The sequence below is a fragment of the Collinsella sp. OM06-18AC genome, from assembly GCF_003438785.1.
Lineage (GTDB): Bacteria > Actinomycetota > Coriobacteriia > Coriobacteriales > Coriobacteriaceae > Collinsella.
The window spans coordinates 1-57,671 of sequence record NZ_QSTX01000004.1; the positions used below are offsets into that span (position 1 = coordinate 1).

At 60.2% G+C, this 57,671-nt stretch carries 48 protein-coding genes, 1 tRNA gene and 1 other RNA gene (1 of these 50 running past the window's edge); 16 read left to right on the top strand and 34 right to left on the bottom strand.

Annotation, left to right across the window (positions count from 1 at the left end; translation table 11 throughout):
* Positions 1-40 precede the first annotated feature (40 nt).
* Positions 41-739 (bottom strand): site-specific integrase, encoded by a 699-nt coding sequence (locus DXB86_RS03390; RefSeq protein WP_117736150.1) that lies wholly within the window; start codon positions 737-739, stop codon positions 41-43.
* Between the two features lies 1 nt (position 740).
* Complete coding sequence (locus DXB86_RS03395; protein ID WP_042433219.1) at positions 741-944, bottom strand: hypothetical protein; 204 nt, start codon at positions 942-944, stop codon at positions 741-743.
* Positions 945-1,051: 107 nt separating this feature from the next.
* Here DXB86_RS03395 and DXB86_RS03400 point away from each other — a divergent pair, with 107 nt between their 5' ends.
* Positions 1,052-1,498 (top strand): helix-turn-helix domain-containing protein, encoded by a 447-nt coding sequence (locus DXB86_RS03400; protein ID WP_233502603.1) that lies wholly within the window; start codon positions 1,052-1,054, stop codon positions 1,496-1,498.
* A gap of 617 nt (positions 1,499-2,115) precedes the next feature.
* Here the strand turns inward: DXB86_RS03400 and guaA are convergent.
* Complete coding sequence (gene guaA / locus DXB86_RS03405; RefSeq protein ID WP_117736151.1) at positions 2,116-3,714, bottom strand: glutamine-hydrolyzing GMP synthase; 1,599 nt, start codon at positions 3,712-3,714, stop codon at positions 2,116-2,118.
* A 267-nt stretch (positions 3,715-3,981) separates the two neighbouring features.
* Here guaA and DXB86_RS03410 point away from each other — a divergent pair, with 267 nt between their 5' ends.
* Positions 3,982-4,995 (top strand): asparaginase, encoded by a 1,014-nt coding sequence (locus tag DXB86_RS03410; protein WP_055309953.1) that lies wholly within the window; start codon positions 3,982-3,984, stop codon positions 4,993-4,995.
* Positions 4,996-5,017: 22 nt separating this feature from the next.
* Here the strand turns inward: DXB86_RS03410 and DXB86_RS10185 are convergent, their stop codons facing one another.
* Positions 5,018-5,236, bottom strand: a complete 219-nt coding sequence (locus DXB86_RS10185; RefSeq protein ID WP_035136926.1) for a helix-turn-helix domain-containing protein — start codon at positions 5,234-5,236, stop codon at positions 5,018-5,020.
* A 76-nt stretch (positions 5,237-5,312) separates the two neighbouring features.
* Between DXB86_RS10185 and DXB86_RS03420 the strand changes: the two genes are divergently transcribed.
* Complete coding sequence (locus tag DXB86_RS03420) at positions 5,313-5,702, top strand: hypothetical protein (RefSeq protein ID WP_117736152.1); 390 nt, start codon at positions 5,313-5,315, stop codon at positions 5,700-5,702.
* 9 nt (positions 5,703-5,711) lie between these two features.
* On the opposite strand, the gene DXB86_RS03425 is transcribed toward DXB86_RS03420, so the two are convergent.
* From DXB86_RS03425 to DXB86_RS03450, 6 genes are all read right to left on the bottom strand, one after another.
* Complete coding sequence (locus tag DXB86_RS03425; protein ID WP_089572786.1) at positions 5,712-6,095, bottom strand: DUF1648 domain-containing protein; 384 nt, start codon at positions 6,093-6,095, stop codon at positions 5,712-5,714.
* Positions 6,096-6,106: 11 nt separating this feature from the next.
* Entirely contained in the window at positions 6,107-7,183 is a 1,077-nt protein-coding gene (gene ychF / locus DXB86_RS03430; RefSeq protein WP_089572784.1) for a redox-regulated ATPase YchF, read from the bottom strand.
* Between the two features lie 114 nt (positions 7,184-7,297).
* Positions 7,298-8,551 (bottom strand): 4Fe-4S binding protein, encoded by a 1,254-nt coding sequence (locus DXB86_RS03435; protein WP_117736153.1) that lies wholly within the window; start codon positions 8,549-8,551, stop codon positions 7,298-7,300.
* A 151-nt stretch (positions 8,552-8,702) separates the two neighbouring features.
* Positions 8,703-9,770 (bottom strand): glycerol dehydrogenase, encoded by a 1,068-nt coding sequence (locus tag DXB86_RS03440; RefSeq protein ID WP_117736154.1) that lies wholly within the window; start codon positions 9,768-9,770, stop codon positions 8,703-8,705.
* 113 nt (positions 9,771-9,883) lie between these two features.
* Positions 9,884-10,984, bottom strand: a complete 1,101-nt coding sequence (locus tag DXB86_RS03445; RefSeq protein ID WP_117563611.1) for a glycerol dehydrogenase — start codon at positions 10,982-10,984, stop codon at positions 9,884-9,886.
* An 83-nt stretch (positions 10,985-11,067) separates the two neighbouring features.
* The gene (locus DXB86_RS03450) at positions 11,068-12,291 is read right to left on the bottom strand and encodes an iron-containing alcohol dehydrogenase (RefSeq protein WP_117583326.1); all 1,224 of its coding nucleotides are present in this window, start codon (positions 12,289-12,291) and stop codon (positions 11,068-11,070) included.
* Between the two features lie 500 nt (positions 12,292-12,791).
* Here DXB86_RS03450 and DXB86_RS03455 point away from each other — a divergent pair, with 500 nt between their 5' ends.
* From DXB86_RS03455 to DXB86_RS03475, 4 genes are all read left to right on the top strand, one after another.
* Positions 12,792-13,868 carry a hypothetical protein gene (locus DXB86_RS03455; RefSeq protein WP_117736155.1) on the top strand — a complete coding sequence of 359 codons (1,077 nt, stop codon included), beginning with the start codon at positions 12,792-12,794 and terminating at the stop codon, positions 13,866-13,868.
* Positions 13,868-14,911, top strand: coding sequence for a hypothetical protein (locus tag DXB86_RS03460; protein WP_117640112.1), 1,044 nt, complete (start codon positions 13,868-13,870; stop codon positions 14,909-14,911). Before DXB86_RS03455 ends, DXB86_RS03460 begins: the two co-directional genes overlap by 1 nt.
* A gap of 45 nt (positions 14,912-14,956) precedes the next feature.
* On the top strand, positions 14,957-17,134 hold the full coding sequence (locus tag DXB86_RS10040) for a MurT ligase domain-containing protein (RefSeq protein ID WP_199410977.1): 2,178 nt from the start codon (positions 14,957-14,959) through the stop codon (positions 17,132-17,134).
* A 298-nt stretch (positions 17,135-17,432) separates the two neighbouring features.
* Positions 17,433-17,509: transfer RNA gene (locus tag DXB86_RS03475), tRNA-Glu, on the top strand.
* A gap of 246 nt (positions 17,510-17,755) precedes the next feature.
* Here the strand turns inward: DXB86_RS03475 and DXB86_RS03480 are convergent.
* The 3 genes from DXB86_RS03480 to DXB86_RS03490 form a co-directional block, all read right to left on the bottom strand.
* Entirely contained in the window at positions 17,756-19,126 is a 1,371-nt protein-coding gene (locus DXB86_RS03480; protein ID WP_158555271.1) for a serine hydrolase, read from the bottom strand.
* A gap of 192 nt (positions 19,127-19,318) precedes the next feature.
* Positions 19,319-20,788, bottom strand: coding sequence for a PTS transporter subunit EIIC (locus DXB86_RS03485; RefSeq protein ID WP_117736157.1), 1,470 nt, complete (start codon positions 20,786-20,788; stop codon positions 19,319-19,321).
* 68 nt (positions 20,789-20,856) lie between these two features.
* Positions 20,857-22,188: a 6-phospho-alpha-glucosidase gene (locus DXB86_RS03490; RefSeq protein ID WP_117736158.1), complete on the bottom strand. Its 1,332-nt coding sequence runs from the start codon at positions 22,186-22,188 to the stop codon at positions 20,857-20,859.
* A 208-nt stretch (positions 22,189-22,396) separates the two neighbouring features.
* Here DXB86_RS03490 and DXB86_RS03495 point away from each other — a divergent pair, with 208 nt between their 5' ends.
* Positions 22,397-23,137, top strand: a complete 741-nt coding sequence (locus DXB86_RS03495) for a GntR family transcriptional regulator (RefSeq protein WP_117736159.1) — start codon at positions 22,397-22,399, stop codon at positions 23,135-23,137.
* A 107-nt stretch (positions 23,138-23,244) separates the two neighbouring features.
* Here DXB86_RS03495 and DXB86_RS03500 read toward each other — a convergent pair whose 3' ends face one another.
* The gene (locus DXB86_RS03500; protein ID WP_117736160.1) at positions 23,245-25,332 is read right to left on the bottom strand and encodes a glutamine synthetase III; all 2,088 of its coding nucleotides are present in this window, start codon (positions 25,330-25,332) and stop codon (positions 23,245-23,247) included.
* A 428-nt stretch (positions 25,333-25,760) separates the two neighbouring features.
* Here DXB86_RS03500 and DXB86_RS03505 point away from each other — a divergent pair, with 428 nt between their 5' ends.
* From DXB86_RS03505 to DXB86_RS03530, 6 genes are all read left to right on the top strand, one after another.
* Positions 25,761-26,633 (top strand): methylenetetrahydrofolate reductase, encoded by an 873-nt coding sequence (locus tag DXB86_RS03505; RefSeq protein ID WP_117736161.1) that lies wholly within the window; start codon positions 25,761-25,763, stop codon positions 26,631-26,633.
* Positions 26,633-27,421, top strand: a complete 789-nt coding sequence (locus DXB86_RS03510; protein ID WP_117736162.1) for a hypothetical protein — start codon at positions 26,633-26,635, stop codon at positions 27,419-27,421. Before DXB86_RS03505 ends, DXB86_RS03510 begins: the two co-directional genes overlap by 1 nt.
* Before the next feature lie 10 nt (positions 27,422-27,431).
* Positions 27,432-29,990, top strand: coding sequence for a homocysteine S-methyltransferase family protein (locus DXB86_RS03515; RefSeq protein ID WP_199410978.1), 2,559 nt, complete (start codon positions 27,432-27,434; stop codon positions 29,988-29,990).
* 108 nt (positions 29,991-30,098) lie between these two features.
* Positions 30,099-31,463, top strand: a complete 1,365-nt coding sequence (locus DXB86_RS03520; RefSeq protein WP_117736163.1) for a PFL family protein — start codon at positions 30,099-30,101, stop codon at positions 31,461-31,463.
* 318 nt (positions 31,464-31,781) lie between these two features.
* Positions 31,782-32,669 (top strand): methyltransferase domain-containing protein, encoded by an 888-nt coding sequence (locus tag DXB86_RS03525; RefSeq protein WP_233504132.1) that lies wholly within the window; start codon positions 31,782-31,784, stop codon positions 32,667-32,669.
* Positions 32,670-32,827: 158 nt separating this feature from the next.
* Positions 32,828-33,127 carry a YhbY family RNA-binding protein gene (locus DXB86_RS03530; protein ID WP_117563618.1) on the top strand — a complete coding sequence of 100 codons (300 nt, stop codon included), beginning with the start codon at positions 32,828-32,830 and terminating at the stop codon, positions 33,125-33,127.
* Positions 33,128-33,196: 69 nt separating this feature from the next.
* Here the strand turns inward: DXB86_RS03530 and DXB86_RS03535 are convergent, their stop codons facing one another.
* From DXB86_RS03535 to ssrA, 8 genes are all read right to left on the bottom strand, one after another.
* The gene (locus DXB86_RS03535; RefSeq protein WP_117736164.1) at positions 33,197-36,196 is read right to left on the bottom strand and encodes a BTAD domain-containing putative transcriptional regulator; all 3,000 of its coding nucleotides are present in this window, start codon (positions 36,194-36,196) and stop codon (positions 33,197-33,199) included.
* Positions 36,197-36,644: 448 nt separating this feature from the next.
* Positions 36,645-37,373 carry a glucosamine-6-phosphate deaminase gene (gene nagB / locus DXB86_RS03540; protein ID WP_055251013.1) on the bottom strand — a complete coding sequence of 243 codons (729 nt, stop codon included), beginning with the start codon at positions 37,371-37,373 and terminating at the stop codon, positions 36,645-36,647.
* Between the two features lie 272 nt (positions 37,374-37,645).
* Positions 37,646-38,143, bottom strand: coding sequence for a PTS glucose transporter subunit IIA (locus DXB86_RS03545; RefSeq protein ID WP_117736165.1), 498 nt, complete (start codon positions 38,141-38,143; stop codon positions 37,646-37,648).
* A gap of 71 nt (positions 38,144-38,214) precedes the next feature.
* Positions 38,215-39,552, bottom strand: a complete 1,338-nt coding sequence (gene glmM, locus DXB86_RS03550) for a phosphoglucosamine mutase (RefSeq protein ID WP_117736166.1) — start codon at positions 39,550-39,552, stop codon at positions 38,215-38,217.
* 123 nt (positions 39,553-39,675) lie between these two features.
* Positions 39,676-40,071 carry a 30S ribosomal protein S9 gene (gene rpsI, locus DXB86_RS03555; RefSeq protein WP_022094634.1) on the bottom strand — a complete coding sequence of 132 codons (396 nt, stop codon included), beginning with the start codon at positions 40,069-40,071 and terminating at the stop codon, positions 39,676-39,678.
* Between the two features lie 2 nt (positions 40,072-40,073).
* On the bottom strand, positions 40,074-40,517 hold the full coding sequence (gene rplM, locus DXB86_RS03560; RefSeq protein WP_022094635.1) for a 50S ribosomal protein L13: 444 nt from the start codon (positions 40,515-40,517) through the stop codon (positions 40,074-40,076).
* 192 nt (positions 40,518-40,709) lie between these two features.
* Positions 40,710-41,588: a patatin family protein gene (locus DXB86_RS03565; RefSeq protein WP_117635897.1), complete on the bottom strand. Its 879-nt coding sequence runs from the start codon at positions 41,586-41,588 to the stop codon at positions 40,710-40,712.
* A 608-nt stretch (positions 41,589-42,196) separates the two neighbouring features.
* Positions 42,197-42,560, bottom strand: a transfer-messenger RNA (tmRNA) gene (gene ssrA, locus DXB86_RS03570).
* 239 nt (positions 42,561-42,799) lie between these two features.
* Here ssrA and DXB86_RS03575 point away from each other — a divergent pair.
* On the top strand, positions 42,800-43,234 hold the full coding sequence (locus DXB86_RS03575) for a hypothetical protein (protein WP_117736167.1): 435 nt from the start codon (positions 42,800-42,802) through the stop codon (positions 43,232-43,234).
* A gap of 58 nt (positions 43,235-43,292) precedes the next feature.
* Here the strand turns inward: DXB86_RS03575 and DXB86_RS03580 are convergent, their stop codons facing one another.
* The 6 genes from DXB86_RS03580 to DXB86_RS03605 form a co-directional block, all read right to left on the bottom strand.
* Positions 43,293-43,808 (bottom strand): PIN domain-containing protein, encoded by a 516-nt coding sequence (locus DXB86_RS03580; RefSeq protein WP_147330814.1) that lies wholly within the window; start codon positions 43,806-43,808, stop codon positions 43,293-43,295.
* Entirely contained in the window at positions 43,805-44,158 is a 354-nt protein-coding gene (locus tag DXB86_RS03585) for a hypothetical protein (RefSeq protein WP_147330815.1), read from the bottom strand. The genes DXB86_RS03580 and DXB86_RS03585 overlap by 4 nt, the downstream gene beginning before the upstream one ends.
* Before the next feature lie 143 nt (positions 44,159-44,301).
* Positions 44,302-46,317: a heavy metal translocating P-type ATPase gene (locus DXB86_RS03590; protein WP_233504133.1), complete on the bottom strand. Its 2,016-nt coding sequence runs from the start codon at positions 46,315-46,317 to the stop codon at positions 44,302-44,304.
* A 78-nt stretch (positions 46,318-46,395) separates the two neighbouring features.
* Positions 46,396-46,641: a DUF6110 family protein gene (locus DXB86_RS03595; protein WP_117736171.1), complete on the bottom strand. Its 246-nt coding sequence runs from the start codon at positions 46,639-46,641 to the stop codon at positions 46,396-46,398.
* Positions 46,642-46,836: 195 nt separating this feature from the next.
* Positions 46,837-48,594 carry an ABC transporter ATP-binding protein gene (locus DXB86_RS03600; protein ID WP_117736172.1) on the bottom strand — a complete coding sequence of 586 codons (1,758 nt, stop codon included), beginning with the start codon at positions 48,592-48,594 and terminating at the stop codon, positions 46,837-46,839.
* Positions 48,595-50,421, bottom strand: coding sequence for an ABC transporter ATP-binding protein (locus tag DXB86_RS03605; protein WP_199410979.1), 1,827 nt, complete (start codon positions 50,419-50,421; stop codon positions 48,595-48,597).
* Positions 50,422-50,535: 114 nt separating this feature from the next.
* On the opposite strand from DXB86_RS03605, the gene DXB86_RS03610 reads away from it, so the two are divergent.
* Entirely contained in the window at positions 50,536-51,540 is a 1,005-nt protein-coding gene (locus tag DXB86_RS03610) for an AraC family transcriptional regulator (protein WP_117736173.1), read from the top strand.
* Positions 51,541-51,764: 224 nt separating this feature from the next.
* On the opposite strand, the gene gatB is transcribed toward DXB86_RS03610, so the two are convergent.
* The 6 genes from gatB to DXB86_RS03640 all read right to left on the bottom strand — a co-directional run.
* The gene (gene gatB, locus DXB86_RS03615) at positions 51,765-53,441 is read right to left on the bottom strand and encodes an Asp-tRNA(Asn)/Glu-tRNA(Gln) amidotransferase subunit GatB (protein ID WP_117736174.1); all 1,677 of its coding nucleotides are present in this window, start codon (positions 53,439-53,441) and stop codon (positions 51,765-51,767) included.
* Positions 53,441-54,955 (bottom strand): Asp-tRNA(Asn)/Glu-tRNA(Gln) amidotransferase subunit GatA, encoded by a 1,515-nt coding sequence (gene gatA, locus DXB86_RS03620; RefSeq protein WP_117736175.1) that lies wholly within the window; start codon positions 54,953-54,955, stop codon positions 53,441-53,443. The genes gatB and gatA overlap by 1 nt, the downstream gene beginning before the upstream one ends.
* The gene (gene gatC, locus DXB86_RS03625) at positions 54,955-55,266 is read right to left on the bottom strand and encodes an Asp-tRNA(Asn)/Glu-tRNA(Gln) amidotransferase subunit GatC (RefSeq protein WP_055287082.1); all 312 of its coding nucleotides are present in this window, start codon (positions 55,264-55,266) and stop codon (positions 54,955-54,957) included. Before gatC ends, gatA begins: the two co-directional genes overlap by 1 nt.
* 324 nt (positions 55,267-55,590) lie before the next feature.
* Positions 55,591-56,508: a class C sortase gene (locus tag DXB86_RS03630; protein WP_158555272.1), complete on the bottom strand. Its 918-nt coding sequence runs from the start codon at positions 56,506-56,508 to the stop codon at positions 55,591-55,593.
* 132 nt (positions 56,509-56,640) lie between these two features.
* Entirely contained in the window at positions 56,641-57,414 is a 774-nt protein-coding gene (locus DXB86_RS03635) for a hypothetical protein (protein ID WP_117736177.1), read from the bottom strand.
* Positions 57,396-57,671: the final stretch of a hypothetical protein gene (locus tag DXB86_RS03640; RefSeq protein WP_147330816.1), read on the bottom strand. Its footprint extends 687 nt past the window's final position; the window shows 276 of its 963 coding nt (coding positions 688-963); its start codon lies off the right edge, out of view; its stop codon occupies positions 57,396-57,398. The genes DXB86_RS03635 and DXB86_RS03640 overlap by 19 nt, the downstream gene beginning before the upstream one ends.

Sequence of the window (57,671 nt, forward strand, 5' to 3'; positions counted from 1 at the left end):
CGAAAATACGTTGGTGAAAATGGTGAAAAATATATTGACGCTAACAGTTGAGGCTCTGGTACGACTTGTTGATGCGCAGCCGCGAGCTCTCCAGCATGAAGTCGGACGGCGTGAGCGCCAGGAGCTCGCCGCAGCGTATGCCCGTCCAGTAAAGCAGCTCGAAGGCGTGGAACGAGAGAGGCTTGTCCATGACGGCCTCGCTGAACCTCAGGTACTCGTCCTTGGTCCAGAACTGCATCTCGCCGCCCTTCTTCGAGCCTATCTTGTCGACCCTGCGCACCGGGTTGTCGCTGAGGCCGTAGTAGCGCTCGGCGTGGTTGAAGATGGCGTTGAGCTGGTTGTTCACTGTGCGCAGGTACGTCGGCGCCCAGGGCTTCCCGTCGGCGTCCCGGTGCTCGGTGAGCTCGTTTTGCCACCTGATGACGTCGATCGGCCTCACGTCGCACATGCGCATGTCCCCGAAGAACGGCACGAGCTTGTCGTTGATGATGTACTCCTTGGTGATCCACGTGTGCTCGCGTATGCGCGGCTTCACCTCGGAGGCGTACACCTCGACGAACTCGGAGAACGTCATGTCCATGGCCCCGCCGTTAAGGCTCTTGAACTGGCTCTCCCACACTGCGGCCTCCACCTCGGAGGAGAAGCCGCGCTTCGTCTTGTGGCGCTTCGAGCCGCGGGCGTCGCGGTAGTAGCACTGCACGTAGAACGTGCCGTTGCCGTCGTCCTTGTACACGGGCATGTCAGTCCACCTCCGGGAAGTACAGGGCGTCGAAGACGTCGCTTCGAACGCGCCCGCGGATGACCACGCGCCCGCGCGCCTCCTGCTCGGCGTTTATCCTCCTGATCACCTCGTAGGCGCTGCCTTTCTTGATCCTCAGCAGCTCCGCGACCTCGTCGGCGTCCAGCATGTGCGGCCTCGGCGTCTTCGCCACCTTCTCGTCCATGGCTCCTCCAATCAATGGCGTACGGATACGTACGGTTCATAGATTCAGAGTAAACGTACATATCTGTACTGTCAATAGAATTGCGTACATTTGCGTACGCTGATAAGATGTGCTGGTACGTAATTCCAGGAGGAGGGCTCATGTCCGTAGGCGAGAACATAAGGCGGTACCGCAAGTCGCGCGGCATGACGCAGGCGCAGCTCGCCGAGGCGGTCGGCCTGACCGAGGGGGCCGTGCGCCACTACGAGAGCGGCATCCGCGCCGTGAAGCCCGAGCTGCTCGAGTCCATCTCCGCGGCGCTCGGCGTGTCCGTCAACGCCCTCAAGGATTACGGCGTCGAGACCGCGGGCGACCTCATGTCGCTGCTCGTGCGGCTCGAGGACTCCTTCGGCATCGTGCCCGCAGCCGACGGCACGGGCCTCTCCCTGAACCCCAAGGCGCCGCACGCGCCCAAAGCCGCGATGGCGATCGAACTGTGGGCAGAGAAGCGCGCGCAGCTCGAAAACGGCAAGATCGACGCCGACGAATACGAGGACTGGAAAGCCTCGCTGTAGCGGCTCTCCGCATTTCGCAACCAGCGCAACCGAATCAGGACGCCAGGCTAGGCGGCGAGCGCCGCTCGCGCCCGCGCATGTTGAGTTTTTACTCCCCATTGCATGCAAAGGCATTCTCGACGCGTCTGGGGAGTAAATGACGCGGTGGCTTACACGGCGGCACGCGGCGGTACGCCGCGGCATTTCCCCTGATTACTCCCGTTTTCATTGAGGTGGCGAGATTCTTTACTCCCCATTAACCACCTGGGGAAACGCCGTACGGAGAGCGCAAAAATGCCCATTGAGTTCGATTTGAGTTTCGCGGGCCCCGAAACGGTCCCGTTTCGCCTTCGGGGACAAAAACAGCGCGTCTACTCACTCGGGATGAATCCTTACTCCCATTCCTCCGAATGCCGCCCCGTACTTTGCCGTCTTGAAATACGGGGAGTAAATAGCGAAATCGCAGGTGAAAGGTAGTAAAAAGGCAAAGAAAAAGCCTCCGTCCCAACGCGGGAACGGAGGCTTGATTATCGGATTTACTCACCATTGTCGCTGGTGGCTTTGCCGTGACTCTCGTACGAAACGAAACTCAGCAGCACAGTACGGCACTCAAAAATGCAGGTCAGAACCCTGTCAGCCTACTCCCACTCAATCGTCGCGGGCGGCTTGGACGTGATGTCGTAGCACACACGGTTGGCGCCGGGGACCTCGGCAACGATGCGGCCGGAAATGCGGGCCAGCACGTCGTAGGGCAGCTTGGCCCAGTCGGCGGTCATGGCATCGCTGGACTCGACGGCGCGCAGGATGATCGGGCGCTGATAGGTGCGCTCGTCGCCCATAACGCCAACGGACTTAATGTCGGGCAGGACCGCGAAATACTGCCAGCAGCTGTGCTCGGAGTTGCGCTCGCCGGTCTGCTCAAACAGACGCTGGTTGTAGACATCGAGCTCCTCGCGCACGATAGCGTCGGCGTTCTTGAGGATCTCGAGCTTCTCCTTGTCGACCGCACCGATGATGCGGATGGCCAGACCCGGGCCCGGGAAAGGCTGGCGGAACACGATGCGACCCGGCAGGCCCAGTGCCAGACCAAGCGCGCGGACCTCGTCCTTAAAGAAGTGATCAAGCGGCTCAATGAGGTCGAAGTGCACGCCCTCGGGGAACGGGATCAGGTTGTGGTGGCTCTTGATGGTGGCCGTCTTGCCGCCCGTCTTGCGAGCGCCAGACTCGATGATGTCGGGGTAGATGGTGCCCTGAGCCAGGTACTTGACCGGCTTGCCATCGGTCTCGAGCTGCTGAGCAACCGCGAAGAACTCTTTCCAGAACTGCGTGCCGATGATGCGGCGCTTCTCCTCGGGCTCGGTCACGCCGGCCAGAAGCTCGGCATAACGGTCCTCGGCGTGGACGTGGATAAAGTCGACATCGAACTGCTTGGTGAAGACCTCCTCCACCTGCTCGGGCTCGCCCTTACGCAGCAGGCCGTGGTTGATGAACACACAGGTCATCTGCTTGCCTACGGCGCGAGCGCCCAGAGCGGCCACGACAGAGGAGTCGACGCCGCCGGACAGGGCCAGGATCACGCGGTCGTCGCCGACCTTCTCGCGGAAGTCTGCCGTCATGGTCTCGACCAGGTTGTCCATGCTCCAGTTGGGCTCCAGGCCGCAGATCTCAAACAGGAAGTTGCTCAGCAGCTGCTGACCGTACTCGGAGTGCTTGACCTCGGGGTGGAACTGCGTGGTGAAAATCTTGCGCTCGACGCACTCCATGGCGGCAACCGGGCACACGTCGGTGCTGGCGGTAACGGTAAAGCCCTCGGGCACCTCGGAAACGGCGTCGCGATGGCTCATCCACACGGTCTGCTCCATAGGCGTGGAGTTAAAGAGCTTGGCGCCGGCCGTGCGCGTGATGGTGGCGCGGCCGTACTCGCCCACCTCGGAATGGCCGACCTTGCCGCCGAGCGTCACGGCCGTGATCTGATGGCCGTAGCAAAAGCCAAGGACGGGAAGGCCAAGGTCGAAGATGGCGGGATCGATGGACGGAGCGTCCTCGGCGTACACGGAGGCCGGGCCGCCAGAAAGGATGAGCGCGGAGGCGTTCATCTCGCGAATCTCATCGGCCGAGATGTCGCAGGGAACGATCTCGGAATACACGTTGAGGTCGCGGACGCGACGGGCAATGAGCTGACCGTACTGCGCACCAAAGTCGAGTACGAGGACCTTTGCGGAAGCCTTTTGATCCATGGTTTCCCCCTCTTGTTGGCGGGGAGCCGGTGCCCACCCGCGTGAATGAACGAAAATAACTTTCATAGTGTACACGTTATATGGGGTTTCTCGTCCCTCGCAGCCATCAGCGCACGGCAAACGCACGACCGGGGCCCTATTTGACGGCGATTGAAGTGTTACCAAACGTTACAGATGATGTAATACGTTTGAACATTGGACACCCTGTGCCACAATACTGCCGAACGACTCCGCCTTTGCGGCGGCAAATACGATAGGAATACCAGCATGAAGCGCATCCTTCTCATCGCCACGGGCGGCACCATCGCATCGACCGAGGACGGCAACGGCCTCTCCCCCGCCCTGACCGGTGAGGAGCTCGCCCAGAGCGTCCCCGAGATCTCGGGCCTCTGCGAGCTCGACGTGGTGCAGCCCATGAACATCGACAGCACCAATATGCGCCCCAGTGACTGGATGCGTATCCGCGACGTCATCGTCGAAGGCTATGCCGACCACGACGGCTTTGTGATCCTGCACGGCACGGACACCATGAGCTACACAGCGGCGGCGCTTTCCTATCTGATTCAGGACAGCCCCAAGCCCATCGTACTCACCGGCTCGCAAAAGCCCATGGGCAATCCCTTTACCGATGCCAAGCTCAACCTGTACCAGAGCCTGCTCTATGCGCTCGACGAGCATTCGCACGACGTCTCGATCGTGTTTGGCGGCGTCGCCATTGCCGGCACGCGCGCCCGCAAACAGCGCACTATGAGCTTTAACGCGTTCATTAGCGTCAACTATCCGCCCATCGCCTATATCCGCAACGACCGCATCGTGCGCAACGGGCTTCACGGCACGCATCAGGGCGAAAACCCGGTGCGCTTCTACGACAGCATCGACCCGCGCGTATTTGTACTCAAGCTTACGCCCGGCGTAAACCCGGGCATCCTCGACGCCCTTGCCGATAGCTACGACGCCGTGATTCTGGAGACCTTTGGCATTGGCGGTATCCCCGAGTTTGGTGAATCGGGCGAATCGTTCCAAGAGGCAATTTTCCGCTGGGTCGATTCGGGCCGCACCGTCGTTATGACCACACAGGTCCCCGAAGAGGGCCTCGATCTGGGTGTTTATGAGGTCGGCCGTGCTTACGCCGACCATCCGGGTATTTTGCGCGGCGATGATATGACCACCGAGACACTCGTGGCCAAAACCATGTGGGCACTCGGCCAGTCACGCGATGCCGCCGAGATCCAGCGCCTGTTCTACAGCCAAGTCAACCACGACCGCATCCCGATGGCGTAATTCAGTTGTCGACGGGTATCCCCTATTCGATCCCCTCGAGAAGCTCTGACACCGTCATGCCGAGTGCGGGCGCGATCTTAAATAGAACCTTGAGCGTGAAATTTGCCGTCCCATCTTCGATTCGGTCGAGGTAGGGTCGGCTGATTCCTGTCGCCACACAAAAATCAACCTTGGAGATACCAAGGTCCCTGCGTGTCTCTTCGACCCGCCTGCCAAGAATCTGTTTCGCACGTTCGTCCATGCAGCCGAGTTTGAAATGGAGCTGAACAAAAACGTAAACTATAGTTTACGTTTTGCCGAATACACAGGAGTTTTCTATGTCGGGTTCTTCGGTCCGCATGTACCGAGCCACGCTTCGCACAAACAGCGCACCGCCCAAGCTCGTCGTCGTTGAAGCCGAATGCCTTTCGCCCGATGAGCGCACAGCATTTGCATTACTATCAAGTCGCGTCGCCGCCGTTCTGGTCCCTTGCCCGGCGCAAGGCGAACTTGCCATCCAATGCCAAGCGCACAGCTGCTCGCTCAATCAGGCTGCCGTAATCGCAACCAGCCAACGCGGCCTGCCGCTCCTTTTAGAAGCCGGTATCGCGCTCGCCCTTCGCGGCGCCGGATACGAAAACGAGGCCGCCGCCGACATGGTCTTTAAACCACGATCGAGCGGCGGCCTCGCAGCAGCCATTGAATATGCGTGCAGGCTCGTTGCCTAAAAGGACAAGCTAGAAACCAAAGCCAAAGCCCGTGCCGGTTATCGCCGAATACATAAAGTAGACGTTGATTACGTTGAGGAACACGCCCGTGATGCAGCCGTTTCGCAGGTAGCGCTCGCACACGATGCGCGCCATGGCGGCGGAGTCATCATTGTTTTTAGCCTGGCGTCCTGCCGTAAAGTACGTCGCCACGCTCAGCAGCAGGTTGAGCACCGGCAGTGCCAGCAGCTCGTAGCTCTTGCCCCAGCGCGTCACCTCACCGGCCGCGTTAAACTTCGTTGCCACCTCGGGACCAATGTTGGGGATAACACACGCTGCGACCACCAGCGGAATCACCGCAAGTACGAGCAACGCAATACCCATGTAGCCAGCTTTTTTGCCATATTTAAACATATGCGTCGTCCTTACACGTTAAAGCGGAAGTGCACGACGTCGCCATCGGCCATGACATACTCTTTGCCCTCGATACGCAGCTTGCCGGCGGCCTTGGCGCCCTGCTCGCCACCGAGCTCGATGTAATCGTCGTAGCCAATGACCTCGGCCTTAATAAAGCCGCGCTCAAAGTCGGTGTGGATGACGCCGGCGGCCTGCGGAGCGGTTGCGCCCTGACGAACCGTCCAGGCCTTGACCTCCATCTCACCAGCCGTAAAGAACGACTGCAGGCCAAGCAGCTTGTAGGCGGCCTGCGCGAGCACGTCCAGGCCGGGCTGCTCCAGGCCCAGGCTCTCCAGGTAGTCGGCAGCGTCCTCGGGATCGAGCTCGGAAAGCTCGGCCTCAATCTTGGCGCAGATCGGCAGCGGCTTGACGCCATCGATGGGCGCCAGGTCCTCGTTGAGCATATCCTCGTCCACGTTGGCCACATACAGGATGGGCTTCATGGTGAGCAGGAACAGGCCCTTGGCGGCGGCGCGCTCCTCGTCAGTCATCTCCATGGATGCGGCGCGCTTGCCCTCGTTGAGCCAGGCAAGCAGACGCTTGGCGACCTCAAACTTGGGCATGAGCTCCTTGTCGCGCTTGGCCTCCTTCTCGAGCTTGGGCAGCTGCTTCTCGAGCGTGCCCATGTCGGCCAGGATAAGCTCGGTCATGATGGTGTCGGCATCGCCGGCGGGATCGACGAACTCGCCGGTGCGGCCCACCTCACGCATGACGTTGGGGTCCTTAAAGTAGCGCACGACCTCGCAGATGGCGTCGGTCTCGCGGATGTTTGCCAAGAACTGGTTGCCCAGACCCTCGCCCTCGTTAGCGCCCTTCACCAGACCTGCGATGTCGACGAACTCGACCGTAGCCGGCACAATGCGACCCGGGTTGACGATGTCGGCGAGCTTTTGCAGGCGGCTATCGGGCACATCGACGATACCCACGTTGGGGTCGATCGTGGCGAACGGGTAGTTGGCGGCAAGGCCGGTCTTTTTGGTAAGCGCGGTGAACAGCGTCGACTTGCCCACGTTGGGCAGGCCCACGATACCGATGGAAAGGGACACGACAGCTCCTTTTGATACAGGTACTTCAAACTGCATAAGTATAGCGCCGCCGCAGCATCCAGGCGAACCCGGACGCCACGGCGGCGCAAATGAAGCAGAGATAGGGGTCGCTGACTAGTCTGCGAGCTTTTCCACCTGATCGAGCATCTTATCGAGCTTGGCCTTTGCCTCGGCCTTGACCTTCTCGGCCTCCTCGTGAGCCTTCGCCTTCTGGGCGGCCTTTTCCTCGGCCTCGGGATCGACGACGACCAGATTGGACGCATCGTGTTCGACCAGCTTGAGCGCATGTTCGGGACAAACCTTGACGCAGGCTCCGCAACCCAAACAATACGTGGACTCCAGTGCAAAGCGACCGCTTCCCACCAAATCGCAGGCGGACGTGGGGCACGCGTTAACGCACTCGCCGCACGACGTGCACTTGTCAAAATCGCACTCCGGCGTGCTCACCTGCATGTTCTGGGCAAGCTCGGGGTGGTTTTGCAGCGTCGAGAGTACCAGCTGGCGCCCATGGGTGAGCGAACGGCGACGCTTGGCCGTCGTGGTGCCGCACATGGTGTTGAGCGTGCGCTCCAGCTGGGTGATCTGATGGCGATGGGCTTTGAGCTTCTGCGTCACCGAAGCCAGTGCCGCCGTCGCCGGGTTGAGCTTGGTCACCGTCAGGCCCGTGGTGCGGGCGATCTTTTCCATGTATTCCTTGCGCTCGTACTCGCGGCGCTTATGGCATTTGAGGCTCTTGGGGTCGACCTCCAGGCCCATACCCGTACCAGCCCATTCCTCGGCCTTCGCAATCGCCTCGCCCAGCATGTCCTCGCCGCCGGTGTTGCGGCATTTATCGCACACGCCCAGCGGCAGATACACACTCACGTTGGGATAGTCGGCCAGCACCGAGAACCAGGTCTCGGCTGTAATATCGCCCACGCAGGCAACGACGACCTCGTTCTCGCGCGGCATGCGCTTAAGGGCGCGCGTGCAGGTAACGTAGGCGGTCTCGTGACTTGTAGCCGCCGAGACAATGTCGTCGTAAAGGTTTTTGGGCGCCAGACGCGGCGAAATAATCGCCTCAGTCGGACAGGCGGCGGCGCACAGGCCGCACTTGCGGCAGGTATCGAGGATCTCGATGGCGTCTTCCTCGACCTCGATGGCGTTGACCGGGCACACGTCCATGCACGCGGTGCAGCCGCTCTTTTCGTTTTTGCAGGTCAGACACGGAATCGTGTTGCCGCGCGGACGCTCCTTGTAGTCGGCAGGATTCCACTGCGGCGCCGACGGATCGAGCGCGTCGGTCACGCCGCCAAGCGGGTTTTTAAGAAAGTCGAAACCCTTGCTGATCTCGATAATGTCATCAAACAGATCGTGTTCCTGCGCCATGCGCGGCCCCTCCCTGAGCAGTGCAAACAAGCAAGAGATAATAATACGCTATCGGCCCGTGCCTCGGGCAAATTACACGCGGAGCACCTTTGCGGCAAATAGCCTATGGCCTATCGCCGCCCCGATTGCACAAGGTCGATCAAGCGCCAAGCTATGCCTCGCGCATGAGCTCGACGAGCTTTTGCTTGGTCACCTTGGCCTGCTCGTTGGCCATATTGCGTTCGTTTCTAAAGGCCGCATCCGCAACGCTCATCAGGTCGGCATCGGAAATCTCGCCAAGGCCCAGCTCCTCGAGCGTCGTCGGCAGACCGACGCGCTGACAAAACTCGAGCACCTGTTCAAGCTCGGGCGCACGCTCCAGACGAAGCTGGACCACCAGACCAAACGCCACGGCCTCGCCGTGCATGGCCTTGCACTCGGGCAGAATCGTCAGACCGTTGGCGATGGCATGAGCCAACGCCAAACCACCGCTCTCAAAGCCGACACCCGAAAGCAGAATATTGCACTCGATCAGGCGCTCAACCGCCGGCGTTATTCGACCCTTCTTGAGGTCACGCTTGGCAGCGACACCGCACTCCATGAGCGTGTCGTAGCAGGCACGTGCCGCGACCAGTGCCAAGTGCCCCGGCGCGCCACCGTGCTCGTTGGCGCCGTGCGCCGCGGCGCACGAACGCGCCTCGAAGTACGTTGCCAGCGCATCGCCCATACCAGCGACCGTCATACGCAGTGGGGCCGCCGCGACCACGTTGGTATCGACCACGACCAGGTCTGGATTCTTCTCGAGCATCAGGTAGCGGTCGAACGACCCATCCTCGTGATACAACACCGAAATCGCGCTGCACGGACCATCCATTGAGGCCGCCGTGGGGCATACACACAACGGCAGCTCAGCATAAAACGCAACGGCCTTGGCGATATCGAGCATCTTGCCGCCGCCAATGCCCACCACCATGTCGCAATACTCGGCCTGGGCTTCCTGAGCCATTCCGACAACGGCCCCTTCCGTACACGGACCGTTATAAATCTTAAAGAACGGCTCGCTTAGATCTTCATCCAGAAATCCATCGACGATCTGCCTGCACAGCCGATCCTCGGTGCCCTGGTCAAACAAGACATAGGCAGCGCAGCCCAACCATGACAAATACCTGCCCTGACGCGAAAGTTCGCCCGGCCCCTGAACATACCGGCCGGGACCGCCATAAACCATAGGAAGCGCCATACGAGAATCCGCCCTTCATCAAACACCGATTGGTGCAAAGTAACCTGACCCCTTTGCACCATAGCAAAAAGGGGCAAAGCCATCTGTTGGCTTTGCCCCTTCCTTAGCTTAGTTTACTCATCCATAAGGTAGTAGTGGCCCAGCGCGTCGGCACCCAGGATGGCGTTTGCGACCATCTCGGGCGTCACCTCAAACGGCATATTGCACATGGTGTCATCGGGCGCGCAGGCGGCCTCGGCAACAATCATGGCCTGTTCGCGCGTAAGCTCGGCAACGCCAAGTTCCTTCATCGTGACCGGCAGGCCCAGCTCAATGCAGAAGCCCAAGACTTCCTCGAGTTTCTCAGTCGGAGCATCCTCGAGTACCAGCTGAACGATGGTGCCAAAGGCGACCTTCTCGCCGTGATACATGCCGTGGCACTCGGGCAGCATCGTCAGGCCATTGTGGATGGCATGAGCAGCAGCAAGGCCCGAGCTCTCAAAGCCAATGCCCGAAAGCAGCGTATTGGCCTCGATGATATGCTCGACTGCAGGCGTGAGCGCACCCTTCTCCAGCGCGACCTTGGCCTTGACGCCATCGGCCATAAGCGTCTCGTAGCAGAGCTTGGCGAGCGCCAGACCGGCCATGCCGCCCTTGCCGCCAGCGCAGGTGCCACCGTCGGCATCATGCGTCGCCTGGGCCTCAAAGTAGGTTGCGAGCGCATCGCCCATACCGGAAACCGTCAGGCGCACCGGGCTCGCCGCGATAACCGTCGTATCCATCAGGACAATGTTGGGGTTTGCCTTAAGGAAGAGATATTTATCGAACTGGCCATCGTCGGTGTAGAGCACCGAAAGCGCCGAACACGGGGCATCGGTCGAAGCAATGGTGGGGCAAATGATAACCGGGGACTCCAGGTAATAGGCGACGGCCTTCGCGGTGTCGAGGATCTTGCCGCCACCGACGCCGACGATGATGTCGCAACCGTTGTCGCGAGCGAGCGCGACCAGGCGATCGACCTCACCCTTGGAGCACTCGCCGTTAAAGTCCTCAAACAGCAGCTCGGCCTTAGCCTCGGCAAAACCGCCCTCGATCTTGGCACCGACGCGCTTCTTGCCCGAAGGCGTCACGATGACGAGGGCCTTAGCGCCGAGCGGCTCGACATAGGAGCCGAGCTTGGCGAGCTCGTCCGGACCCTGGATGTACTTGCTGGGGCTATTGAAAATTGCAGCCATAACTATCCCATTCTCTAAAAGAAAAAAGAAAGGGGCTCCGTACAGATACGTGCGGAGCCCCTCGTTACGATAACAAGAGTCGATTAGAAATCGATGTCGGTGTCGTAGTAGCAGGCCTTGAGGATCTTCTCGAAGTCGGCAGCCTTGGTCTCACGCGGGTTCTCGGGCGTGCAGGCGTCGGTCTCGGCGTTCGCAGCGATCTCGGGCAGCTTGGCGAGGAACTCCTCCTCGGAAACCATCTGCGGGTTCTCGGCGTCGACCTTCACGCCACCATTCGCGTAATCCTTGATGGACTGCGGAATGTTGAGCTGGTCGTTGAGATCGCGAATCTTCTGGACGAGCGCAGCGATGAGCTCCTCGTTGGTCTCGCCGGGAAGGTGCAGGATCTCCTTGGCCACGTAAGCGTAACGCTCAGCAGCACGCGGGTCCTTGGAGTTCCACTGGATTACCTTGCCCAGGTACATGGCGTTAGCGGCACCGTGGATGATGTGGCCGTTCTCGAAGGCAGCACCGGTCTTGTGAGCCATGGAGTGAACGATGCCGAGCAGGCCCGAGGAGAAGGCGATACCGGCGATGCACTGAGCCTCGTGCATGTGCTGACGGGCCTCATGGTCGCCAGCATAGGACTTGGGCAGCCACTCGACGATCTCGCGGATGCCGTGCAGGGCGTTGGCGTCGGTGAACATAGAGGCGCAGGTGGAAACGTAGGCCTCCATGCAGTGGGTCAGAGCATCCATGCCGGTGTGGGCGCACAGCTTGGCGGGCATGGTGTAGGTGAGCTCGGGGTCGACGATGGCGACATCAGGGGTGATGTTGAAGTCGGCCAGCGGGTACTTGATGCCCTTGGCGTAGTCGGTAATGACGGAGAACGCGGTGACCTCGGTAGCGGTGCCGGAGGTAGAGGAGATGGCGCAGAAATGAGCCTTCTGACGCAGCTCGGGGAAGCTGAACGGCTGGATGATGTTATCGAAGGACTCCTCGGGATACTCGTAGAAGACCCACATGGCCTTAGCGGCATCGATGGGCGAGCCGCCGCCGATGGCGATAATCCAGTCGGGCTCGAACTCGCGCATGGCCTCGGCGCCCTTCATGACCGTCTCGATGGACGGATCGGACTCGACGCCCTCGAACAGCTTGACCTCGAAACCGCCTTCCTTAAGGTCGGCCTCAACGTCCTGCAAGAACCCGCCACGGCGCATAGAGCTGCCGCCAGAAACGATGATGGCCTTCTTGCCCTTGAGGTTCTTCACCTCGTGGCGAGCGCCCTCACCAAAGTACAGATCGCGAGGATTGGTAAAACGTCCCATACTGTGCCTCCTAAACAAGCCCCTCTTAGACTTGTGTATATAACGGAGCACCCAATTGGCTCCGTTAGGACCGTTTTGCGCGTTGCCGGCGATGACAATGCGCGATGTCTAAACGTCTCAACGCTCAGACAAACATTATTTTACCGTTCTGGTTGGTCAGTTATTCATCCAAAGTTACCAATGATGAAACGTTTTTTCTATCCCTGAAGACCCTTGTGCAGCATCCATACCCCCAAGCTGGGCAAACGTTTTATCAAGGTTGACCACATATCCCGGGCAGGACGGTGCCCCTCCAAAATATGCACCGTTCGCCGCCGAAAATCGACCGTTTGCGGCACCGTGATACCACTCGGTCGTCCAAGGTGCCGACATTTGTGCGACATCCGTCTTCGTGGTGCAAAGGTGCAAGTCCAAGTGCGACACCCCCGGTGTGCCACATGCGGGTAAACTAGAATCTTATATAGAGACATTTGAACCCTAACCGCAGCAAAGGAGGCCCCATGGCATTCGATCCCATTCAAGAGGATTGCCATCGCCTCGTTCTTGAGGCCTTGCGCCGCGACAATATCCCGCTCACCGATGGCACCGCCGTAGAGCGTCTGATGGAACAATTCACCCGCAACCCCGCGCCGCTCATCGTGCATGATCGCGACCGCGCCGGACATCTGATTGCCAAGGTGGTCGAGGCTGTCGACTACCGCATTCCCTTTATCCCCGACGATGCCCAAGCCGAGCAGGAAGAGGCCGCTGCCGAGAACATGCTTCGCGAGGCCGCCGCGCTCGATCCGACCAACTGGGATGCCCAGCGCATGCTGACGGCGCTCACCGCCGAATCCAACGAGGAATACGTACAGTACCTGGTGTCCAAGTGCGATGAAGTCGAGCATGACCTGGCGCTCAAGATCGCCTCGGCTCAGGACCCCTACGAGCGCGAGGCCGCTGGCGACCTTATGCGCCGCCCCTACCTGCGCTGGCTTGCCGCCTTGGCATCGCGCGCCCTCATTAGCGGCCGCTATCGCATGTCGCTCGAAGCCGCAAATCGCAGCTTGGACTTTGCGCCCAACGACCCCGCTGGTGTCCGCCACACCGCGATGCTCGCCATGGCAAAACTCGAATACCCCGCCGAGGAGCTCAAGCGCTTTCGCTCCGCTCACTCCGTGCCGTACCTCGCGAATACCCCGCTGCGCCGCCGCCCCAAAGATGCGGAGCGTGACTTGGACCCATGGACGCTCATCGCGCTGATGAGCGCTGCTTGGCGCGAGCTGGACTACGAGGGCGCCGAGCACTACTTGCGCATCCTTGCGCGCTCGTGTCCGCACGCAGCCGAGGCGCTCTACTTCCAAACCGAGTTTCCCGATGGCGTCTATGCCCGCGTCAACGTGGGTGCAGGCTCCACCGACGAGCTTGTCCTTGCGCTGTCCGAGGCGACGCCGGTACTGCAGGAGGGCCTGGGCGCCCCCGACAACGCCAGCTTTGCCGCCTGGATCGCCACCAACGACATCGTGCGTTCCCAGATCGACGAGCGCATCCTGCGCGCGGCCGAGCAGGGGCTTCCATTTAAGGGAGGGGACCTCTAATGGATCCGAGCGTCTACATCCCCGCCTACCTGGAGCGCACCTATCTGGCGTCGCACCCCGAGCTCACCGATGCAGCACGCGAGCTTGTCCATAACGACATGAGCGCGAATCCTCAAAAGTATGCGCAGGCCGAGCATGCCCAGGCACTGCTGTCCTATGCCGGCGTTCATCGCCACCTGCTCGACGAGCTCCATCGCATCGAGGACATGGGCAGCGACGAGGAGTTTGAGCAGACGCGCAACCGCCTGTTCGACGACATGCGCGACGAGCTGCTCAAGATCGTCCGCGTCGATGCGCTGGCCGTCGATGCCCAGCTGCTCGCCATCATTTTGGCGGACACGCCCGTCGACGCCTGCCTGGGCGACCTGATGAAGCTCGAGACGAGCACGGCCGACTACCTGCAACAGAGCGTGCCCGGGTTTGATATGGAGGCCCCGCACTACTGGGCCAATAATGTTTTGGCCGACGGTGTCACCGCAGCGGACCTTACCGTGAGCGAGCCGGCCCTTATCGGGTGGCTTCACACACTCGAGGCCATCTCGCAGCTGTGCATGGCGAGCGCTCGTTACCGCGCCGCCGCCAACTATTCTCGCCGTGTCCTTAAGGCGGAGGGCTATCCCACCCGGGCCGCCGGCACCGTATTGCTTGCTCTCGCCCGCTTGGAAGACCAGGACGGCTTTTTTGCCCTGGCGCATCAGCTCGAGGAACAGATGGGGGCAGACGCACTCGAAAACTCTCCTTGGTACCTGCTCGCCCGCACGATCTTGCTGTTCAAAACAAACAAGATGCGCCCGGCGACGCGCGCGCTGCGTGAGTTCGCCAACCGTTGCGAGGGTGGCGCGTTCTTCTTGCTGAACCCCATGTACCAGACGCCGTATCTTCCCTGCCGACCCGAGCCGCGCGACCCCTGGGACCTCTCGCACCAGGCGGTTTGGGAAGCCGACGGCATTATCTCGGACACCCCAGACTTTGCCCCCTGGGCCAACGCCTGCGAAGATGTATCGCAGCTCGCCCAGGAATTTGCGCGCCGCTACGGCTTTTAGCGACGCGATCGCCCCGACCATGTCATCTATGTTAGGAACGGCTTCATGAACCTCCGCTCATCTCTCGCCTGCACCTCGAGCGATATCGCCCGCTGGGGACTGCGCTCTGTCCTCAAACGCCAGGGTGGCGTGCTTCCCGGCCGCATCGCCATGAAGATCGACCCCGAGCTGCTAAGCGACCTCGCGAGCCTGGTCGACCGCAGCGTGGTGATCACCGGTACTAATGGCAAGACCACCACCTCCAACCTCATCGCTGACGCCGTTGCTGCCAGCGGCGCTACCGTGGTGTGCAACCGTGCCGGCAACAATATGGAGCCTGGTGTGGTGGGTGCTCTGCTCGAGGCCCGCGGCGGCCTTAAGCACACCAGCAGCGGCAAGCGCGTGGGCGTTTTTGAGTGCGACGAGCTCTACACGGTGCGCGTCCTGCCCAAGCTCAAACCGACGTACTTTGTGCTGCTCAACCTGTTCCGCGACCAGCTAGACCGCTACGGCGAGATCGACCATACCCAAGACGTCATCGCCCATGCGTTGGAGCTCTCTCCGACGACAACGCTCATCTACAACGCCGACGATCCGCTGTGCGCCTCGATCGCCGCGCGCGTCCCCAACACGAGCATCGCCTTTGGCATCGACGGCGCCACGGGCACCGAGTCCGACCGCATTAGCGACTCGCGTTTTTGCTCGCAGTGCAACGCCCCGCTGGAATACGACTATGTGCAGTACGGACAGCTGGGCGCCTATCATTGCCCTTCGTGCGGCTGGGGTCGCCCCGCGCTGCTCCGCCGCGTGACGGGCGTTGAGCTCGGCTGCGACGGCTACGGCTTTGACCTGGCCTTTGGACCCGAGGTCAACGCGCCCGCCGTGCACATCGCCACGCGCTACAACGGCCTGTACATGGTCTATAACGTCGCCGCCGCCTTCTTTGCGGCGCACGAGCTGGGCGTGGACGCGGCGCACCTGCAGCCCACGCTTAATGCCTACGTGCCCGCCGGCGGACGCATGGGCCGCTGGGATATTGCCGGCCGCACCGTCGAGGCCAACCTGGCCAAGAATCCCGTGGGCTTCGATCGCCAGATCCAGTCCATTAAAACGGCAGGTGGCAGGCTCTGCGCCTTCTTCCTAAACGATAACGATGCCGACGGCCACGATGTCTCGTGGATCTACGATGTCGACTTCGAGCGCATCGCCGACACGCCGGGTCTTGTCGCCTTTGCCGGAGGCACGCGTGCGCACGACATGCAGGTACGCCTCAAGTACGCCGGCATCGATGCCGCGATTATCTCGGACGTCGCGCAGGCGATCGGCGCCGTGGCAGACGAGGCCGCCGATGACACCTTCTACGCCGTCGCCAACTACACGGCCTTCCCGCCGTTAGTCAAGGAGCTCGACGGGCTTAAAGACGACGATGCAAGCTCGATTGTCTCCCACGCCGTAACGCGCGCCGATGGTAGCGCTGTCCCCACCGATATTGCGCCGGTCGAGCTTTCGCGCCCGTTGCGCATCGTCTACCTGTATCCCGATGCGCTCAACCTCTACGCCGACGGCGGCAACGTTATCGCCCTCGAGCGCCGCTGCGCCTGGCGCGGCATTCCCGTGCGTGTGGACGAAGTCCACATGGGCGAGACGCTCGACCTGACCGACGCCGACATCGTTATGATGGGCGGTGGCTCCGACCGCGACCAGTTGGCTGTGGCACACGAGCTGCTCGCTCAAAAAGACAAGGTCGCGGCCTATGTTGAGGATGGCGGCTCGCTGCTCGCTATCTGCGGCAGCTATCAGCTGCTCGGCCGTTCGTACTATATGGGCGAGAATCGCATCGAGGGCCTGGGCGTCGTTGCCGCCGAAACCGTGCGAGGCTCCGATCGCCTGATCGGCAACGTCGCCGTCAAAACCGACCTGGCACCCGAGCCCTTTGTGGGATTCGAGAACCACGGCGGCCGCACCCTGCTCGATGCAGAGGCCACGCCGCTCGGAACGTCCGTCGTCACGGGTACCGGCAACAACGGCGACGATGGCTTTGAGGGCCTCATCTACAAGGGCGTCATCGGCACGTACCTGCATGGACCGGCACTGCCCAAGAACCCCGAGCTCGCCGATTGGCTGATCGCCCACGCCCTCGAGCGCCGCGGCGACGCACGGGCCGCCGCCCTGCTGCCGCTCAGGCCCCTCGACGACACCTACGAGCGCGCCGCCCACGACGCCGCGATGAAGCTCCTCCCCTAGCACCTCACCACCACAAAGGGGACAGGCACCTTTGTGGTGGTTTTGACCAGCCACGGTAGTTTGTCTCGATCAGTAACATTTAGACCGTTAAAAGTCGTCGTACCGTTACAGATCGAGATGTTCGTCCTGACACCCGCCGTCTGTCTCGATCTGTAACAGATAGAGCCGATTTGCCCGCCCAGATGTTACAGATTGAGATATTTGAAAATCGGAATAGAAGCCTGCTCCTGTGTGGTAGTTTTCCAGTTTGCCAACGATATACGCGCTGGCAAAAAAGTCTGCTATACTCTTTCCCGCTGTCCCCATCGTCTAGCGGCCAAGGACGCCACCCTTTCAAGGTGGATATCGCGGGTTCGAATCCCGCTGGGGGCACCACAGAACCTGAGAAGCCCGTTACCAATTCGGTAGCGGGCTTTTTGCTGCCATGCGCTGGGATTCGAACCCAACAGGGTGCGGAGCCGAGGAGACGCATTTACGCTTCGACCCCAACAAGTGATTGAGTTAGTCCCTAGCAATACGATATCTGAAACGTCCGTATCGAAAAACATTGCCCGGAGACAGCTCCGTCTCCATTAGCCGTGATGTTGGCAAGCTTTCTTATCAATCGCACGTCTTGAACAATTATCCCAACTTCAAAATCGCTGTGAGTTCCGAGGGTGCCGGGAAACAGCACATTCCCTCAACTCGCACCCTACACACAGCATAAATACCTCCGATCTGCACATCGATAAAACAGCGCCGTGTGTAGTCCAGTTCCCTGGTCTCGATTTGTAAACTTGTTGGCGAAGTCCAGGCATACGCTGCAAACAACTTGCGAACATCCCATGCGGGGGCATCGTCCCTCTCAGCTTCATGAGTCACGAAGGGAAAGAGGTCTCCGACTCCGGCCCCATCGCCCGATTTGCAAACCCAAGACTCGTAGCCGGCCCTCACGCCGTACTCACGACCATCGCGCAACAGAGACAAATCCAGCTCATTCTCATGGAATCGAATATCGATCTCTTCAAAAACCCCGAAAATGCAACGATGAATGCCCTCGAGGCGTAATGAACTCAAACGTCCGCCAGAAGCCAACCCAACTGGCACGGGAATGCTATCGAAGTCACGTTCGGAAGCCAGCGTTTCCCGAACACTAGACTCTTTGAACAATACCTCATACAGCGGATCAAGCAGCGCCTTACTTCCTGTCGTGGAACTCGAGCAGGCGATGACAAGGCCATCTGTGGGCCGCATGTAGCACAGCTGCCCAAAAAGGCCAGAACATCTGAACCCGCCACGCCGGCACATCCAGAACTGGTATCCATAGCCATTGCTGTCTTCAGTTGCCTCAGACGGATAAAAGGGGCTCGTTTCCATCTGAATCTTCGTCGCCTCGGCAACCCATTCCGCAGGAATGATCTGTTCCCCACGCCACTTGCCACCATCCAGCAAACATTGACCAAACTTAGCCAAATCCGGTGTCGAAAGGTGAAGACCAAAACCTCCGGTCGTATGACCAGCTTGATCCTCTTCCCACCACCAATTTCTAATGCCTAACGGCGTAAACAAACGTTCGGCGAGATAATCGGATTCTTTCGTTCCACTTACGCGTTGCACGAGCATGCTCAATAAATGTGAACACAGCGAATCGTAGTGAAAGACCTCGCCCGGCTTCCAGTCAAACTCACGATGAAGAACCTCATGTGCCCAGTCGTCTCCCGCGCCAATATACGAAAGGTCACTCTCCTGCCCCATCGTCATAGTCAGCAAATTGCGAACCGTCACATTGCGAAAGCGCTCATCCGCGATCTCGCCTTCATATTCCGGGAAGTATGAAATCCAGCGATCGGCCAGCGACAGCCGTCCTTCATTCACCAACATCCCGACAGCGACCGAGGTAAAGGACTTAGTCACAGAATAGAGCGGATGAACGTGTTCGAGGGCGAACGGCGCAGCCGCATGCTCAAAGACGACTTCACCATCTTGTCGGACCACGACCGAGCGGACTTCCACGCCCGCGGACCTCCACGCCGCAAGGCACGCCTCACCCATCCTATTGTCAAAGATAATATTAGACACTCTCAACCACTGCCTCTCAAACGAAACCAGCATAAGACAAGGTCGCCCTCGGCGCTTATCCAAGGACGACCTTGTCAGATTGCTGGCATGCGGGGAAATACTTGTTCCGCGGCTCCACTTCTTTGGCTACTTTGCAGCCTCTACCGCCGGCACGTCCTCCTTGTACGTCGCATATGTAAGCAGGAACGAAATCACGCTGGAAACCACGATGGCTATGATTACGTAAATCAGGTAGTTCGCGCCCATTGCACCGGACGGATCAATGAAGCCCGGGAAGGCGCAGAAACCGCCGCCGGTGAAGGCGAACATCTTGGTGCCAAGAGCGCCGATGATTAGGCCGCCGGGCACAGAGGCGATGCAGCTCATGATAAAAGGCTTCTTGCGCGGAAGGGTCACGCCGTAGATGCAGGGTTCGGTGATGCCGAAGAAGAAGCCCGAGATGAACGCCGGCCATGCAAGCTGCTTGAGCTTTACGTCCTTAGTCTTCAGAAGAATGGCAAGGACGGCAAGGGACTGAGCGTACGAGCAAACCATGTACGGCGCCATGACAATATCCCAGCCCTGGGAGGCAATGTTCACCAGCATGAGAGCAATGACACTCCAGTGGAAGCCGAAGATGACCATAGGCTGCCAAATGGCAGTAAGCACGATGCCGCCGAGCGCGCCGCCGATGACAGGCAAGCTGTAGAGGGAGTTAAACAGCAGGCTCATGAGGTTCGTGATCAGGGTGGCAATCGGGCCAATAATCAAATAGGTAGCGGGGACCATCACAACGAGCACGCACGTAGGCACAAAGAAGAACTTTACATACTCAGAGAAATGCTTGCGACACCACTTCTCCAGCTTTGCCGCGAACCAAACAGAGATGATAATCGGAATGACAGAGCTCGTATAACCCGAAGACGGCATGATGACGGGTATGCCGAGGAAAGTCGTGTAGTAGTTCATGGCAAAGGGAGTGCCGGCAAGCACCGTTCCCAAAACATCGCCAGATGTGATGTTGACCATCGCCGGATACGTAAGTGCGATACCGAGCGTCATGCCAACGAACTCACTACAGCCAAACTTCTTTGCCGCGGTATAGCCAAGGATAACCGGCAGGAAGTAGAAGAAGCCGTCACCAGCCGCATATAGAATCTGGTACAAGCCGTCTGTCGCCGTAATCCATCCGAGGGCGACGAGAATACTCAAAACACCCTTGATCATACCAGCGGCACACAGCACCGCAAGAATCGGCTGGATTACGCCTGAAATAGTATCGATAAGGGCACTAACAAGGTTTCCTTTCTTGACGGGCTCACCATCAAGATTAACCTCGCCCAGCCCCTCGACACCAGAAGCGGCAACCGCGGCATCGTAAACATCCTCAATCACATTGATGCCGACAACAACCTGATACTGGCCATTCGCGTTGATTACTTGAATGACACCTTTATGAGATTCAATTGCCTTAGTATCGGCCTTCGCATCGTCTCGCAGCTTGAAACGTAGACGCGTCATGCAGTGCGAGATGCTCAGGATGTTTTCCTTACCGCCGACGAGGCCAACTACGTCCTCGCCGAGCTTGCGATTTGCAAGCTCTTTGCTTTCGCTCATGGTTTTCCTCCCATGCGACCTGTCCAAGGTCGGCCGCCCGCCATCATTCGCTAAATTGATTTCCGATACTAGTGAAGTTCAGGCCAGAACTCCTTATTCGCCTCAATGAGATCGTCAAGGATCTTCTTTGCAACGGAGGCAGAGGGGACCGTCTTCGAAAGCGTCAGCGCCTGCCAAAGCTCCTGATAGGAATGGTCGACCCAAGCAGACACTGCAAGCTTTTCGACCGAGACCTGTTCCTCCATAAGTCCTTTCTGGAATTGCGGAATCTCACCTTGGCAAATTTTCTCGTAGCCGTCGCTGCCGACGATGCAGGGGATCTCGACCATAGCCGTTGGGTCAAAATTGGACACAGCCCCGTCGTTGGGAACAATCAGCGAGAAACGTTCACGGGTGTTCTCTGCCAAAGCGCGAGCGAGATCGACAATGTACTCAGCGTGGGTATCCGGCTTAAGGCCGAAACCCTCAGACGTGCCCTTTTCGATAATCTGGCGGGCGGTGCCGAAGACGCGTTTCTCGCGACCCTCACGGACCTCGTCGGTGCGGGTGTGGTTGGGGTCGGTGTGCTCAACCACATAGTCCGGGAAGAGATAGTACTTGAGGTAGGTGTTCGGGATGGTATTCGGATCGAGCGCGTAAACATCCTTAGCCTTACGGAACGTCTGGTCCCAAGATGCATCGACGAATTCAAGGCCGGAATCCTCGCCGGCATAACCGTTTTTAGCCATTTGGGCCTTGATAGTGGGCATAAGGTCATTGCCAGCACGGTCGTGAATCTTTGTCCACCAGCCAAAGTGGTTGAGGCCGTAGTAGCCGACGACGAGGTCGTTGTGGTCCTTGAGACCACACATCTGAGCCATGATATCCATCAGTGCTATTGGCATGTCGCAGATGTTGATGATCTTTGAATCCGGGCGAAGACGGCGTGTCGCCTCGGCAACGATCGCCGCGGGGTTGGAGTAGTTGAGCATCCATGCGTCAGGACTGTATTTCTCCATGTAGTCAAGGATCTCGAGTACGCCGCCGATGGAGCGCAGCCCGTAAGCAATGCCACCAGGACCGCAGGTCTCTTGGCCAAGAACGCCATAGCGCAGGGGGATCTTCTCGTCCTTATCGCGCATAGCGTACTTGCCAACGCGAATCTGGGCAAGTACAAAGTCGATGCCTGTGAAGGCCTCCACAGGGTCGGTCGTATAGCTGAAGGTTACCTCTGGAGCATTCTCCTTGATGTAGATGGCACATGCCTTGGCAATTGTCCCCTGACGCTCGGCATCGTTGTCATAGAGCGTAATCCTATTGATGGGGAACACATCGCGCTTCGCGAGAAGTGTCAGAACAACGCCCGGCGTATAAGTGCTTCCGCCTCCCGCGATAGTAACCGCATAGCTCTGTTTTGCCATTGCAATCCTCCTGTCTAGACATGTACTTGACGACTTGAATTATATCCTCAGTGATTTGCTATATGTCTAGACATGTTAAGCACACAGGCGAACGGTTGATTTATGGCGGTAAGCGGCAACTTTAAGTGTCTCCACTTCCTATAATTGGTAGAAGCGGATAATCGCGCCGATTCGACGCATTCTGTACAACCTCAATAAGGAGAACATTTTGGCAAGAATCCTGTACAGTGAAATTTACCGAAGCCTACGAGAGCGGATTGTCGAAGGCAAACATCCCGTAGGATCGCTCCTTCCTTCCGAACAAAATCTTTCCAAAGAGTTCTCCTGCTCTCGAATGACGGTGCGCAAGGCCATCTCACTTCTCGCAAATGAAGGTCTAGTTCAGTCCATTAAAGGCAAGGGAGTCCTCGTAATCGAAACGTCACTTGCAGGCACCAGCAAAGAGGGCGCATTCACCGTAAGTGGCCTTTCTTCGTTCAGCGAATCGGCACACGCGATCGGAGCAATTCCAACGTCAAAAATCGTCTATTTCGAGCACGTAAGCACCGATAAGTGTCTAGCTCAATTGACGGGATTTCCCGAAGGAGAAGACCTTACGCATTTGAAGCTCGTCCGCATGCTCGACGATAAACCGGTCGTTGTCGACCGCCACTACTTCCTAACTTCCTCCGTCCCCGGCTTAAACGAGCAGAATGCCACCCTGTCGCTCTTCCATTACATCGAGGATGAGCTAGGGCTCACCATTGCCGTGAGCAAACGAACGATAACACTCGTCCAGCCCGACGCTGAGGACTGCCGGTTGCTTGGCGTCGATTCTTCTTCGTATCTGGCAGCCATAACCAGCCAGACATTCGACTCAACCGGAACTCAATTTGAGTACATCGAGGCGCGTTATATTCCGAGCATCTTCCATTTTCACGACACGGCAACGCGCACACCCCTACCCTAATAAACGACACGAACGGACGCCGCCCTAGTGAATTTGTTCAACAAAAAAGCCGGGGCCCGCGTAATGCGGACCCCGGCTTTCAACCGTGACGGTATGCTGTCCCAGTCCTACACGTAGAACAGAATGTCGTCGTAGGTCGGAACCGGCCAGTAGTCGGCGGCCACGATCTCCTCCATTGCGTCCACGGCGGCACGCAGCGTATCCATAGCGGGAACGACCTCGTGCGCGTATACGTTGGCCTGCTCCTGGCCATCGAGAGCCTCGGCCTTCTGATGCACGGCGTCGAGCGCCTTGATGGAGTCGTTGATGGTGGTGATACCGTTGCAGAGCTTGTTGAGCGTGTTCTGCTCGCACTGCATGGCGGCCTCCGCACCGGCGGCACGAATAGTCTCAAGGCCCTTAGCGACCTTGGTGGCATAGGCGGTAATGACCGGGCGATAGGTACGACGCGCCTCGCGAACCATCGTGGTGGCCTCGATGTTCATGAGCTTGTTGTACTTCTCGAGCTTGCAGTCGTAGCGGCACTGGGCCTCGGCCTTGGTCAGGACGCCCGTCTCCTCAAAGAGCGCGATAGCCTTATCGGAAACAAAGGCGGGAAGAGCGTCGGCCGTGGTCTTGTTGTTGGCAAGGCCGCGCTTCTCGGCCTCGATGGGCCACTCGTCGGAGTAACCGTCGCCGGAGAACAGGATGCGCTGATGATCGGTCAGCACCTTCTTGCAGTACTCGAGCGCGGCGTCCTGGAACTTATCCTCGGGCGTACCCTCGAGCTCATCGGCGAAGGACTTGAGCGACTTGGCAACGGCGGCATCGAGCACCAGGTTGGAGTCGGAGACGTTCTGCTCGGAGCCGCAGGCACGGAACTCGAACTTGTTGCCGGTGAAGGCGAACGGGGAGGTGCGGTTGCGGTCGGTGTTGTCCTGCATCAGCTTGGGCAGGGTATCGGCGCCCAGGTCGAGCACGCCGCGCGTGGCATGGACGGAAGCTTTGCCATCGATGATCTTCTCGACGACCTCGGTAAGCTGGTCGCCCAGGAAGATGGACATAATCGCCGGAGGAGCCTCGTTGGCGCCCAGACGATGGTCGTTGCCGGCCGAGGCGACGGAGGCGCGCAGGAGCTCCTGATAGTTATCGACGGCCTCGATCACCGCGGTGAGGAAGACGATGAACTGCAGGTTGTCGAGCGGGGTGTCGCCCGGATCGAGCAGGTTCTCGGACTCGGTGCCAAGCGACCAGTTGTTGTGCTTGCCCGAACCGTTGATGCCCTCGAAGGGCTTCTCGTGCAGCAGGCAGACCAAGTCGTGGCGGGAGGCGATGAGCTTCATCTTCTCCATCATGACCAGATTCTGGTCGATGGCCTCGTTGACCTCGCCGTAGACAGGGGCGAGCTCATGCTGGCAGGGAGCGACCTCGTTGTGCTTGGTCTTGGCAGGAATGCCAAGCGCCCACAGTTCATCGTCCAGGTCCTTCATATAGGCCGAGACGGTGGGGCGGATAGCGCCAAAGTAGTGCTCCTCGAGCTCCTGGCCCTTGCAGGGAGCGGCGCCAAAGAGGGTGCGGCCGGTGATGACCAGGTCCTTGCGCTTGCGGTAGGCGTCCTTCTTGATCAGGAAGTACTCCTGCTCATCGCCCACGGAAGGAACGACCTTCTTGGGGGTCTTGCCAAACAGCGCCAAAACGCGCTTGGACTCACGCGAGAGCGCGGTCATGGAGCGCAGCAGCGGGGTCTTCTTGTCCAGGGCCTCGCCCGTGTAGGAGCAGAAAGCCGTGGGAATGCACAGGACATCGTCCTTGATAAAGGCGGGGCTAGTGGGATCCCAAGCGGTGTAGCCACGGGCCTCGAAGGTGGCGCGCAGGCCGCCGTTGGGGAAGCTGGAGGCGTCCGGCTCGCCCTGGATGAGGTTCTTGCCCGTAAACTTGGTAATGGCGGTGCCGTCGTGGTTGGGCTCCAGGAAGCTGTCGTGCTTCTCGGAAGTAATGCCCGAAAGCGGCTGGAACCAGTGCGCGTAGTGCGTCGCGCCCTTGGAGATGGCCCAGACCTTCATGGCATGGGCAACGGCGTTGGCCACATCCAGGTCGAGCGGCTCACCGCCCTCGAGGGTTGCAGCAAGGCGCTTCCAAATGTCCTTGGGGAGGTAGTCCTTCATGACTTCCTCAGAGAACACCATGGTCCCGAAGCGGTCAGTAAGTTCGGCCATACGGAACTCCCTTCGTATCGGCACCGCGTGAGAAGCGGTGTTGATTACTAACGAACGAGTCATAGATTAGGCTCGCCGTGTTTCCGCGACATTACCGTTGTGTTGCTGTCGCGAAACCAATCAATGAGGTTACCGCATCACAGCGGCGCTGCCGCCCTTAATGGCCAATCAACTGTATAAATTGCAGACCTCTCCCCATGATTTAAGGGCAGCCAATTTGAGACAGGGCTTTCTTAACTGGTATTTCGCATCAGATACCATTCAATATAGTCCCATCTTAGATTGACTACCCTGTTATAGGAAATGCCGATAGCGAAGCATTTTCGATTGGTATCCCCAAATAGCAAGAAAAACTCCACCTTAGCGCAGTGGTGCTGTAGAATCCTTGCTACAAAAACATCGCACCCAGGCATCTAAAGGAGCACGATATGCGCGTCGACGAGGTTTTTAAGCAGGCAGCATCCCAAGGCACCACGCCCATTTCGTTTGAGATGTTCCCGCCCAAGGGTGAGCTTACCCTCGATACGGCTCGCGAGGTGGCAGGCAACCTGTGCAAGCTTTCGCCGAGCTTTGTCTCGGTCACCTGCTCGGCCGGCGGCTCTGGCAACGGCGCCACCACCGCCCCCATCGCGCATATGATTTCGAGCGAATTCGACACGCCCTCGGTGGCGCACCTTACCTGCGTGGGCCGCACGCATGCCGACATCGCCGCCAAGATCGACGAATACCGCTCCGCCGGCGTAGAAAACATCCTGGCCCTGCGCGGTGATCTGCCCGCTGGCGCGACCGAGGATGACAAGCCCGCCTCGGACTACGCCTACGCCCGCGAGCTCATCCCCGAGCTTGTCGACGCCGGCTTTTGTGTGGGCGCCGCGGCCTACCCCGAGGGCCACATTGCCTGTGAGGACCTCAACGCTTCGGTCGAATACCTCAAGCAAAAACAGGACGCCGGCGCGAGCTTCTTTGTGACGCAGCTCTTCTTTGACAACGAGTGCTTTTACCGCTTCCGCGAGCTTGCCGACAAGGCAGGCATCACGGTGCCCATCACCGCGGGCATCATGCCGTTTATGGGCAAGTCCCAGATCAGCCGCATGGTCTTTATGTGCGGCGCGTCGCTGCCCTCCCCCGTCATCAAGATTCTCGCCAAGTACGAGAACGACCCCGAGAGCCTGCAGGCAGCCGGTGTAGATTATGCCGCCCGTCAGCTTTGCGACCTTAAGGAGCACGGTGCCGCCGGTCTGCACCTGTACACTATGAATCGTCCTGCGATCGCCGCGACCATTATGGAGCGCCTGGGGTAATGGAAAAACCGCACATCGATACAACCGCTGTCGAAGTGCCGGCCGACCTTGCGTCGCCGGCGCTTTACCGTGTCGATGCTGCGCACCATCCCCGTGTCGACCGTGCCGAGATGCTGCGGTATCTGGGTTACGGCGGCCAGCAGATTGAGCCCGAGCTGTCACGACGTATTGAGCTTGTGGTCGAGCGCCTTGAGCTGGACATTGAGCCCCGCGGCGTGCGGCGCGTGTTTACCGTCGATGCCACGGGCGTGGACGAGCAGGGAGAGCCTTGCATTCGCTTGGTCGGCACCAACGTTGAGCTGCGCGGTCGCGACATCTATCGACATCTCAAAGACGCCCGCTTTGCCGCGCTCATGGCATGCACCCTCGGCATGGACGCCGAGCGTCGCCTGCGTACCACGGGAGCCCAGCAGCCCCTGGAGGGAGCTGTGCTCGACGCCGCATGCTCTGCCTATGTAGAAGCCGCCGTCGAGCAGATGGACCAGCAGGTTAAGGCTGCGGCCGCCGCACACGGACTCGCCGGTAACTGGCGCTTCAGTCCCGGCTACGGCGACTGCCCGCTTACGGCACAGCGCTCAATCGTGGACGCGCTCAACGCCACGCGGCTCATCGGGCTTACCGTCACGCCCACCAGCCTGCTCATGCCCACCAAGAGCGTGACCGCGGTGATCGGTCTGTTTGACGGCGAGGTCCACGACGCCCAGAGCCGCCCCACCTGCAATATCTGTCGCATGCGCGAGCACTGTCGCTTCCGCGCCGCCCACACCACCTGCTATTCCAGCCATTAGGAGCTCATTGATGTTTACTCCGCTTATCACTCATGATCTGGACGGTGCCGCGCTGGCGGCGCCCGTTGATGCTGCCCGCCGCAGCGGCGCTGCATACAAGACGCGCACAATCGACGGCCTTCGCATTAAGGACGATCGTCTGCGCGCCGCCATCGAGGGCACGGGACACCTGCTGTTCGACGGCGGCATGGGCACCATGCTGCAGGCCGCTGGCATGAAGGCGGGCGCCCTGCCCGAGCTGCTCAACTTTGAGGAGCCCCAGGTTATCACCGATATCCAACGTCAATATGTCGAGGCAGGCTGTGACGTGATCACCGCCAACACCTTTGGCGCCAACGCGCACAAGCTCGATGGCGCCGCCACCGTGGCAGATGTCTTTGCCGCCGCTGTCGCCTGCGCCCGCGCGGCCGGTGCCCATTACGTCGCCGGCGACATCGGCCCCATCGGTGCGCTGCTTCGCCCCCTGGGCACCCTCAGCTTCGACGAGGCCTACGACCTCTTTGCCGAGGAAGTGCGCGCCGGCGTCGATGCGGGCGTGGACCTCTTTATTATCGAGACCATGACCGACCTTGCCGAGATCAAGGCGGCCGTCCTCGCCTGCTGCGAGAACTCCGACCTGCCCGTCTTTGCCACCATGACCTTTGAGGAAGACGGTCGCACCTTCCTGGGCACGAGTCCCGAGGTTGCCGCCATCACGCTCGATGCCATCGGCGCCGACGTTTTGGGCATCAACTGCAGCCAGGGACCGGCCGAGCTCCGAGGACTCGCCGCTCGCATGCTCACCGTTACGGACAAGCCCGTTATGGTGCAGGCCAACGCAGGACTGCCCCACGTGGACGACGACGGCAACACCGTCTTTGATATCCAGGCGCCCGAGTACGCCGTGGCCGTCGCCGGTATGATTGAGGACGGCGTAAGCGTCGTGGGCGGCTGCTGCGGCACCACGCCGGCGCACATGGCAGCGCTGCGCACGCTTATCGATAACCACGCGCCCAGTCCGCGCCACCGCAAGCCCAGCATGTCGGTCACAAGCGCCCAGACCGTGGTGGACCTCCCCTGCGACGGCCACAAGATCGCCGTCATCGGCGAGCGCATCAACCCCACCGGCAAAAAGCGCCTGCAGCAGGCCCTGCGCGACGGCGATCTGGACTACGTGGTGAGCCAGGGCATCAGCCAGCAGGAGCAGGGCGCCGACATCCTGGACGTCAACGTGGGCCTGCCCGAGATCGACGAGGTCAAGATTATCCAACAGGCCACCGAGCAGCTCCAGGGTTCCACGCTGCTGCCGTTGCAGATCGACTCCACCGACCCCGCCGCCGTCGAGGCCGCCGTACGTCGCTACGCCGGCAAGCCCATCATCAACTCGGTCAACGGCAAGCAGCAGATCATGGACGAGATCTTCCCGCTGGTCGCCCACTACGGCACCAACGTTGTCGGCCTTACGCTCGACGAAGGCGGCATCCCCGATACCGCCGAGGCCCGCTTTGCCATCGCCGAGCGCATCGTGGCCGAGGCCGCCCGCTACGGCATCGGCCCGGACCGTATCCTCATCGACTGCCTGGTCATGACCGCCTCGACCAATCAACGCCAGGCCGAGCAGATCCTGCGCGCCATGTCCCTGTGCAAGGAGCGCCTGGGCGTCAAATGCGCGCTCGGCGTGTCGAACATCAGCTTTGGCCTGCCCGCTCGCCCGCTGCTGGGTTCGGTCTTTTTGGCCGCCGCCTTTGGCGCGGGCCTCGATGCCCCCATCATGAACCCGGGCTCCAAGCGCTTTATGGACACCGTCTACAGCTATCGCGTCCTGAGCGTTGAGGACGAGGGCTCGACCGGATACATCGAGCGCTATGCCGGCTGGACCGATCCGTATAAGATCGCCGCCAACCCGGCAGCAGCTCAGGCCGCATCGACCGACACCGTGCCCGCTGCCGGCACCGCCGGCACCGACGGCAACGACGACCCGATTCGTCGCATGGTCGTCTCGGGCCGCAAAGGCGAGATCGCTGCCGAGACCGAGCGTCTGCTGGCAGACCACGACGCCATGGACCTCATCAATAACCACTTTATCCCCGCCCTCGACGAGGTCGGCGTCCTCTTTGACCAGGGAAAGTTCTTCTTGCCGCAGCTTATGGCATCGGCAGAGGCGGCACGCATGGGTTTTGACACCATCAAGCGCCTGATGCCCGCCGGCGAGATTGCCGATAAGGGCAAGATCTGCGTGGCCACCGTCAAGGGCGACATCCACGATATCGGCAAGAACATCGTCAAGATGCTGCTCGACAACTACGGCTATACCGTCTTTGACCTGGGCCGCGACGTCGACCCGCAAGAGGTGCTCAAGACCGTCAAGGAGCGCGATATTAAGCTCGTCGGTCTCTCGGCGCTTATGACTACCACGGTCGTCGCCATGGAAGAGACCATCAAGTTGCTCCATGCCGAGGTTCCAGGCGTCAAGATCATCGTAGGCGGCGCCGTACTCACCCCCGAATACGCCAAGCAGATTGGCGCGGACTACTACGCCAAGGACGCCGCCGAAAGCGCTCGTATCGCCGAAGAGGTCTTTGGGCAGTAACACAACGGAAACAACCGAGCACCAAAACGTGCCGCATGCGCCACTTGGCACGTGCGGCACGTTAGAATAGAAAAGACTATGCTCGTTTTGGCAGATAGGAGCGCAAGGATGGCGATCACGCCCGCAGAAATCGCGGAAACCCGCGGCATGGTTGAGGAGCAGAACCTCGACATCAGGACCATCACCATGGGTGTTTCGCTCATGGGTTGCGGTGACGAGAACCTCGACCGCATGTGCACGAAGATCTACGACCACGTGACGCACACGGCTGAGCATCTGGTCGAGACCGCCGAGAACCTCGAGCGCGAGTACGGTATCCCCATCGTCAACAAGCGCGTTTCCGTCACCCCGGTGGCGCAGATCGCCGCGTGCTGCAAGGATGAGGACCTCACCCCCATCGCGCATGCCCTCGACCGCGCGGCCGAGACGCTCGGCATCGATTACCTGGGCGGCTTCTCCGCACTCGTCCAGAAGGGCATCGGCGACGCCGACCGCCGCGTCATCCAGTCCATCCCCCAGGCGCTCGCCACCACGAGCCGCGTCTGCTCCAGCGTCAACGTCGCCAGCCTGCGCGCCGGCATCAACATGGACGCCGTGCTTATGGCCGCCCAGACCATCATCGATGCCGCTAAACTCACGGCCGACCAGGATTCCGTCGGCGCTTCCAAGTTTGTCTGCTTTGCTAACATGGTCGAGGACTCCCCGTTTATGGCGGGCGCCGTCCACGGCGGTGGCGAGGCCGACGCCGTCATCAACGTAGGCGTCTCGGGCCCCGGCGTTATGGCCGCAGCCCTGGAGACGCTGTCCGATTCCGCCTCGATGATGGAAGTCGCCGAAAAGATTAAGCAGACCGCCTTTAAGATCACCCGTGCCGGCGAGCTCATGAGCCGCGAGGCCGCCCATCGTCTGGGTGTCGAGAAGGGCATTGTCGACCTGTCGCTGGCTCCCACGCCTGCCATCGGCGACTCCGTCGCGCGCATCCTCGAGATCATCGGCGTGGGCACCTGCGGTGGCCCGGGCACGACTTGCGCGCTCGCCATGCTCAACGATGCCGTCAAGAAGGGCGGCGTCATGGCCAGCTCCAGCGTGGGCGGTCTTTCCGGCGCCTTTATCCCCGTGTCCGAGGACGCCGGCATGATCGCCGCCGTCGAGGCCGGTGCGCTTTCGCTCGAGAAGCTCGAGGCCATGACCTGCGTGTGCTCCGTTGGCCTGGACATGATCGCCATCCCCGGCGACACCCCGGTCGAGACCATCGCCGGCATCATCGCCGACGAGATGGCCATCGGCGTCATCAACAACAAGACCACGGCCGTCCGCGTGATTCCTGCCATCGGCAAGGGCGTGGGTGACTGCGTCGAGTACGGCGGCCTGTTCGGCCGTGCGCCCATCATGCCGGTGAACCCCAACGCCGGCACCGTGCTTGCCCATCGCGGTGGACGCTTCCCGGCGCCGCTGAACTCGCTGAAGAACTAGCTGAGGGGGACTGGCGAGGAGCCCCGGGGAGGGCAAATATATAAGGTCGCCTGCTCGGACAGTCCCGGCTCGCACGGAGAGCACATTAAGTGCTCTCCGGCTCGTGCGGAACTCGCGATCGACCTTATATATTTGCCCTCCCCGGGGCTCCCGCACAACGGGACCTCAGTTGGGTTCTATCCCGGTTGCAGTTGCTTCGCTCCTGCACCACTTGGCTGGTGCGGCGGTTTGGCGTTGGAACAGTTCTTTTTCTGATATATGCTTGTTGCGGCTCTTCTTTTGGGAGGAGCCGCTTTTTTGTTGTGAGGGGGATGGCCCGTGGCTGATGGTGTAATTCAATCTGAGCTGCTTTCTGCGGATTGGAATGGCGAATGGATGCGTCTGCAAGCTGATCGGCGGCGGGCTGATGATTCTTTTGAATGGGATAAGCGGGCTCGGCATTTTCGGCCGTTGGAGACTGCCCCGTATGCCCGGGACTTTATGAAGCTGTTGGCGTTAAAGCCTGGTGAATCGGTGCTGGATATGGGGTGTGGGGCTGGGTCGATTGCTATTCCGCTTGCTCAGGCTGGGCATCCTGTGATTGCAGCCGACTTCTCCCCCGCTATGTTGGGCACCCTTGATGCCGGCATTGAGTATTACGGGCTCGAGGGGCGCATAACGCCGCTTGAGCTTGCTTGGGATGATGATTGGGATTTGGTTGGACCGGTCGCGAAAGCGGTGGATGTTGCCTTTGCCAGTCGGTCGGTTACGACGACCAATCTAAAAGATGCGCTTGCCAAGCTTAATCGAACGGCTCGTCGGCGTTGTGCTGTCACGATGGTCGCCAACTCCAGCCCGCGCTATGATCTGCACTTGATGAACGCCATCGGCGCCTCGGTTACCTGCAGCAATGGCTTTGTGTACGCCTTTAACATTCTCATTCAGATGGGTGCCCTGCCGCAGGTCACGTACTTTGAATCGCCTCGTCGCGATACCTTCGATAGCCTTGAGGCAGGCGTGGCGGACTTTTCCCGCATGCTTGAGCATGGCAACGAGGATAAGGTCGACCGTCTGCGCGACTACATCGCCCAACACATGATCGAGAATCCCCATGCCGGTGAGCCGGGCTCCAAGGGCGTGCCGCAGGGGTGCTATATGCTCGACCATATCCGTAAGGTTCGCTGGGCGTTTATTGCATGGGAACCGGTCTCTGAATCCCGCTCGTAGCCCGTTCACAGCCCGAGCTGCCCATCACCTCGGCATCCGCATTCTTTGCGAACTGGGCAAACGCGCCCCACACCGCGCCGTTCCTGCGCTATCGTGGGACAGCTCACGTAGATTAAGGCCCCGTCGCGGGGCGCCCCATACATAGAAAGCGAGAACCCATGGCACTGACAGGAGCCCAGGTCAAGCAGCTTCGCAGCATGGCCCATCACCTCAACCCCGCCATCATCATCGGTAAGTCCGATGTCAACGAGGGCACCGTCGAGCAGACGGTCGCCTACCTGGAGAAGCACGAACTCGTTAAGTGCTCCGTGCTCGATGGCTCCAGTCTTTCCGCCCGCGAGGCCGCCGAAGAGCTCTCCGAGCGTTGCCACGCCGAGGTCGTCCAGGTCATCGGCCGCAAGTTCTCGCTGTATCGCGAGTCCTCGCGCAAGGACATCGAGAAGATCAAGCTCGTCTAAGAGCCAATGATCCGGCGAGCCAACACATAGCAAGCTTACGGGTGCCCAAGTACTTCGGGCGCCCGTTTTTTATCGCTCGACCAGCACGCGATTGAGCCGCCCCTCCACCAAGCGCTCGTATAGACGCCGCGTCTCGGGCTCGGGTACGCCATTGACCTGTTCCCTCAGATGGTGCATATGCCCGCTATACAGCTCGACGATATCGCGCCGCCGCCCCGCCGCACTGTAGACGCGCATGGCACAGCGCACCATATCCTCGCGCGCCGTTTCCTGCCGAAGCCCCGACTCCGCCAGCCAAATCGCCGACTGCAGATCGTTTTCTTCTAGAGCGGCATTTGCTCCCTTAATCATGCAATCGATGTACTTTGACTGCATAATGCGTCGCATACGCAAAAAGTAGGTGGGGTTACAGCCATTGGGAACATACAGCGGCCCGGCATAAAGCTGCTCAATCTTAAGGCACAGCTCAACTAAATGGGGCCCGCGCGCACCCGTGCGATTTCCCAAAACCTCGCGGCTTATCTGGTCAAACAGCCGTACATCGGTCTTGACGTAGTCGCCGTTGAGTCCGATGCATTCATTTTGGATGAGCACACACGACTTGCCATCCGGCGTCGGGCCCAAAGCCGACCGTAAGCGCGATATCGTCGAGTACAGGTTGTTGCGGGCGCTATTAAACTCGGCATGGGGCCACAGCTCCATTGCCAGCGTCTCGCGGTCGACGAGCGCATCCATGCCCAGTGCAAGCCGCTCGGCAAGCGTCGCCGCCTTCTTGCGGCGCCACATTTTGTCCGTAATGGGAAACCCGTCGCGCTCGGCGCGAAACGCACCAAACATGCGAATCTCGATATGGTCGATGGTATCAACGGCTTCAACCTCGCCGGCCTGAAATAAGCGCTCGCCCTCCCCTTCCAGATCATCGCGCAGCGAGTACCGCGACAGCTCGCGCACGGGGAGCTTCTTGCGAATCCTGGTCGCCGGCTCGCCCAGACAATGCATGGCAAGGCGCGCAAAGAGCCGATACGATGGCTCCAGAATCCCCGCACGATTCATGGACATCCAGGCCGCAAGATCGCTGTCTCGGCCCGCACAGGCCAAATGCAGCGCCACCATCCAGGCCTCCGCTCCACCAACCTGCGTCTGGCTTATATCGAGTAGCTCCGCTTCCTCGCGCACCGAAACCATCGAGGTGTTACGCAGATACGCCGCGCGCTCCAACAGCAATGCGTTATCGCGCATGTACGCAATCGACTCCTCGGCAAGTTTGAGCACTTGGACCGCACGGAACTTTGCATTAACCGGCCGTCCCTCTGCCAGCGACTGCCAGCCTTCTAGCAACAGGCCAAACAGCTGAATCTGGTTGTCGCGCATGCGCACGGCAAAACGATCGAGCTCGTTGAACGCCGCGTCGTCGGTTACCGGCAAGCCGGAAAGGAGCCGCCGTGCCGCCAACACCATGCGCACCCAGATAGCCATCGCCTTGAGCCCACGTACGTCGAGCGCCTCCCGCACCACCGTCATCTCGTCGTCGCGCTCGTCGGTTCCCGCAAACGACCCGTCAAAAAGCTCCACCAGCATGCTGTCGGCCCGTATAACAATCCCCGCGATGTCGAGCTCGCAGTCGTAGGCCTTGCTCGTTTTGAGCTGCTGTAGAACGCCGCCGTCATCTCCCCGCTCGGTCAGGCAGCGCTTGACCTCGATATGCGCAGACAACATATCGAGCGCGGTATGGGATGTCTCGATTTCTGGCACGGCCAGGTTCGTAGGAAGCCCAAGCCCGTTGTCCCCATAGCAAACAGCCGTCAGTGTCTGGGCCACCCTCCATGAAACAGGGTCTATTTCGCAGGCCGCCCGTTCGCCCCCGCGCTCGATGACCGATGCCATATAGCGAGCGAGCTTTGTATTGGACACGCTGACCGCTGCCAGATATACGCCAAGCGCCTCGGCAGGCGTTGGCTCTGGAGCCGGATCCTCGGCATCGATCGTGCCCAGCGCTGCTCGGCAGATATCGGCCCCGTGCCCCGTCAGAGCCAGATCGACCCCATACTGCCCAGCAAGTTCAAGGACCGCATCACGGTCCAAAAAGGCGTCCGCCAGGCCCATCGCCGCATCGCATCTACCCGCCTTAAGCAAAATCCGGGCCGCCCTCGGAACAAGTTCGGGGCGAACCTCGGCCACCAACTTGCGCAAGCGCAAGCGTCCGTTATCCTCCGTGCCCAGACACGTAAAACTCCGCTCGGCGGGATCCAAGCCAAAGATCGGGTAGTCGCGTACAAAGTAGGACTGGTCGACCATCGATAGCCTCACCCCGCAAGCCTCGAGTTCTGCGATATTGCCCTCGCCCATCAAAATCATGAGACATGCCACGCAAAACAGTGCATTATTGTCGAGCGAAGCCAGATCGACAAGTGCCGCGCCATATACGTTGACAATCTCGTTTTCGAGCAGACCGGCTACGTCGCCTTGGCCATACAGACCCGTCTGCAATGCCGAAACGAGCTCGGGCACGCCCTGCGTGAGCTGATAAAAGTCGAGCGATGTGCTGATCGAAAACGCCGATGCCCACGCCGAATACTCATAGGCATGCACCTTGAGCATCTGCGCATTGATCTTAACCGAATCGCCCAGCCCATGAATCAGCTGACGATTTGAAGGACGGCAGGAGATAAAGACCCCTACCCCCATGGCGCGCAGGCCGCGAATCCTGTCGATGAGGTCTTCGGTATCGTGCTGATCGAGGTTTGGCACATTATCAATCGCGATAAGGGAGTGCGGTTTGTCTTTGAGTTCTTCGGTAACCACCTCGAGCTGCATAAACACCTCGCGCCCAGTGGCGCGATCGGCCTCGATAATCCGCACGGGACCTCGCGTCGGGTCGCATTTAACCTCATGGGTGTACTGCAGCAGCACCGAGGTCTTCCCAAACCCGTCGGGCGCATAAAGAACCACGATGCCGGCCTTTCGGCCCTTGGCGAGAAGCTCATTCATCAAGCGTTCGCGTCGCACCATATAGCCTCCGCCCAGCGGCATCAGCTCGAGGTCGTCTATACTGCTCAAATCGTTTACCATGCCCGCTCCTCAACTCGACCGTATGGACACTGTAACCGCAAGACCATACAAGCCGCGCTATGTATAGAGCGACCTTGTGTTTTAGGTTGTCTTTTGGTACGCAAGCGGCAAGTTTTTGTACAGCGAGGGCCGATTGTTATTAATCCCCCGACTAATCGGTCTTTAAGCAGGTAAATGAGCTTGTCAGCTTGTCCCATCTAAGCGGCAGTGTAACGCAGATGAACAAGGTTCAGCTATGTCATTCAACTCGCCTAGCACCCGCTACCGTCTACGACCTTTTAGTGGCATTTTTGCATAGAATCTGGTATGGAATGAATCAAGCTGTTGGGCATCCGGCATTCGTCAAGCTTGCGACAAGATTTTGGTCAAGTGGACAGAAAGGGATAGCAAAAAGGCCCCCGCAAAGCGGAGGCCTTAGGCAAGGCTATGTCGAGATGCAGGATTCGCGCTACTCGCAGAGCGAAAGGGCGGCCTCGTCGGCAACGACAACGCAGTTGGTGTGCAGCTGCAGGATCGAAGCCGGGCACGCGGGCGTAACCGGACCGTAGCACATGTCATGCACGGCCTGAGCCTTAGCCTCGCCGTTGGCGACGACCAGGATCATGCGGGCATACATGATGGTCTGGGTACCCATGGTGTAGGCCTGACGAGGGACATCGTCGATGCTGTCGAACAGGCGGCTGTTGGCCTGAATGGTGCTCTCGGTGAGGTCGACGCAGTGCGTGCCCTTGGAGAAGTGGTCATCGGGCTCGTTGAAACCGATGTGGCCGTTGTTGCCAATGCCGAGCAACTGCAGATCCGGGTAACCGGCGGCGGCGACGATCTTGTCGTACTCAGAGCAGGCAGCGGCGGCGTCGGGGTTGGAACCGTCGGGCACATGCGTGTTGTTCAGGTCGATGTTGATGTGATCGAAGAAGTTCTCACGCATGAAGTAGTGATAGCTCTGGGGATCGTCGTGCGAAAGGCCGCGATACTCGTCCAGGTTGTAGGTGCTGACCTCGGCAAAGTCGACGTCGCCCTTCTCGTACCAAGCAGCGAGCTGCTTGTAGGCACCGATCGGGGTGGAGCCGGTGGCAAGGCCCAGCACACAGTCGGGCTTGAGGATAACCTGCGCCGAGATGATATTGGCGGCCTTGCGGCTCATATCCTCGTAGTCTTTAGCTTTAATGATCTTCATTACGCGTCCTTTCTCGTACAAGAGAGGCAAGGCTCCCCTTACAAGCACTTGCCCGCGGCCCGCGTCGGCCGCAACCAACGTGTGCGGCCACCAGGGCGAGGTCGCGTAATGTATGTGTCTCGTGTCTAGCCGCGTCGAGGCCCCTGCCCGTCCACGGTGACCCGAAGCCTTTTAGCTTCGGACAAATCCCATCTTGCCACGGAGGGCGTCCTCTTTCAAGGGCGCCCTCCGTAAACGTGTTTGAATTGTAGGCTAATGGCCACGTGCACTTGCTAGCGCTCGCGAGCAACGATGAGCTGGTCCATCTCTTCGACATGCACGCCAACGGAGCCCTTGATGCACGAGAACTCAACAGAGTTGCACACCAAGATGGGAACCGTCACATCGTAGCCCTCGGCAGCAATTGCCTCGCGATCGAACTCGATGAGCACATCGCCCTTATGGACGATGTCGCCCACTTGCGCATGTACGGTAAAGTGCTTGCCCTCAAGCTGAACAGTGTCCAAACCAACATGGATGAGCACGTCCAAGCCATCGACCGTGTTAAGCGCAACAGCGTGTCCCGTGGGAAAAATGGCCTCGACCTTGGCATCAGCCGGTGCAATCACACGCGTGCCGGTAGGCTGAATCGCCACCCCCTGGCCCAAAAGCCCGGTGGCAAATGTCTGGTCATTGACCTCGGAAAGCGGAATGACGTCGCCCGAGATGGGAGCATCCAGCGTAAGGACTCGACCACGCATACCAAAAGACCTTAGGACTTTAGTGAACATGCTCCCCCTCGGACATACCAATCGACCAAAATAGCCTTAACAGTTTACCACTTGGCACTCGTTTTTGACCATTAGGGAAGTTCGCGCTTGACAACCTCGACGATGTCGTCGACAACGCGCTGGGTCAGCTCGTGCGTCTCGGCCTCGGCCATAACGCGGACCAGCGGCTCGGTACCGCTCGGACGCACCAGAATGCGGCCGCGGCCGTCAAGCTCCTTCTCGGCAGCAGCGACGGCATCCCAGATGGGCTGGCAATCGTCCAGACCAGCCTTGTTGTCGGAATGCACGTTGACGAGTACCTGCGGGTACTTCTTCATGATGCCGGCAAGATCGGTGAGGGTACGACCGGTGCGCTTGAGCACGGCCAGCAGCTGCAGAGCCGTCACCAGACCGTCACCGGTGGTGTTGTGCTCCAGGAAGATGATATGGCCGGATTGCTCGCCACCGATGACGGCGCCATCCACGAGCATGCGCTCAAGAACATAGCGGTCGCCCACGGCGGTCTGGACCATCTCGAAGCCCTGCTCCTTCATTGCGATGGAGAAGCCCAGGTTGCACATAACGGTCGATACGATCTCGGAATTGGCGAGCTTGCCGCGAGCGGCCAGATCGGAGCCGCAGATGGCAAGAATGTAGTCGCCATCGATCTCGTTGCCCTCGCTGTCCACGAACAGCACGCGATCGGCGTCGCCGTCGTGGGCCAGGCCGATGTCGGCGTGGGTGCGCAGCACGAGCTCGCGCAGGGGCTCAAGGTGCGTAGAGCCGCACTCAACGTTAATGTCTGTGCCGCAGTAATCGGTGTTGATGGCATGAACCGTGGCACCTAGGCGCTGCAGCGCGGCGGGCGTGGTCTGGCAGGAAGCACCGTGGCCGCAGTCGACGGCAACAACCAGGCCATCGAGCTTAAGGCCGTCGAGCGTGCTGATGGCATGATCGACATAGGCCTTGCGGGCATCTTTCATCTTGATGATGTGACCCACACCGGCGCCGGTCGGCAGCGTGTCGGCAGCCATGGCCTCCTCGGACATGACCCAGGCGCTGATCTCTTCCTCGACAGCATCGGGAAGCTTCATGCCCTTGCGGCTAAAGAACTTGATGCCGTTGAACTCCGGCGGATTATGCGAAGCGGAGATGACGATGCCGCCGTCGAGCTCATTTTGAACGGTGAGCAGTGCCACGGCCGGCGTAGGGATAACGCCGCAGCAGTGCGGACGGCCGCCCTCGGCCATAATGCCGGCGGTCAGAGCGCTCTCGAGCATGGTGCCCGAAAGACGCGTGTCGCGGCCGACGCAGATATCCGGACCAAGGAACTTGGTCGCCGCGCGGCCCAGGCGAAACGCGAGGTCGCACGAGAGGTCGGCATTGGCGACGCCACGGACGCCGTCGGTACCGAAGATGTTCTGGGGCATAGGATCGCTCCTTCCCTAGCAGGCGATATACAACCGCCCGCCCTAGTCGAAAAAGAAAAGCGGGACCCGCCGAGGAATCGGCAGGCCCCGCTTGTACATTGTATCTCGAAAGGAGATAAAACCTTAGCGCTTGGAGAACTGGGGAGCGCGGCGGGCCTTCTTGAGGCCGTACTTCTTGCGCTCGACCACGCGAGCATCGCGCGTAAGGAAACCGGCCTTCTTGAGGTCAGCACGGTAGTCGCCAGCGTTCAGAAGAGCGCGAGCGATGCCCAGACGCAGAGCGCCGGACTGACCGGAGATGCCGCCGCCATCGCACAGAGCGATAACGTCGAACTGACCGGCGGTGTCGGTCACCTTGAAGGGAGCAAGGGCGTTCTCAACGAGCTGATGACGGCCGAAATACTGCTCGGCGTCACGCTTGTTGATGGTCACCTTGCCGGTGCCGGGGACGAGACGGACGCGGGCGACGGCGTTCTTACGACGGCCGGTACCCTGGTAGACAACGGTGTTCTCAGCCATCTTTAAGCCTCCAGCTCAATCTTCGTGGGGTTCTGGGCAGCATGCGGATGCTCGGCACCAGCGTAGACCTTAAGCTTGGTCATCTGGGCACGGCCGAGGGTGGTCTTGGGCAGCATACCGCGAACGGCGCGCTCGATGACCTTCTCCGGGTGCTTCTCCATAGCCTGGCGGAAGCTCTCAGCCTTGAGGCCGCCGTTGTAGCCGCTGTGGCGATAATAGGTCTTCGTGTCGGCCTTGTTACCGGTAAGCTGGACCTTATCGGCGTTGATGACGACGACGAAGTCGCCGCAGTCGCTGTTGGGCGTGAACTGGGGCTTGTTCTTACCGCGCAGGATCATTGCGATCTGGGTGGCAAGACGGCCCAGGACAGCACCATCGGCGTCGACGAGAACCCAGTTGCGCTGGACCTCGCCCTGCTTGGCGTAGTGAGTCGATTTCGAAATCACTTAGACTCCTCCATGTACAGTACGTGTTGTTACAGAGATTCACGGGGCTCTGCAAGTAACCCGTCCATATTACCCCGCTCGCCGTACGAGTCAACAGGTATTTTGGCTCCGACCAGAGTTTCTGCACATGTCATCCACGAGCCGTGATTTTCCAGCTCTTTAGCTGTTGTCATTTTTGAGGGTTTGCCGTCGCTAGCGTTCAACGAACTCTTGGATTTCCGCGAGCAGGCGCTTTGCCTCCTGACGGCCCTGGATATACAGGTCCAAAAGCTTTGCCGGATCGTGCTCGACATGGCCGACCTCGACCGGCTTTTGCGGAGCAACGACCAGCGCGCGGCCCTCACGCTCATACTTCCATAGATGCATGCGCTGGATGTTATAGCGGTCGTGGCGCGTCTCGATAGCCTCGAGCAGGTAGGGGTAGTCGGCATAGCGAGCGCGTGCGGCGGGCATAAACTCGTAGGGCTTTTTCTCGTACGAGCGGTCCTGCGTGACAATGACAACCGCGCGATCGAAGCCCGCCTCCTCCAGCACGTGCTCGACGGGGACCGAATCGGCTACGCCGCCGTCGACGTATTTGTGCCCATCGATCTCGACCGGCGGCGTCACCAGCGGCAACGAGGTCGAGGCGCGCACGGCGTCGAGGTCAAGTACGGCGCTTTTGACCGGGAGGTACGCGGCGGTTCCAAAGAGCATGTCCGTCGCGACGGCGTACATCTCGATGGGGCTCGCGTCGAACGTCTCGTTGTCAAAGGGGTCCAGGCGGTCCTGGACATCGTTGAAGATAAAGTCGTAACCCACGATGGAGCCCGTGGACGCAAACGATGCGGCGCCCATGAAGCGGTTGTCGTTGCAGAAAGCCAGGTTGATGCGGTTGGCACGGCCGATCTGGTGCGACTTGTAGTTCACGCCGTTGAGCGCACCGGCCGAGACGCCGTACACCGCCGGAATTTCGACACCGGCCTCCATGAGAACGTCGAGCACGCCGGCGGTAAACTGCCCACGAAAACTGCCGCCCTCCAAGACGAGCGCGACCTTGCCGGCGTTCTTTGCCTTATCTTCTGCAGTCATATTGACCTCCTGCGATTGCGTTTTGACTTTCTTCTACCCAGTTTTGGGATGGAGGGCGCATGGGTTTTGGAGTTGAGGGGGCGGCTGGCGGAAAGCGCGTCCCGTTCTGAGGGGCGATTCCGGGATGCGCTTTCCACCTGGGTTGCCATGGGGAAAGCATGTCCCACTCTACGGCTCGATTCCGGGTCGCAGCTTCCACTTGAGGCGTCATCCGGAAAATGTATCCCATTCCGAGCTTAGATTCCGGGATGCGGTTTCCGCCTGGGCAGTCATTGGGAAAACGCGTCCCACTCTGCGTCACTGAGGCGTTTTCTTTACGCCCGCGCCCTGCATAGAGTTCGATTCTCCGCGGTACGGGGGATCCGTTGATGCTGGGCGAGGCCAGCTGAAATTCGATAAACATCGCATCTATATTGGGCTGAAGCTTTGCGCGAAGAATCCGCGTATTTGCTGCACCGGCTTCGGCCGGCTGCCGCCGCCCTCGCCCGCGGGCTACAAACGCTTCGCGTTTGCTTAACGCCCGCGCCCTGCACAGAGTTCGATTCTCCGCGGTACGGACTAGAAATAAAAAGACAGGTAGATACGAATATCTACCTGCCTGTTACTTATGGTGGAGGCGCGGAGAATCGAACTCCGGTCCACGAAAGCCCCCTGATTGGCATCTCCAAGCTCAGTCGCTGGTTTAGTCTCGGACGCCTTGCGCGCAGCGACACGCTCGCGACGTCCTAACCGGTTCGGTCTTAGCCCGCGCCATACCGATTACGTGCGCAGGAGCATTCCCCTAAGATGACGTCGCGCCGGTGTCGGGGAAATCACCGGGTTGACGCGCCGCTATAAACTAAGCAGCGAGAGCCATAGGCTCAAAAGAAGAGTTGTTGTCAATTCAATTTGACGGTACCCCTGTTTAACGAGGCGAGGAGACCTCGGCTTGCTTCCTCTCTCAGAGCTATCGTGTCGAAACCAGTCGCCCCCGAATGTCGGGAAAGTCTGGATGGCATCGGGCCTACAAGCACCCGATAACCGTCGACTTTTCAAGGAACACGCGGGATGAACCCCACTCGCAGATAGCTATCTTACCACGTTCTTAAAGCGGACAGCTGTTCTATGCACGAGCTGTGAAGACCTCAATGTGCGCTGCACTTCGCACTTTTGCCACCGATCGCGTCACGTATATTTTCGCCAAGCAAAACCGACCAGCCGAAAGGACCGTTATGGATACCAAGCAGCAACTCGTCAATGCCCTCGCAGGCCTGGGCTCAACCATTACCGAAGCTATGGATGTCATCGAGGGCTTTGTCCCCTGCGGACATCCCGCCCTCACGGTATCGAACGCACTCGTCGCGCTGGACGCTGACGATGATGCGGCTCTCGCCCAGCAGCTTGAGACCGTCGAGGGCTTTATCGACCACGTGAGTGAGAACCGCGGCGTGCCCGCCTACCACGGCATCGAGGTCGAGCTCGCGGGTCCCAAAGCCGACCTGCTCGCAGCAATCCGCGAGGTAGGCGCCCTTATGCAGACCGCAGGCGTCAAGAACACCCAGGTCAACGAGTGGGTCTACCGCAGCTTGGCAGCACTCGACAGCTCCGACGAAAAGGCAGCCAAGCAGCTCGAAGAAAGTCCCGCCATCAAGGCCGAACTTTTGTAAATAGCAGACGCGGGCCCCTTGGCGCATCGTCGTCCAAGAGGCCCGCAAACAGTTCGCGTTAACCGATTGCCACGCCACCACGTTCGGCCAAAGCCAGAATCGGCATTATTTGGCGCGGGGTCTTTGCTGCAAGATCGGCATGTTCGAGCAGCTTGCGATCGTTGGTCACCAAGTAATCGACCTGCGCGCGCTTGCACGCGGCGAGCACCAAGTTGTCTTCGTAATCGCGATGGAGCGCTAAGTATTTGTCGGCCAGCCAAAGGTCCGACGCATCTGCACCCACGGCCGTGGCGTTTTCGGTCATGTTCCGAACAAACGCCAACGCCGCATCGCCAATTGCACGGGCAGATGCCTCGTCGAGCGCTCCCCCGCTGGCAAGAACGCTACGCTTTAGCTCGTGTTGGACAACGTACAGCACGTCCTTAGCGATATGCACCGGAAAGAACAGCAACGCCCCCGATTCCGTCGCCCGCCCAATAAACGCACGCGCGGCAAGCGACTCGGCATGGTCGACGCAAAACGAATCAACCCATACGTTGGCGTCCACCATGATCTTGAGAGGCACCCCACTCACTGGATCATCCCCTTTTGGCGATAACGCTCATCCATGGCTTCGGAATAGATTGCGTCCCAACCGCGATCGTCGGATACGGGCGACGTAGCGATACCCAGGTCCGCGTAAAGCTGATCCGCCGCCGCCCATGATGCGGCGAACGAAGTATCGGGCGCGACGGTCTGCTTGCGGTCGTCGACGGCCGCAAGCACTTCCTCGCACTGCCCGCCACCCTGTGCGACCTTGGTCACCACCTTTTTGATGAGCTCGGGAAGCGAGGCGCCCGAAAGCCGCAACGCTTCCTCCGCATGGTCCTTGACCTGGCGATCTACGCGAACGTTCACCTGCGCCATACCGCTAACAGCACCCACGTTGACCCCGCTCCCTTCAATTGCTAGCATAGCTAGCAACAATATATAGAGATGCTAGCAAATGGTCAAACGCAAAAGGCCTGCGCCCGGACGATACCGATGACGTCTGGGCGCAGGCCGGATAACGTGGGCAAACACGCCTGCTAACGCAGGTAAGCCTTCGCGTTGTTCAGGCTGTAGGCGATCGTCGAGCCGTTGTGCAGCAGCGACGACGCCTGCGGGGTAATCGCGCCGGTAATGCCGAGCGCCAGGAGCGCCGAGTTGGTGAGCATCACCTTAGAGTAGGAGCTCGTCAGACGATCAACGAGGCCCTGACTCATACGGCGCAGGCGCACGATCGCGGCGAGATCCGTATCGGTCAGGATGATATCGGCGACCTCCTTGGCGATGTCGCTTCCGCCACCCATCGCCAGTCCCACGTCGGCCAAACCGAGCGCCGGCGAATCGTTGACGCCGTCGCCCACCATGGCAACGTGGCGCCCCTCGCCCTTAATGCGCTCCACATACGCGTACTTGTCCTCGGGCAGCAGCTCGGCCTTAAACTCGTCGACGCCCGCCTCTCGCGCAATGCGCTCGGCCGTGCGCTCGGAATCGCCCGTGAGCATAACGACATGCTTGACGCCCAGCGCATGCAGGTCGGCGATGGCCTCACGGACCCCGGGCTTAAGCGGGTCCTCGATACCGAGCACGCCGACGACCGTGCCGTCGACCGCCAGATACAGCGGCGACAGGCCCTGCATCTGGGACTCGATGCGCTCCTTGATGTCGGAATCGAGCTGCGCGCTCTCGTCCTCAAACACAAAGTGTGCCGAGCCGATAATCGCGCGACGTCCTTCGATGGACGAAGCGATGCCGTGCGCCACAATATACTCGACCGCAGCATGGCGCTCGCGGTGCTCGAGCCCGCGCTCGCGGGCGGCGTTGACCACGGCACGCGCCACCGGATGCGGGAAATGCTCCTCCAGGCAGGCAGAAAGGCGCAGGACCTCGTCCTCGCTCCAGCCGTCGGTCGTCAGCACACAAGCCAGGCGCGGCTGCGCCTCGGTCAGCGTGCCGGTCTTATCAAACACAATGGTGTCGGCCTTGGCAAACGACTCAAAGTACTTCGCGCCCTTGACCATGACGCCCATCTTGGCAGCATCGCTCATAGCGGTCATGACGGCAACGGAACCCGTGAGCTTGAGTGCGCACGAGTAGTCGACCATCAGTGCCGCTGAGGTCTTGATGAGGCTGCGGGTGGTAAGCGCGACCAGGCCCGCGAGCAGGAAGTTCCACGGGACGATCTTGTTGGCGAGGTCTTCCATGTGCGACTGGCCCTCGGACTTGAGCGAGTCGGCCGTCTGCACGAGCGAGACAATCGAGCGAAGCTTGGTCTGAGCCGTGTTGGCGCGCACGCGAACCAAGATGCTGCCGTCTTCCACGACGGTGCCGGCGAACACGTCGTCCCCTGCGCTGCGCTCGACGGCCAGCGGCTCGCCGGTCAGGGTCGCCTGGTTGACCATAGCACTCCCCTGCTCGACAACACCGTCGATGCAAATGGACATGCCAGTGCGCACGGCGACCAGATCGCCGGGCTCAAGCTCGGTCGCGGCAACGCTTACCTCGGTGTCGCCGACGACCTTTTGCGCCTTGTCGGGCACATCGAGCAGCGAGTTGATGAGCTCGTTTTCGCTCATGGCGCGCGTGTAGTCCTCGAGCAGCTCGCCCACGTTGAGCAGGAACATCGTCTGGCCCGCGGTGTCGACATCACGTTTGACGAACGAAATGCCGATGGCCGAAGCGTCGAGCACGGGAACGGTCAGGCGCGGCTGCGCGAGCTCGTGGAGAGCGGCACGCAAAAAGGCCATGTAACCGGCCACGACAAACACCGCGCGCAGTGGCGTGGGCAAGAACCAGCGACGTGCGTAATGGGCACCGATAAGTGTGGCAAGATCCATGACGAGCTTGTGCTTGCGTGGCTCAAGCTGCATCACGTAACCCGTCTTTGCGTCGGCAATGGCCTGGGCATCGAGCGCGCCCAAGGCGTCGAGTACGCCCGCACGACACCGCTCGTCATATTCGAGCGCCATCTGGCCGATGCGGCCGTAGACGCGCACCTTGCGCACACCATCGATTTCGCCACTGAGCTTTAGAAGCGCATCGAGATCGCTCTCTGGCACAGGACCCGCCAACTGGAGGCGGGTCCTGCCGGGGATCTCGCTGATAATCGAGAATCTCATAGTTTGTGCCTGGGAGCGCTACTCGGCTGCCTTGTCCGCAGCGGCCTCGCTTTGGGTGATATAGGCCGCCTCGGCAACCATGTCGTCGACCTCGGCCTTGGCCTGCTCGACCATGTCCTGGTAGCCGTTCTTGATGCGCATGCCGCACGCGATACCCTGCACGCAGGCATTCTTTACCGGAGCGCTGGTGAGCAGCTTGATGCCGGCCGTACCGAGCAGAAAACCGCCACCGACAAGCAGGGTGTTAAACGTCGACTTCTTCATGTTGCTTCTCCCTTTTGCCGCATTGGACGCGGCATGGTGCCTCAGCACCCGAGTAAACAAGTTTGCTCGAGCACGCTTTTGAAATATCTCAATTTTATCTAACTATCTAGGTCAGCCATGGCTAACCTTTTGAAAATTAACGATGCGGAGTAACCGATTGTCAATGTGACAAAGGGACTGTCCCTTTGCCCCTTCTTACAACTGCCAGGTAGCTGCTTCCTTTTGCAGCGCCACCATGCGGGCGAATTCTCCACCTGCCGCCTTGAGCTGCGCCGGAGTGCCCTGCTCGGCAACCACACCATCCTTGAGTACAACGATTTTGTCGGCATTTTCCACCGTACGCATACGATGGGCAATAACGATAACCGTCTTACCTGCAAGCAGACGGGAGAGCGCCTGCTGAACCACGGTCTCGTTCTCCACATCCAAGCTCGCCGTCGCCTCGTCCAACAGCACGATAGGCGCGTCTTTGAGCAGCGCACGGGCGATAGAGATGCGCTGGCGCTCACCGCCGGACAGCTTGGAGCCGTTCTCGCCGATCATGGTGTTGTAGCCCTGCGGCATGCGGCTCACAAACTCGTCGCAGTTGGCGGCACGCGCAGCCGCAAGCACTTGCTCATCGGTGGCGCCACGACGCCCGAGGCGGATGTTTCCCATCACCGTGTCGTCAAAGAGCAGCACGTCTTGGAACACAATGGCGTAGTCGCGCAGCAGTACCTCGGGATCGACGCTCGCAACATCCACGCCACCCACGGTGACTGTGCCTTCGGTGGCATCCCAAAAGCGTGCGGCCAGGCGGCTCACCGTAGACTTACCGGAACCCGAAGGACCGACCAGCGCCGTAACTTCGCCTTCCTTGGCGGTAAAGTTTACATCGGTAAGGACTTTCTCGCCGGCGCGGCCGTCCTCGCCCGCACCATAGCCAAATGCCACATGATCGAACACCACATCGTGGCCCACGGGCTCAAATTTCTCGCTGCCCCGCGCCACAGGCTCTTCCATGATGGAACGCATGCGCTTGGCAGACGACTCGGCGGCAAACAGCTCGGACATTAACATTAACGCCTGGTCAAAGGGTGCATAGATACGGCTCACCATAAGCAGGAAGGCAAACATCACCAAAAAGTCGACCTGCCCGGAGGCGACCATCGCGGCGCCCGTGACCAACGTGGTGGCAATGCCCAGACGCAGGATGGCAAAGGCGGAGTTGACCAAAAGCCCATTGGCGAGCTCGCCCTTGGTGGTCTCGCGCTCCTCGGCATCGATCACGGCGTTGAGCCCCTCAAGATAATGAGCCTCCTGGTTGGTGGCACGGATCTCGCGCGCGCAGTCGAGCGTCTCTTGAATCGCCTCGGTGACCTTGACCTTCTCGGCGCGCACGAGATCGAACACCGGGGTCATGGGCCCGCGTGTTAGATACAGCACGGCAAAGGCCACGGGAACGCTCCAAAACGCCGCGATCGCCAGCTGCCAGCAAAAGAGCAGCGACGCCACGAACACAATGGCGCTTGCGATGATGGCACCCCAAAGCTCTCCCAGCACGTGGCTGTAAGCGTGCTCCATGGCCTGGACGTCACCCATGATGGTCTCGGTTAAATCGGCCAGATCACGACGGCCAAAAAACGACAGCGGCAGCTTGCGCAAGCGCTCGGCAATCTCCATACGCTGCTTGCCGCACTCCTCGTAAAAGATGCAGTAGGTGTAGTAATACTGCTGCCAGTTAGAGGCAAAGAGCAACACGAAAAAGACCAGGAGGCCGCCCACAATCGGCAGGGCATCCGGCAGGTCGGCACCGGTGGCGAGATGTTCGACAAAACCGGCCATGACCAGGAACAATAAGCCCATGCCGGCCATGGTAATGAGATTGGTGAGCGCGGTCCAGAAAATGCCGCGTTTTACGCCGGCGACGCCTTTATCGGATAGGAAATACTTCTTTTGGAATGAGGCGAACATTTAGGCCTCGCCTCCCTTCGTGACGGCGGCATCCGCGGTCGCTGCAGTGATTTTCCAGCTCGCGGCCTGTTCGTATTCAGCCCACATCTTGGCGTATAGACCCTTTTGGGACAGCAGCTCGGCATGGGTGCCAGTCTCCTGCACGCTACCTTGGTTGAGCACCACGATCTTGTCGGCCCCCACCACGGTCGAAAGCCGGTGCGCGATCATAATGACTGTGCGACCCGCCGCCAGTTTGCTAAAGGCGCGCTGGATGAGCGCCTCGTTCTCGGGGTCGGCAAAGGCTGTGGCCTCGTCGAGCACCACGATGGGCGCGTCCTTAAGGATTGCGCGGGCGAGCGCCACGCGCTGGACCTCGCCGCCCGAAAGGTACGCCCCGCCGGCGCCGAGCATGGTGTCGATGCCCTGCGGGAGCTTGGCCACGATATCGTCGCACTGGGCCGCGGAGAGGGCCGCGCGCACTTCGTCGTCAGTGGCTCCAGGCTTGGAGGCGCGCACGTTATCGGCAAGTGTTTGGCGGAACAGCTGGTTGGTCTGAAACACAAAGGCGACCTGGTCCATGAGCTCGTGCGGATCCATGTCGCGAACGTCTACGCCGCCCACGAGCACACGACCCAAGGAAACATCCCAAAAACGCGGGATCAGGCTTGCGCAGGTTGACTTACCACCGCCCGAGGGACCAACCAACGCAAGGGTGCTACCTGCGGGAACGCTAAAGCTCACATGATCGACGGCAGGCGCCTCAACACCCTCGTAGGTAAAGCTCACGTCCTCAAAGCGCACATCGCTGCCAGCGGGGTGCTTGGGTTGAGCGGGCACGGAGAGCTGCTTGGAATCCATAACGCTTCGGATGCGAGCCAGCGAATCAGCACTCATCTGAGACGCCTCGCCCACAAACATAAGCTTGGTCATGGCCGTCGGCACCACGGCCGAAAAGATCGCGTAAAACGTAAAATTGACCATAAAGTGCGCGAAGTCCGTCTCGCCCGGCGCCAGCAGCAGCGCCACAGGCAAAAGAAATGCCACAAGGCCGTTGAGCGCAGTAAGGTTGAGCACCTGCGGACCCCGGCAAAACGTACCCGCATAGTTTTGCGCCATATCGGCGTATTCGGCGATCGCATCGTGGAACGCCTTAAAGGAGTAGACCGTCTGCTGGAATACCTTGACCACGGGGATGCCGCGTACGTATTCGGTGCCGGTCTTGTTCATCTTGACCAGCGCGCCCATGTAAGCCTTCATAAACTCGGCGCCCTTGCCGCTCATCATGGTGGCCATGGCGCAAAACGAAACGACGACCGAGATTAAGCATGCCGCGCCCAAACGCCAATCGAGGGCAAATAGCAGCACAAGCAGGCCCACGACCATGGCGGTGGCACCGGCGATATCGGGCAGCATGTGCGCGAGCAGCGTCTCGGTGGAGGCGGCACAGCCGTCTACGATACGGCGCAGCTCACCGGTGGCGTGCGTGTCAAAGTAGCCGAGCGGCAGCTTAAGCAGATGCTCGCTCGTAGCCTTGCGGATATTGGATGCGCAGCGAAACGCGGACAGGTGCGTGCACATGAGTCCCACGAAATAGACCACGATGCTTGCTAGGGCAAAACCAACAGCCCACCAACCATACATCGCGATGTCAGCGGCCTCGCTCCAGTTGGGCGCCACGGCAATCAGGTCTCGCGCAACAAGCCAGATGCACACGTACGGGCCAAAGCTCAACAGCTGCGAGAACGCCGAGAGGGCCATGCCCAAATACGTTAGGAATTTACGGTCACCGGCATATGCAAGTAGCTCGCCGATGCCGCCGCCTTCCTTTTTTGATCCCTTTGCCATGAGATTCCCTTCTAACGGCTTGAGAGTTAACCGTAATGAACTTATCATTGATGTGTTAGCCGTGGCTCACAATCGAGCCAGGCGTGGACGTTTCTGCAAAGGAAAGGGACGCTTTTGCAAATACGGCGGGCAGCGACCGACATAACCGAGCTCTACGCACCGCAGTTTGAGCAGTTTGGTCTGGAGCTTACCGGCAAGGGCGCCGTCTTTACCGGCGAGGTGGCAAACGATCGGGCGCACGGACGCGCATGGATCATGCCCCTTTCCCCCACCTGCATCGTCATGGAGCATTTCATTACCCCGACGCACAACATGCAGCTAGCCGAATACACGCCCGAACCGTACGCGTGCGTGAGCGAGGTCAGCGCGCCCACACTTACATGCATGCCCGAGGCTGGCATAACGCCCGCGAACCTTAAACCATTGCATGGACCGTGGCCAAACAATGCCGTTTGCAGCTTTATCCAAGATAGCTGTGGCGAGGAATTAAGCCCGCTGTTTGCGGGGGAGCTTTATCACTCGCGCTCGGTGCTCTTTTTGCCTGGATATTTTGACGAACTGGAGCACCGCTATCCCACCGAGTTCGCGGGAATCTTTGAGGCGTTTGCCGAGCCATGGCACGAGGAAGCGACGTCTGCCATCTGCCACACACTACGCCGAATCAACGAGGACCGCGCTCGCGCCGTAGGCGGGCATGTCTATATGCAGGGCATCGTGGAGACCATGGTCGCGGAGCTCGCCTGTTCGCGCGCGGCCCACAAGCAGGCGCGGCGGGCGGCAGACACACGCGCCAGCATAACCATTGCCGAGGAAGCGACGGCGATGATTGAGTGCGCGCTCGACAAAGGCAGGCGTGTGGGTGTCAACGAAGTGGCCGAGAGGCTCTACACAAGCCGCTCCAAGCTATGCGCCACCTTTAAGGCCCAAACTGGCGAGTCCCTGGGCGCCTACATCCGCAGACGCCGTATGGAGCGAGCACAGGACCTTTTGGCCGACAGCTCGCTGACGATAGCGCAGGTGGCAGAGCGTCTAGGCTACCCTCAGCAGGCCGCCTTCGCCCAAGCCTTCAAGCAACACACCGGCACCACCCCCACCGCCTGGCGCTCCCAACATATATAAAGAATGAGGGCGCCATCGGCGCCCTCATTCACCAAATTCAATCCAGCCCACCTGACCCGAACGGCCGAGTCGTCTGGCCGGGGAAGCCCCGAGTCGCCGGGGTATTTCCTCCAAATGAGTTCCGCATGCAAAGAAGGCCACTAAATGTGGCCTTCGTCTTGCATAGGACTGTTTGAAATTTGGAGGAAATACCCCGGCGACTCGGGGCTTCCCCGGCCTCGCAGCTACGAGAGCGACGTTCTCAGCAACTCGTTGAAGAGCTTCGGGTTGCCCTTGCCGCGGCTCGCCTTCATGCACTGGCCCACCAAAAAGCCGATGACCTTCTGGTTGCCGTCACGGTACTGCTGCGCCTGCTCGGCACAGTTTGCCAGCACCTCATCCACGATAGGCTGCAGCGCGCCGGCGTCGCTCACCTGACGCATGCCGCGCTCGTCGACGATCTTGTTGGGGTCGTCGCCGGTCTGGGCCATGGCCTCAAAGACCTCGTGCGCCTGGTTGGAGCTGATGGCATCGGTCGCCAGCAGCTTGGCGAGTGCCGCCACCTGAGCCGGCACGATGCCGGACTCGGCGAGCGACACGCCTGCGCTCTTAAGGTAGGCGATCATCTCGTTGACCAGCAGGTTTGCGACCGTCTGGGCCTCCTTGCCAGCCATACCGGCAGCGGCAGCCTCAAAGAACTCGGCAAACTCGGGGTCGCCCGCGATCTGCTCGGCATCGGCCGCCTTAATACCAAAGTCGGTCTCAAAACGGGCGCGCTTGGCATCGGGCAGCTCGGGAATCTCGCCACGGCAGCGGTCGATGAACTCGTCGTCCAGATCGAACGGCGCCAGATCGGGATCGGGGAACAGGCGATAGTCGTCGGCCGTCTCCTTCACACGCATAACCACGGTGCGCTTACGGCTGGGCTCCCAGTGGCGGGTCTCCTGATAGATGATGCCGCCCTCCTCGAGCACCTCGGCCTGACGGCAAATCTCGTAGGCAAGGCCGTCGTGCAGGCTCTTAAACGAGTTGAGGTTCTTGAGCTCGGTCTTGGTGCCCAGCTTGGTCTCGCCGCGGCGACGCAGCGAGACGTTGCCGTCGCAGCGCATGGAGCCCTTCTCCATGGAGCAGTCCGAAATGCCCAGCGTCACAAAGATGCGACGGAGCTTTTCCATAAACAGGCGAGCCTCCTCGGGCGTACGCAAGTCGGGCTCAGTCACGAGCTCAATCAAAGGCGTGCCGCAGCGGTTGTAGTCGACGAGCGACTCGGCCGCCGCGGTAATGCGGCCCTCGGCACCGCCCACGTGCACCATCTTGGCGGCGTCCTCCTCCATGTGGATGCGCAGGATGCGGATGGGCACCGTGTAGGAACCGTCCTCGCGACGCTCGGGCATCTGCAGGTTGGACGCGTCGTAGCTGGCCAGATGGCCGGCGCGCTGATTGCCCTCGCGCATCGTGGAGGACATGGACGTAGACAGGCCCTCGGCGTTGGCCGAGGCGCTCGCCAGGCTCTGAGCCTCGGCCTCGCCAAACGCGCAGTCGGGGCGCTCGGCGGCACCGCGACCGGTCACATCCAGATCGAGATGGCCGTACATGGCAAAGGCGACCGGACCCTGCGTGGTCTGAAAGTTCTTGGCCATATCGGGATAGAAGTAGTGCTTGCGGTAGAACATCGAGTGGCGCTGGATCTCGCAGTTGGTGGCGAGACCGGCCTTGACGATGCTCTCGATGGCGCGCTTGTTGGGCACCGGCAGGGCGCCGGGCAGGCCCAGGCACACCGGGCACACGTTGGCGTTGGGCTCGTCATCGTGGCTGAGCTTGCAGTTGCAGAACATCTTGGTATCGAGTGCGGTGAGCTCGGTATGGATCTCCAGGCCGATCACGGCCTCCCAATCCTGCAGGACCTCGGAAAGCTCCTTCATTACAGCTCGCCTCCCTTCCCGGCAAAATCGGGCGCGACGGAAAGCGCGGGCGCACCCGTGGCGGCATCGGCAAAGCCGCGCTCCAGGGCGCGGGCAAACGTGAGCAGTTGACGGTCCTTAAACGCCGGACCCACCAGCTGGGCAGAAACGGGCAGCTGAGTGTCCTCGCCCAGGCCCAGCGGCACCGAGATACCGCCGTTGCCGCAAATGTTGAGCGAGATGGTGTACAGGTCGGAGAGGTACATCTGCGTGGGGTCGCTGATCTCGCCAAACTTAAAGGCCGTGCGCGGCGAAGCGGGCATGAGGATGGTGTCCACCTTGGCATACGCGGCGTCGTAGTCCTGCGTGATGAGCGTGCGGGCCTTTTGCGCGGCGTAGTAATACTTGTCGTACACGCCCGAGCTCAGCAGGTAGGCGCCGAGCATCTGACGGCGCTTGGCCTCGGCGCCAAAGCCGTGGGCGCGCGACAGCGAGCTCTGGTCGGACAGGTTGGCGCAACCCTCCTCCTGATAACCGTAGCGAATGCCATCGAAGCGGGCCAGGTTGGAGAACGCCTCGGCCGGGCCGATGACGTAGTAGGCAGCGATGGCGGCGTCCAGGTGCGGCAGGTCGACCTCGACCAGCTCGGCGCCCTGGTTCTGCAGCTCCTGGGCGGCGCGCTGAACAGCAGCCTTGACCTCGGGCGTCAGGCCCTCGGCCTCCATAAACGCGGGGATGATGCCCACGCGCTTGCCCTCGATGCTGTCGTTGAGATGCTCGGTAAAGTCGACGGCGCAATCCTGGCTCGTGCAGTCGTACGGATCGTGGCCCGCGCCGGTAAGCGCGTTCATGGCCAGCGCGACATCCTCGACCGTGCGGCCAAAGGGACCCACCTGGTCGAGCGACGAGCCAAAGGCAACCACGCCGTAACGGCTCACGGCGCCATACGTGGGCTTAAAGCCCACCACGCCGCACAGCGACGCCGGCTGGCGAATGGAGCCGCCGGTGTCCGAGCCCAGCGAGAGCGCGACCTCGCCCGCGGCGACGGCGGCAGCGGAGCCGCCCGAGGAGCCGCCGGGCACGCGTTCGGTATCCCAGGGGTTGTTGGTGCGGTGGAACGCCGAGCTCTCGGTGGAGCTGCCAAAGGCAAACTCGTCCATGTTGGCCTTGCCCATGGGCAGGCAGCCGGCGTCGAGCATGCGCTGGACGCAGGTGGCGGTGTAGACGCTCTGGTAGTTCTCGAGCATGCGGGAAGCGCAGGTGGTGCGCGTACCCACAAGGTTCATGTTGTCCTTAATGGCCAGCGGCACGCCCGCGAGCGGGGGCAGCGGCTTGCCTGCGGCACGGTCGGCATCCACGCGCGCAGCAGCCTCGAGCGCAAGCTCGGGCGCCACCTGTAGGAATGCCTGGACCCCGCCCTCACGCGCCTCGATGGCGGCAAGGGAGGCATGGGCCACCTCGGTAGCGGTAAAGTCGCCGGAGGCAACGCCCGCGGCGATCTGGGCGGCGGTAAGGGAATCGAAGCTCTGCGCCATTACTCGCTCTCCCCCTCTCCCAAAATGGACGGCACGCGGAAGTAGCGGTCGCGCGCGCTGCCGGCGTTCTCCAACGCGACGTCGAGCGGCAGGTCGCGCTCGGGCTCGCGCAGGTCGTCGCCCATCACGTTGGACAAGCTTCCGATAGGATGGAACGTGGGCTCCACGTCGGGTAAGTCATATTGCAGGACGGGCTCGAGCATCTGGACGGCGTCGTTCAGGTAGGACGTCATCTGGGTGAGCTCGTCATCGGTCAGTGCGATCTTTGCGTACTCGGCGATGCCGCGCACGTCTTTCTCGCTGAGTGCCATAGGCGCTCCCTTCCGCATAACAGATAAACCGCTCTAGTATACAAGGCAACGCCGCTTGGAGCAGGCGCTTTACCCAAATGCAGCGAAAACGTAACAAGGGCAGCGGTTGACAGGCGGCGGGCTGGCGGTTCTGCAGCGAAACCGCCCCGCCCACAACGAAAACCGTCTCGCCCACAACGAAAACCGTCCTGCCCACAGCGATAACCATCACAACATTCGACACTTTTCGTCAAAATCGAGATTTTCATCGAATGTTGTGACGGTTTGGAAGTCCCGGCCACCACAAAGGTGCCTGTCCCCATTGTGGTGGTTCTGGAGAATGTCTTATGCCGAGGCCTTGGCCTTGCGGCGCTTGCGGACCGCGTGGATCACGATGTCCAGCAGCAACAGCACAATGGCCACGACCACGATGAGCACGGCAAACTCGCGCTTGCCCCAGTGGCGGCCGGCCAGCGACTTTTGCTTGTCGACGTCCTTCTTGTTGTACTTGGTGCGCACGCAATGCACCAGCAGGCGATGGTCGTTCACGCCGTAGGGCGTGCAGGTAACGAGCGTCACCTTGTCGGCACCGGGCTCGATGGTCAGTGACTCCATCTCCTCGGGCAGCACCACCTCGGAGTCCACCATCTTGTAGGCGAGCGTCTTGTTCATGGTGTGCAGCAGCACCAGGTCGCCGGGCTCTAGCAAGCGGATGTCGTCGAACATGCTCAGATTGCGCATGCCCGAGTGCGCGGTGAGCACGCAATGCGTCGAGGTGCCGCCCACTGGCAGGCTCGTGCCCTCCAGGTGGCCGACGCCTGCCATAAGGACTTCTTCGCTCGTGCCGTGGTAGATGGGCATGCTCACGTCGATGGAGGGGATCTCGACCCAGCTCATCATGGGGTCGCGGTCAAAGATGAGCTGCTGGGCGTAGGGCTCGATCTGGTCGGCGGGAAGCTCGGTGGCCTCGCCCGCCAGCTGCTCGTTAAAGGAGCGCGCCTGGAGCAGGATACGCTCGCGCTCCTCGGCAGACAGCGCGTCCACGGTGCTGGACACGGTGCTGATCTGGTTGAACACGCCCGAGGCCTCAAGCCGGTCCAAGATCCACGGCCAGGTCATAAGGCCCACGCCAATAAGGATGATGACGATGGTGATGAGCCGGTCGGCCCAGCGCGGCAGCCGCTTGCGACGGCGCTTGGGCTTTGGTTGAGGTTTGGGCTGAGGGTTTGAGCCGCCGTTGTCCGCGGCGTTATTGCTCTTCATATGTTTAGCGCCCTGCACCATCGCCGGTCACTCCTCTACAACTCAAGTTGTCTAAACAAATAATAGCCGATTCGCGAGCTCGTACGCCGGACAACGCAGCTAGACTGCACTGTCCGGACCACGTAACTCCACTCAACCAATCAAGCCATATGTTGCTTTCATCGTCTCGAGCAACTGCGCCATCGTTACGCCCGCAACCCCAATCTGTTTCAGATTGACGTCGCCCACCTCACAATCTTTAACAAACGCAAGCATATCGTCCTTCAGTTCTCCGCGCAGGTCGACGCCTTCCGACTCGCCAAGCAGCTGAGCAAGCCTCAGCGCATCGCGTTTATGCTTTTTTACCTTCCTCGAATCAACGTTCTCCCCCGCTTCCCTTCTAGCTTTTAGGTCGAGATACGCCTTCGCTTTGAACGGGACAATGTATTCCGTGCCCAGGACCGAAACGCCGCCTACGGTCCGAATTCCCTGAAGGAACAAGCTGTAGTAAGCATCGTCTAACAAAATTGCCGAAAGACTGCTTATGTTTTCATCAACGTGAATTGGCGCCACATCAATCCCCTCACGACCCTTTAGAAAGTCGGGGCACTTCGCGAAGAGCTCGATCATATGGGGGTAACCCGGCCTCTTTGGCTCTGTAAACCGATAAAAACATGAGCCTTTACCTTCGCCCCAGCCGCAGCGGTAGCCGCCATCACGCACCAAAGTCCATATGGCTTCTGCCGTCTGAGGCAACCGGTCATCGGCGACAATTACCACATCAAAATCGTGAGTCGCCCTGAATGAAAGCCCCGCCTCCGCGAGCAAAATGTCGCATGCCGTGCCGCCGATAAGGGCATACGATCCTTCAGCTTCTTGCATATGCTGCTGAAATTCTTGGAGACCTTCTACAGCGCTTCTTGCCATGGATATTCCTTTCCAAACATGCGATCGACTTCGAGCTGAATTCGCTCATCGTCGATTGCCGCCAAAGATAGCGCAAGCGATATGTTGTCGACACGGGAGGAGCCGGCAAACACGGGTGCATAGCGCCACACTTGGATCATCGCCGTTTCGTTATCCGGCAGCTCCCCATCTGCGACTTCGAGGTCGCTCAGTTGACGCCATGCACTTCTTAAGACGGCCTTTTGTTCCATGCCCGGCGCAGCGAGCATCGAACGCGC

Coding starts and splice junctions, on each gene's coding strand:
- DXB86_RS03390 (WP_117736150.1), bottom strand. CDS start 739: ATGCCCGTGTACAAGGACGACGGCAACGGCACGTTCTACGTGCAGTGC.
- DXB86_RS03395 (WP_042433219.1), bottom strand. CDS start 944: ATGGACGAGAAGGTGGCGAAGACGCCGAGGCCGCACATGCTGGACGCC.
- DXB86_RS03400 (WP_233502603.1), top strand. CDS start 1,052: ATGTGCTGGTACGTAATTCCAGGAGGAGGGCTCATGTCCGTAGGCGAG.
- guaA (WP_117736151.1), bottom strand. CDS start 3,714: ATGGATCAAAAGGCTTCCGCAAAGGTCCTCGTACTCGACTTTGGTGCG.
- DXB86_RS03410 (WP_055309953.1), top strand. CDS start 3,982: ATGAAGCGCATCCTTCTCATCGCCACGGGCGGCACCATCGCATCGACC.
- DXB86_RS10185 (WP_035136926.1), bottom strand. CDS start 5,236: ATGGACGAACGTGCGAAACAGATTCTTGGCAGGCGGGTCGAAGAGACA.
- DXB86_RS03420 (WP_117736152.1), top strand. CDS start 5,313: ATGTCGGGTTCTTCGGTCCGCATGTACCGAGCCACGCTTCGCACAAAC.
- DXB86_RS03425 (WP_089572786.1), bottom strand. CDS start 6,095: ATGTTTAAATATGGCAAAAAAGCTGGCTACATGGGTATTGCGTTGCTC.
- DXB86_RS03435 (WP_117736153.1), bottom strand. CDS start 8,551: ATGGCGCAGGAACACGATCTGTTTGATGACATTATCGAGATCAGCAAG.
- DXB86_RS03440 (WP_117736154.1), bottom strand. CDS start 9,770: ATGGCGCTTCCTATGGTTTATGGCGGTCCCGGCCGGTATGTTCAGGGG.
- DXB86_RS03445 (WP_117563611.1), bottom strand. CDS start 10,984: ATGGCTGCAATTTTCAATAGCCCCAGCAAGTACATCCAGGGTCCGGAC.
- DXB86_RS03450 (WP_117583326.1), bottom strand. CDS start 12,291: ATGGGACGTTTTACCAATCCTCGCGATCTGTACTTTGGTGAGGGCGCT.
- DXB86_RS03455 (WP_117736155.1), top strand. CDS start 12,792: ATGGCATTCGATCCCATTCAAGAGGATTGCCATCGCCTCGTTCTTGAG.
- DXB86_RS03460 (WP_117640112.1), top strand. CDS start 13,868: ATGGATCCGAGCGTCTACATCCCCGCCTACCTGGAGCGCACCTATCTG.
- DXB86_RS10040 (WP_199410977.1), top strand. CDS start 14,957: ATGAACCTCCGCTCATCTCTCGCCTGCACCTCGAGCGATATCGCCCGC.
- DXB86_RS03485 (WP_117736157.1), bottom strand. CDS start 20,788: ATGAGCGAAAGCAAAGAGCTTGCAAATCGCAAGCTCGGCGAGGACGTA.
- DXB86_RS03490 (WP_117736158.1), bottom strand. CDS start 22,188: ATGGCAAAACAGAGCTATGCGGTTACTATCGCGGGAGGCGGAAGCACT.
- DXB86_RS03500 (WP_117736160.1), bottom strand. CDS start 25,332: ATGGCCGAACTTACTGACCGCTTCGGGACCATGGTGTTCTCTGAGGAA.
- DXB86_RS03505 (WP_117736161.1), top strand. CDS start 25,761: ATGCGCGTCGACGAGGTTTTTAAGCAGGCAGCATCCCAAGGCACCACG.
- DXB86_RS03510 (WP_117736162.1), top strand. CDS start 26,633: ATGGAAAAACCGCACATCGATACAACCGCTGTCGAAGTGCCGGCCGAC.
- DXB86_RS03515 (WP_199410978.1), top strand. CDS start 27,432: ATGTTTACTCCGCTTATCACTCATGATCTGGACGGTGCCGCGCTGGCG.
- DXB86_RS03520 (WP_117736163.1), top strand. CDS start 30,099: ATGGCGATCACGCCCGCAGAAATCGCGGAAACCCGCGGCATGGTTGAG.
- DXB86_RS03530 (WP_117563618.1), top strand. CDS start 32,828: ATGGCACTGACAGGAGCCCAGGTCAAGCAGCTTCGCAGCATGGCCCAT.
- DXB86_RS03535 (WP_117736164.1), bottom strand. CDS start 36,196: ATGGTAAACGATTTGAGCAGTATAGACGACCTCGAGCTGATGCCGCTG.
- nagB (WP_055251013.1), bottom strand. CDS start 37,373: ATGAAGATCATTAAAGCTAAAGACTACGAGGATATGAGCCGCAAGGCC.
- DXB86_RS03545 (WP_117736165.1), bottom strand. CDS start 38,143: ATGTTCACTAAAGTCCTAAGGTCTTTTGGTATGCGTGGTCGAGTCCTT.
- glmM (WP_117736166.1), bottom strand. CDS start 39,552: ATGCCCCAGAACATCTTCGGTACCGACGGCGTCCGTGGCGTCGCCAAT.
- rpsI (WP_022094634.1), bottom strand. CDS start 40,071: ATGGCTGAGAACACCGTTGTCTACCAGGGTACCGGCCGTCGTAAGAAC.
- DXB86_RS03565 (WP_117635897.1), bottom strand. CDS start 41,588: ATGACTGCAGAAGATAAGGCAAAGAACGCCGGCAAGGTCGCGCTCGTC.
- DXB86_RS03575 (WP_117736167.1), top strand. CDS start 42,800: ATGGATACCAAGCAGCAACTCGTCAATGCCCTCGCAGGCCTGGGCTCA.
- DXB86_RS03595 (WP_117736171.1), bottom strand. CDS start 46,641: ATGAAGAAGTCGACGTTTAACACCCTGCTTGTCGGTGGCGGTTTTCTG.
- DXB86_RS03600 (WP_117736172.1), bottom strand. CDS start 48,594: ATGTTCGCCTCATTCCAAAAGAAGTATTTCCTATCCGATAAAGGCGTC.
- DXB86_RS03605 (WP_199410979.1), bottom strand. CDS start 50,421: ATGGCAAAGGGATCAAAAAAGGAAGGCGGCGGCATCGGCGAGCTACTT.
- gatB (WP_117736174.1), bottom strand. CDS start 53,441: ATGAAGGAGCTTTCCGAGGTCCTGCAGGATTGGGAGGCCGTGATCGGC.
- gatA (WP_117736175.1), bottom strand. CDS start 54,955: ATGGCGCAGAGCTTCGATTCCCTTACCGCCGCCCAGATCGCCGCGGGC.
- gatC (WP_055287082.1), bottom strand. CDS start 55,266: ATGGCACTCAGCGAGAAAGACGTGCGCGGCATCGCCGAGTACGCAAAG.
- DXB86_RS03630 (WP_158555272.1), bottom strand. CDS start 56,508: ATGAAGAGCAATAACGCCGCGGACAACGGCGGCTCAAACCCTCAGCCC.
- DXB86_RS03635 (WP_117736177.1), bottom strand. CDS start 57,414: ATGGCAAGAAGCGCTGTAGAAGGTCTCCAAGAATTTCAGCAGCATATG.